A 53,133-nucleotide genomic window follows, 5' to 3' on the forward strand; every position below is an offset into this window, starting at 1 on the left:
TATCATGTCATTATCAACATGTCAATAACTATTTTTTAAGTTTTTTCAGAAACGTGATATAACGTCCACTTCCAGAATCAACGCTGTTAAATTTATCATGTATTTCTTCCTCGGTCAACTATAAATTAAGCATTACTTTGTGAAATGATTTTTCGATCAATTATTATTATTCGTTATACAAACGTTTTCTACATATTTTGAAAACAAAATTCACTAAAAAATTATCTATAGCAGAACATTTCAATGTCTTTTCTGGATCAAACAATAAAAAAAGAAGTTTGAAAAAAATTCAAACTTCTTTGTTCGCTTAATCTGTATTTTAGAAGAAAGGCACTCCCTCTACTTCGTAAGTTCCAAGAACAGAGCGCATTTGACCTGGTTCTTCCCAAATATATCCTTCGCCTAATTCTTCTCTTTGATTCTTTTGTTCAGTCTCAAAGACAAACAACGGAACATTTTCCTGATTAATATGTGTATTTGTCAATTCCATCAAACTAATCTTGCTAACATCGATATGAACTATTTCTTTTAAGAAATTAAGTATATTCGCTAAACCAGTCTTCCCTTCAGAAAGTTCCGCTAACGCAAATTCCAACTTGTCATCAATTGAATGGACCAAAAATTTTTTAGAACCATCCTCCAAATGCAACATAATTGTACCAGCAACTCTTTTGCTTGCCAAAATTTCCACCTCGATCACCTTGTTCTATGGCTTACATAAAAATTCTAGCACATTTTCAGAAAAAATACACACTTTTTATTTCTTATTTTCTTTCCGTTCTAATTCAGATAACGCTTCTTCTATCCAAATAGGTAACTGCTCCGCAATAGTAGCAAAACCGATTTTACGATTTTTATTCGTGAAATATCTTTTTCTACGATAAGGAACAGCTGGATTTGTTTTTTCTAACGTTCTTAAAGATAAACTGATTTTTTTGGAATATTCATCAATGTCGATGATCTGAACGGTTACTGGCTGCCCGACTTTTAACAATGAATGGATATTTTTCGTATAACCGGATTGTACTTCCGAAACATGAATAAGTCCTTGCGTCTCATTATCAAGAGAGACGAATGCCCCATAAGGCTGTATCCCTGTTACTTTTCCTTCAATTATTTGTCCAATTTTATAAGTCATCTACTTCCCTCTCTTCGCATTTATCATTATACTGTAAATAGCTCAAAAAAAGAAGCGACGAAAATGACTGGAGGTATTGAGATGATCGAATTTGATAAAAAGATTTCAAGAAAAGATACAGAAAGTGTAAAATGGGACGCGATTGCCGAGACATATCAAATGGATGATTTACTTCCTTTGTGGGTAGCAGATATGGATTTCTTATCTCCCGAGGGGGTAGCTAATGCGTTTAGTGAATACATCAAACACGGAATCTTTGGTTATGCCACTCTGTCTGATAAACTCTATCAGGCTATCATTCATTGGGAACGTCAACGCCATGCTGTTGAGTTGACGAAAGAAAATATTGTTTTTACAAGTGGTGTGTTGACTAGTTTAGCTGCAGCAGTACAAACTTTTACAAAACCAGGTGATTCTATTTTGATTCACGACCCAGTTTATCCTCCATTTTCCTCTATTATAGAAACAAATCAACGTCACATTGTTCGAAGCTCTTTGCTAGAAAAAAATAATCATTTTGTCATGGACTTTTCTGACATGGAGAAAAAAATAGAAGAAAACAATGTAAAAGCAATGATCTTGTGCAATCCTCATAATCCAGGAGGTCGCGTTTGGAACAAAGAAGAATTGAAACAGTTAAGCGAATTGTGTTTAAAACATCGAGTGTTTCTGTTTAGTGACGAAATCCATCAAGATTTGACTTTATTCGATCATACATTTACTTCCATGCTGACGATTAATCCCGATTTGGACGATTTGCTCATTGCCTTTACTTCTGCAACAAAGACTTTCAATTTAGCTGCAATCAAAAATTCAATGGTATTTATCAAAAATCCAGAGCTGAAAGATAAATTTGAAAAACATCTAGTGATGAATCAACAGCACGAAATCAACACTTTTGGTTTGATTGGGACTCAAGCGGCTTATGAGACCGGTGGAGAATGGTTAAGTCAACTGATTCCTTATCTAGAAAAAAATGTTCAAACAGTTAATCAGTTTTTTGAACAGCATCTTCCGAAAGTGAGAATAATGAACCCTGAAGGAACTTATTTAATGTGGTTGGATTTTACCGCTTATATTTCAGACGACCAGAAATTAGAGAACACTCTAGTGAGAAAAGGAAAAGTCGTATTAAATCCTGGTATCACATTTGGTCCTTCCGGTCATGGACATATGCGCTTGAATATTGCTTGTCCAGAAGAAACTTTACTAGAAGGACTCCATCGAATCAAGCACGCTTTAGAAACAATCGAATAAATCAGTTATCAAAGTAAAAGGACGAGACCTTACTAGGTTTCGTCCTTTTCTATAATTACTCCGTATCATACCAAACTATTCTGAAATTTCAATTGTTTCTATCACTACATCATGTACAGGGCGGTCTTGTGGACCACGTTGCACATTTGCAATTTCATCTACTGTATCCATTCCTTCCAGTACATGTCCAAAGACTGTATGTCGGAAATCTAGCCAAGGGGTTCCGCCACCTTTATACGCTTCAATGATTTCTGATGGGAATCCAGCACCTTCCAATTGTCCAAGCATATTAGCTGGCACATTTGTGTTATTTACAATAAAGAATTGGCTTCCGTTTGTGTTTGGACCTGAATTTGCCATAGATAAAGCTCCGCGAAGGTTGAACAGTTCACGACTGAATTCATCTTCAAAACTTTCGCCATAAATACTTTCTCCACCCATCCCTGTTCCAGTTGGATCGCCGCCTTGAATCATGAAATCAGGAATAACACGGTGAAAAATCACGCCATCATAATAACCTTTTTTGGAAAGTTCAATGAAATTTTGAACCGTCTTCGGTGCTAGTTCAGGGAATAATTGGACAGTAATATCACCACGGTTTGTTTTGATAACAGCTTTTGGTCCTTTTTCACTTTTTAAATCTAGTTGTGGGAATCCCATATTGTTTCCTCCTATTATTTGCATACTTCATAAATAATAATAACATAATACCTAACCTTCCGTAAAAATACTAGATTTGTTTTTCTTTATTTTTTCATCACTGCCTGCATTCCATGAATAAATTCTATGACTGACCATTTCAACTTCAAATATTTTTGAGAAGCATTCTCAATTAAATTCTGCTATAGTGTGAAAAGGGAGGAATTTTTTATGGAAATCTATGACATTACAATTATCGGTGCAGGTCCTGTGGGGATGTTTGCCGCTTTTTATGCAGGAATGCGCCAAGCTAAAACAAAAATCATTGACAGTCTACCTCAACTTGGTGGTCAATTAGCAACATTATATCCTGAAAAATATATTTACGATATCCCAGGTTATCCAGCAATCAAAGCAAGTGAATTAATCGATCAATTAGAAAAACAGTTAACTACTTTTAACCATACATTTCATTTAAAAGAAGAAGTTCTCTCGCTTACTCGTGAAGACGAAGTTATCGAGATCACTACAAATAAAGGCATACATTATTCTAAAGCAGTCATTTTAGCTTTAGGAAATGGTTCATTCCAGCCAAGAAAATTGAATTTAGATAATGCTGAAGCATTCGAAAACCACGGATTGGATTATTTCGTAAATGATTTGATGAAATATGCCGGAAAAAAAGTTGCTATTGCTGGAGGCGGCGATTCTGCTATCGATTGGGCATTGATGTTGGAGCCTATTGCAAGCGAAGTTTACCTGATCCATCGTCGTCCGGAATTCCGTGCGCATGAACATAGCGTATCACGTTTGAAGTCTTCATCTGTCAACTTGCTTACTCCATATCTAATCGATGGATTGTCTGGCAACGATGGAGAACTGTCAGATATCCGCTTAAAAAAAGTGAAGAGCGATGAAACAATTGATTTGATGATTGATGCTCTGATCGTCAATTATGGATTCACTTCTAATTTAGAACATCTCTCTTCTTGGGGACTTGATAGTACCAGAAATGCCATCACTGTAAAATCAGATATGTCTACTTCTATTCCAGGTGTTTATGCAGCTGGTGATATCTGTACCTATGAAGGAAAAGTGAAACTGATTGCTACTGGGCTCGGTGAAGCACCTACCGCAGTGAACAATGCTTTACACTACATTAATCCAAAAGAACGGACTCAGCCTGGTCACAGCACAAGCTTATATGATAAAAATCTTCGTCCTAGTTGATTTTTTAGATTCCTCTGCATTTCAAGCGAGATCCGAAAGCAGTTTCTTGCATTTTTTTCATGTTCCGTTAACATGAAATAGAGAAAGAAAAATAAAGGGGGAGCAATAATATGGTCGTCAAAACTGAGACTTTAGAAGAAAAAGCAAGAGAACTATTGAAGGAACGTGGCGTAACTGTAGAAGATATCGCACAACTTGTCATGTTTTTACAAAAAGACTATATTTCTGATTTGACTTTGGCAGATTGTACTGAAAGTGTCAACAGCGTATTAACAAAACGTGAAGTACATAACGCCATTATCACCGGAATCCAATTAGATATATTAGCAGAAAAGAAAAGATTGATGGATCCGTTGCAACACATTATCGAAGATGACGAAGGTCTTTACGGTATCGATGAGATCTTAGCTTTATCAATCGTGAATGTTTACGGTACGATTGGCTTTACGAACTATGGCTATATCGATAAAGTGAAACCTGGTATTTTAAAAGAACTAAACAGCCACGATGGCGTTCATGTCCATACCTTCTTAGATGATATCGTCGGAGCAATCGCCGCTGCTGCTGCCAGTCGATTAGCACACAAAGAACCAGAAAAAAGAAGTCGACTTACTCAATAAATCAAAAAAAGAAAGAAAACGTCTATTTAGACGAGTTCTTTCTTTTTTGTTTGTTTCAAACTATTTTTCCCTAAGAAAAGAAAAATAGCAAAAAATACTTCTAATACTACAAAGAACAAGATAAAGCTATGCATGAAAAATTCTTCTGGAAGTACATTGATGATTGGATCAGTTACAGGATCGAATAACCAGTCATCGTTGTTGAAAAACGTTTCATGAAAAAGGATAAAAAAGCGATCAAATCCAATCATCATGAAAAAACCGAAAATAACTGGCAGCAACATGCCAATCTGAAACGGACGAATCAATCGCCAAAGACGATCATTCTTTTGCAAATATCTGATAAACAAAATACTTGGGATCAGAGTGATGAAAAATACAGCATAATCCACTAAAAACAAAATTTTCACTTCATAAAAATGATGAGCTCCGCTAGCAGAAACTGGAAAGTCCGGCAAACTGAGGACTGTTTGGAAGGGATTATTAAGATAATTCATCAGGTGATCAAAATTTTTCAGTAATGTCTCTTGGTCTAAAGAAGTATAATCCAAAATATGCAAATGTCCGATATCAAATACATACAGCGGTCGAAAATTGATCGTCACTCCAACTGCCAAACTGATCAGCGTCAGAAACAGGCTGAATAATCCGGCATATTCCAACCACCGCCATCTCGAATTTTTCATATTAGAAGCTCCATTCATCCAATGATCGTTTCACATAGGTAGCTGGGATAGGCAGCCCAGGTACATCTTCTTCTTTTGTGAAACCTGATAAAACGAGCAAAGTATCGATATTATTACGTATCCCTGCTTGGATATCTGTTTCATAGTTATCTCCAACCATGATTACTTCTTCTTTTTGCAGACCTAATACTTCAACGGCTTTATCCATAATGATTGCTTCTGGTTTTCCGATATAAATTGGTGGAGTTTGGGTTGCTGTCTCGACGAAAGAGATGACTGACCCAGCTCCAGGAAGAAGACCTCGTTCTGTAGGTATATTCTTATCCGGATTCGTTCCAATGAAAGTAGCCCCTTTTTGAATAGCAAGAGTTGCTTTGACGACCTTTTCATAGGTCAAATAATTATCTAGCCCTACTACTACATAGTCAGGAACCTCTTCTTCCCATGTAAATCCGGCAGCTAAAATCAAGTCAATCAATCCGGCTTCTCCGATAACATACACTTTTTTTCCTTTTCCATCTGTTTTCATGAAATCAATTGTAGCCAAAGTAGCTGTATAAACTGTTTCTGGTGCTACATGAATGTCAAACTCATCTGCTAGACGATTAGCCACTGTTTCTGGCGACTTAGTCGTGTTATTCGTAACAAATAAGAAAGGCAATTTCCTTTTTTGTAATTCTTCCACAAACCGTTTTCCTGCCGGTATAGGTTCCGTCCCACGATAAATCGTCCCGTCTAAATCAATTAAATATCCTTTATAATCCATTCATCCACTACTCTTCCCTTTTTCTTATCGTAAATGCTGTTTTTGTTTTTTCCACTTGTTTAGATTGTTCCTGTTTTTTTACTTTTTCAGAGGTTTTTGCTGACTCTGTTTTTCGGTTTTTAATAACCGGTTTTTTCCGATTCGATGTGACTGGTCCTTTTTTCTCATCGATATACGCACGATTATGGTTTTTTTTCTTTTTTCGGCGCTGAGTTGTCTTTTCTTTTTTACCGCCGATTCTTTCGATGACAAAATACGCACAACCAAAATTGCAATATTCGTAAAGATAGTCTTCCAATGAATCAATTCGCTGATCCGGATGCGCCCGTCGATTATCCGCTCGGAAGAATCCTTTTAAACGTAGTTGTTCATAACCCCAATCTCCTACGATATAATCATATCGGGCTAATACATCACTGTATCGTTCTCCCAGTTTTTCTGCATTAAATCCTTCACGATAATCGGACACAAGCCGATAATGTCTTTCGCCTACCAAAAAATTACTGTCATCTAACAGCGTCACTAATTCACCTTTGACTTTTTCTGCTTTCGGCTCCTCGACGATTTCTTCCAAAGCAGCTGTCAATTCTTCTGTGACTGTTTTTTCCTGTTCAGCTGATGACTTTTTCTTAGCAATTTCTGTTTTATGCTCAACGTTCTGCTGTTCATTTTGTTTTGCAGACATGCGTTCACCACCTATCTTTTTTATTATACCTTGTTTTTATTTGATTGGGTAGTGAGCTTTCAAGTAATCTCCTACCACGCTTCGGATAAATTCAGGAAACAAAAATTCATTTTTTCCAACAATTTCGATCGTTGGAAAAAATGGGACAAACATTAGATGATCGACGGTAGTAAAAGTATAATTTTTAGTCGGATCGACTGGCTTGTTCTTCCAAAAGACTTGGTGGTTAACAGAATCATACGTGATTCCATTATAGACCATCTGTCCAAAAATCTTGCCGCGAAATCCCATTCCCTTAATCGGATAGTTACGTAAAAAAAGACGATTTTTTTCTATTTCTAAAACTAAACGAATCAGATCATTTCCACCCAATGTGACATTCAGCAAGTGCATTGGATGCGGCAATGCCGTGTGAAGCTGATCTTGATTGACACGTCCTTTTGGAATTTCAGTTAAAAACAGACCACTGTTTAATATTGCGGCGTCCGTCTTTCCTCGTTCTTTCACCGCCTCAAGGGCTACTTGGATAAACGAATGCTCACTGAAGATATCTAGGCTTAAAGAAAACGGCAAATCCGCTACTTCTTTTTCTTTTAGCAGCTCATGCCCCTGTTCTAAGTAACCGTTTACCTCTTGTTCATCTTCTGTAAAAGCTGTCATTGTTTCTGTAGGGATGGCTTTGGCCGAATGCTTAAGGATTTTTTTTTCTTCATCGATGGTTAAATGGACTTCTCCCACATACTGACCGTATTTGCCAGCTGCTGCTATTTGGACATCGTTGACTACATGACCTTCTCTGAATAAATGATGGGTGTGCGAACCTAAAATAACATCAATTGCTGGTATTTCTTTTGCAATTTGTAAATCATCTTGAATCCCGAGATGACTCATCAAAACTAAAACATCCACTTGTGGACGTAAATCTTCGACTAATTCCGGCAAAATATCATATGGATTGCGTATGTCCCAGCCATTTGGATTATACGTAAGCGGGAACGGGGCAGTAAATGCAATCAAGCCAATTTTTGTCTGGTGTTTCGTTGTAATGATTTTATACGGTTTCGTCCATATCGGTGGCTGCAACGTATTTTTATCGAACAAGTTATCAAGGATGATATCAAACTCAGCATGATCATATAAATGATTTAGATCTTCTTTGGAATTTCCTACGCCTTCATTGTTTCCTATCGTCGCTGCATCATAACCAACTTCATTCATCAGCAAGATATTCGCCTGTCCATTCGTTGCCTCTGATAATGGATGCCAACGATCCACAAAATCACCTAGATCGACTGTAATCGTTGTTGTATTTTCTTTCTTTTCGTTTTCTCGTTTACGCTGATCTAAGAATCTTCTGATCCTTGGCCAATTTTCTAAATGTGAATGCAGATCATTCGTATGTAAAATCACTATTTTTTCCATGTGTCCTCTCGCCTCTCTTTATCTTCATCATACCACAGGCAGCTTTTTCTTCCATTGAAACAAGCTCCATTTCAGAGCTTTTCCTGCCTAAAAGCAAATTACATAAGTATAATATTCGATAAAATAGTCTGGCTAAAAGAACGAAAAACCATTCAGTTTTATAGCCTAATTATTTCTAGAAATAAAAAAAAAACAGACCCGAAAGTCTGTCGTCGTTTCATTATAATCAGACACATGGCGGAACCTGCTTAGTGCTGCTTCCTTCCAGACCTGACACGCTTCACAAGCCCACCATTGTCCTAGCCTTTCGGCAAAGAATAGTATACCTTATTTTTCATTCGTTGACTAGTCTTTTTTTAATTTCTTTTTTCGCTGACGTAGCTTTCGAAAAAAGTCAGTCAAAATCATCCCGCATTCGTCTTCTAAAATGCCACCTTCTACATACGCTTGATGGTTGAATCGTTCGTCTTCCAAAAGATTCATCAAAGTGCCGGCTGTTCCGCCTTTCGGGTCATATGCACCGAAATAAACTTCTGCTACACGAGACAAAATCATCGCGCCACTGCACATAGGACAAGGTTCCAAGGTAACAAAAAGAGACGCATTTTCTAAGCGCCAACTTCCAACTTTTTCACAGGCTTCCTTGATTGCAAGCATTTCTGCATGTGTAGTAGCATCTTGTGTCGTTTCTCTAAGGTTATATCCTTTTCCAATTACTTCTCCCTCTAATACAACCACTGCTCCAATCGGAACCTCATGGAGCACTTCTGCTTTTTTTGCTTCTGCCAATGCAAGGCGCATCCATTTTTCTTTATCTACTGCATCAAGATTTGTATTAACCAATTATCCTTCCCTGCCTTTGTTTTTTCTTGTTTTACTTTAGCATATGACAAAAAGGCTGTAACTAACTTTTTTTTCTATGGTAAAATAAATACAAGAGGTGAACAAGATGAAAATGAATAAATTACTTGCTCTTTACCCACAAGCACAGAAAAAAAGCTGTCCAGCGTCAGAAGCTGATATCCTTTCTTTTGCAGTTGATGATGCTTTTATTTGGATCAAAAGCGATTCACTATCCCAACAAGAAACTAGTCTTTTGAAAGCGTTATTCCCTATAGTCAGCGATCAAAAAAAACATCCATGGTATCACTATCTTTTTAAAGATGCTTCTTGCATCCAAGAAAAAAGCTTTCGCTTGATCCAGCTTCACGTCGAATCGAAAGGAGAATTCTTAAAAAAAGAATGGCAAGATACTATTTTGGAATTATTTCGCTATTCTGCTGATTTCTTCTTTTATACAGATACTGATGCTCTCTTGATCGAACAAAAAAATTGTGATTATCTTGATGCTGCTGAGATCAATGGTATTTTTCTATCTTTAGATGCTGATTTTGATACGACAACGTCTGTATTCGTTGGTTCTTTTCATTCACCAGGTAGCGACCTTGTCCCTTTGTTTGCTGAAGAAAGAAGAATTTTTTTAACAGAGCAAAACAATCTCTATACTCACAGCCGTACTTTTTCTATGCAAGATGTTGCTTTACATTACTATACAAAAGATGTCATGAAAGATAGTGCGTTGATCAAAAGTTACATAGAACTGATCAAACAAAATGAAATGGAAGAGATTATTCAAGAATTATGGAATGAATTAGGTAATGTCAGCTCTGCTGCAAAAACATTGTTTCTTCATCGGAATACGCTAAAATATCGAATCGAAAAATTTCAAGAACAATCAGGTTTCAATCTAAAAAAAGCCAATGATTTACTGTTTTGCTACCTTTTATTGATTCATGAACATGATTAAAGATAAGTTAAAGGGGTTATGACAAAAATTTTGTCACAACCCCTTATTTCGAATGAATAGTGTTCAAAAGCTAGTTTCTCTTACATCATTTTTTCAACAAAATGCATAAGGCGATCTTTTACGTCTTCGGTTGAGTCTTTGATGGAATCACCGTAAACAGAGATTTTCTTTTTTCCTGATTTTATTTTTGCTAACATCCCCATCAAAGAATCCAAGTCACTATCTGAGAGATCATCTACGATTTCCATCAATTTTTCATTTCCATCGAATTTGTCATGGACGAATTTTTTTACTTTTGTCCGAGTAGTCATATGATGGATCTTTTCCATTACTTTTCCCGATACGACGACTGCTGTCGCTACACTGGCAGCGGCTGCTACGCTTAATCCAATTGTTACTTTTGTTGATGTTTTCATAAGTATCAGCTCCTTTTTATCTACTTCAATCATAGCATAGACAAAAAAATAAACGAACTAATCCACTCATCGAAATCAGCGAAATCTTAATCCTTTAGGAAAAAAGTTCTTTACTGTTCCTTTTACTTGTTTACCAAAACCGACAGGTATCTTATCCAATACTAATAAAACCCATCCTTGATCCCCATCACGTTGAAATGTTTCTCCTGCTGTGTAAGATTGCCATTCCTTTTGAGTGATCGACAAACAAGGGATGTTTTCTGTCTTTTTCATAGCAAGTGCTAAGGCATAGCTAGGTTCAAATCGATTCTTTTTGAAATCTCCTAAATGCAAACCTGTACGCATGACTTTCAAACCATCAAGAGAAGGGAGCAACTCAGGAACTTCCCAAAGATGATCGTTGAACACTAAAAGTCTCCCAGTGATTTCATAATGGAAATCCATTGAAAATTCCGTCCAAAGTTTTTCCTGCTCTTTTGTCAATTGTTCTTTCCGTTTCTTACGTACTTTCTTTTCTTTACACGTCGGGTTTTGTCCATGAAAAGTCAACTTTGCGACAAAATGCCCTTCTCCTTGATTTTCATGAGGCCATATACGTACTGTTTTGTCCAAACCATCTACGCTTCCCCATTCAGGACGTCCTGAACTAACGGTTTGAGACAAAGGGATTTCTTCAATTGTTACTGGATAATTTTCTACAAGCCAGCTAATAATCTCTTCATTTTCTTCTGGTGCAAACGTACAAGTAGAGTAGATCAGCTGCCCTTCATGTTTTAGCATCTTTATTGCTGAAGACAAAATCTCTTGCTGACGTTTTTGACAGTGTAGCGGAGATTCTTCTGTCCACTCTTTTACTGCATTCGGGTCTTTTCTGAACATCCCTTCCCCTGAACAAGGCGCATCAACCACGATTCGATCAAAAAAACCGGAAAAATGAGGAACAAGCTCTGCAGGTGCATGATTTGTCACTATTGCGTTCGAAACTCCCCATCGTTCTATATTTTCTGATAGGATCTTCGCGCGTTTCGGAAATATCTCATTTGACACTAATAACCCTTTGCCTCTCATTTGAGCAGCTAATTGGGTCGATTTACCGCCGGGAGCCGCACACAAATCCAACACTTTTTCTCCGGGTTTTGCTGCAGCAACTGTTCCAACGATCATTGCACTTGGTTCTTGGCTATATTCGTACCCAGCTTGATGGAGGAAAGACTTTCCATTCACAGTGCCAAGAAATCCCTCATTGCTGTAGGGAGCGGGTTGCAATTCTTCGCTATGGTAAGTTTGAACCATAGCCAATCCTGCCGGTTTTAGTGGATTCCACCGAAATCCTTTTTTTGCGCTTCCTTGCTCAAGTGCGCAAAAAAATTCAGTTGATTCTTCGCCTAAAAGAAGACGGTATTTTTTGATAAATTGCTGTGGTAACGTTGTAGCTTCCTCCTTCATTCAAATGTTTCGTTAGACATTTTACAATCTTTTTTACGAAAAATAAAGGTGGCTGATCTACTTTTTCATGTTGCTTCCTAAGATAACTGGTCCTTTAAGATACTTTCCAAGTATTCATTCGTCACCTCGTTTTTATCCCAAACAGCGTTCATCGTTTCAAAAAAATCTTGAGAAAAATTATCTGAGCTTAAACTTCCCAATGCATTAAGCCAAAGCAATTCAAGCAACTTTTCTTCTTTGATTTTCGTGTGGCTTTTGATGTATGAGAAAAATGGCCGTTTAAATAGCGAATTCATGTCTAATTCAGATTTTGCAATGATTCCACGGATACTTTCATGGATAGAAAAAAAATCTTTCAGCAAGTAGACTGTGCTTAGAACATCATTGGAATTGCATTCAGCTAAGTATCGTTCAAAGCAAACAGTGATTTCTTCTAATATTTTCTCCTTTAACCCGCTGATCGATTTGAAATGTGTATAAATCGGATATGTAGAGCACCCGCAGAAATCCGCCAGATCTCTTGCAGTAATTGATTTCATTCCATATTCTTCCACATATACCATACTTTTGAACAGCAAGTATTCTTTACTATAATTCGTTACTCTCCCCATTATTCTTACCTCCTTCCCTCTTCAACTACCCTCTAATAAATAACATAGAAAATTAAAAAAATAGCGAAATAATCACTGATAACCTTCATAATCACTTTAGATATATCCATTAAAAATCAAGTATATTTACTTCTTATACAAGAAAGCCTTGACAAAACATCCTATGAAATAAACAATAGAATAAACAAGGTGATAACAAGATTTAAATAACAATATATACAAACAAAAGGCGGTACTCTGTGAGAATAACACACACTGAAATGACTTTCCACTCACAGTTTTTGTCTAACTATATACAAAAACAGAATAAAAGGAGGCTATTATGTTAATTGAAGCAAGAAAAAAAGAGTTGCTTGTTCTGCACAGGGTCATTCAAAAAAAAAATTGTTCTTTACAGGAATTAGCCAATGAATTGCATATTCCAAAACGAACAATCAAAGAGTTGATTCGGAAAGTAAATTTTTCGCTCAAGCAATTTTTATTGATGGAGGAATTTATTTATTCTAACCATAAAGGAGAGATCTACACCAAAGAAACCGATCAGCCTAAAAAGCTAGCTGTTTTTTATAAGTTAAGATTACGCTACCTACAAGAATCCAATCGTTTTAATTATTTAATGTTGCTGATCAATTATCCACAATCTGCTGTACCAAAAAAGTATTTACTTGAACAACTTTATATATCGCCCTCCTATCTCGAAAAGCTGACAAAACAGCTCAATCATTCATTAAATAAATTCCATTTAAGGATCGTATCTGTACAAAACTGCTGTGTTCTTGAAGGAAACGAATTATCTATCCGCCTTTATCTTTATTTTTTTCTTTCAGATACATTCGAAGGAGACGATTGGCCGTTTTCCTCTCTTGAATTAAATACACTAAAAAAGAAAAGTAAGGATGAGCACAGAGAAAAAAATCCAAAACAAGAAAAAAACATCTATTTATTACTTGCTTTATTCATATGTCGTAACAGACAACAGGCACGTTTTTCGAAAATTTCTCCTGAAATTACTGAATTAATGGATTTGTTGCAGCGTACACATGATTATTCAGAATGCTTTACTTCTTTTTCAGCGATTTATCCCTGTGAAGAGGTAGAAACGGAAAGAGCCTACTTCAATTATTTTTTCTATTGTTTTTTTCCAAATCAAATTTCATTCCAACAAAAACAGGTGATTGGTTTCTTATTTTCCACAAGCAAAAACCTTATTTGCCAACAAGTCGATCAATTGATGACTTACTTAACTCAACAGTTTCCTATCAATCATTTGGAAGACAAAAAACCGATCTATTTTTATTTTCTCGTACTAGCAGTTATTCTTTTGGAACTGTTAGGTGAATCTAGCAGTAGCTTTTCTACACTCTGCTTTCCAGAAACTACCTCCAATCAAACAGCTTCTTTTATACAGGAAAAAAAATTAAGAGAAAAAATCGACACAATTTTTTCAAACTCTAGAAAAAAAGTTCAATTAAGTCAATACCTTAGTCAATTGATCCAACACTTATTACAAACAGAAATGAAAGAACAATTACTCATCCACTTGCAGATAACCAAACCATTCACAGGGAATTACCATCTGCAAAGTCATTTACAGAAACTATTTCGCAATGAAGCAATCAAGATTATCGAATATCCTGAACATGCTGATTTGATTATTACAGATCAGCATGAGAAAATATCAGCTGAAACGGAAACTTTCTATCTAGATACAAACCACGATACAGTATTATTCGGTGAGTTGATAAAAGCGATTCAAGAACTGTATATGAAAAAAAGATATGAGAATAAAACAAAGAGCGTGGGACAAAAGTAAAGAACACTTTTGTCTCACGCTCTAAACACGTATAAACGGCGGAAGCAGAAGCAACTCCTTCGGAAATAAGCTGAAATTCACAAAAATTTGAAAAGCAATTTTCGTGAATTCCTTCTTATTTCTTGGAGTAAAACGCTTCTGTCCCAGCCTCTTTATGTTAATCTCTTCGGTTACCGCCAAACAATAAAATCAGACGCAGTAGTTGCAAGAATGTCGAAAGCGCCGCTGCAACGTAAGTCAATGCCGCTGCAAACAATACGTGTCTTGCCATCGGTACTTCTTCTTCCGTCAGCAGTCCGCCTTCACTCAAAATTTGGATTGCTCGACGAGATGCGTTGAATTCAACTGGTAATGTCACCAATTGGAAGAGTAACGCTAAAGAAAAAGCAAAAATCCCGATATTGATCAACGTAGAGTTCCAACTAAGCAATACACCTACCATAATCAATGGGAACGAAATCATCGAACCAAAGTTAGCTGCGGGAACAAGTGCCGCACGGATCTTCAATGGAACATACCCCGAAGCATCTTGCACCGCATGTCCGCATTCATGAGCTGCTACACCTATCGCAGCAACTGAAGTAGATTGCGCAGTCGCTTGAGACAGGCTCAGCATCTTATTACCTGAATTGTAGTTATCTGTGAGATCTCCGGCAATTTGTTGAACGCCAACATTATTTATTTGTTGGCTTTGCAATATATATTGTGCTGCTTGTGTACCAGTCACGTTGTTTTTGCTTCTCACTTGATCATATTTGCGGAAAGTACTATTGACATAAGCAGACGCAATTCCGGAAATGACTAATCCAAGAATGACCAAAAGAAATGTCGGATCTAAAAAACCATACATTCCATAACCATACATTGTCGTTTCACTCCTTTTTGTTTCCTTTATTTTATCATTAGTAGCAAGAAAAGAATGTGAAAAGACCTTGAATATTCTTTAATTCTTTTTCACAAATTCCGATTTCAGTTTCATCGGTCCAAATCCTTCTACTTTACAATCGATATTATGGTCGCCTTCTACTAAGCGGATGTTTTTGACTTTCGTTCCTTGTTTAATGGCACCTGATGCACCTTTTACTTTCAAATCTTTGATCACTGTCACGCTATCGCTTTCTGACAGACGGTTTCCATTTGCATCTAATACCACTAATCCGTCTTCTATGACAGCTTTTTGTTCTTCTTTGCTCCATTCGTTCCCGCATTCTGGGCAAATCAACAGACCTCGATCTTCATATGTGTACTCTGAGCCGCATTCTGGGCAATTTGGTAATGTCATCTTCTTTCTCCTTTAAAATCTTTAGTGAGCACTATTGTAACGGAAAAAGAAGATGTTGAAAAGATACATTTGTGATTTTTACCACAAAAGGAACGTTTTCGAATGAAGTTGTTACTTCGTTTCTCTACTCTTATACGATTGGCAAATGTCTTGAATCTCTTTATAGATTTCCTCTACTTCTGCTAAATCTTTTGCATTCGCACCACTTGCTAATGGGTGGCCTCCCCCATGATGGCGTTTCGCTAATTCATTGATGACTGGTCCCTTAGAACGTAAGCGTACGCGGTAATGTCCTGAAGGCTGCTGAACAAAAATACCCCAAGCTAGTACTTCGTCGATCACTCCAGGAAGAGAAACGATTGAAGCCGTCTCTGAATCATCGATTCCATATTTATCAAGAATTTCTTGCGGAAGGATTATTCTTCCTGCACCATTTTCATCCACCTGGATATTTTGATAAAGATAACCGGAAAGTTTAGCGACTTTCATCGGCATTTGCTCAATCTCTCTATTCAAAGCACTTGCATCAAATGGATAATTTCTCAATATCGATGCAATCTCTAATGTACGGGTCGTCGTGGAGGGATACAAAAAGCGCCCTGTATCTCCGACGATTCCCGCATAAAGTAACCGTGCAGCTTCCACGTTCATCTTAAATAATTCAGGAAACATCAAAGCAAATTCTGCAATCATCTCACTACAACTGCTTGCTTTTGTATTTACCCACACAAGATCTCCATAAGGGTCATCATTGGGATGATGATCGATTTTGATCAGCTTTTCTGCTAACTGATATCTTTGATCACTGATTCTGGGTGAATTAGCTGTATCGGTCACGATGACTAGCGCTCCTTGATAGAAGGCATCTTCAACCTCTTGCATTTCTGCTAAAAAGCGAAGACCATCAATCGTTTCACCTACTTGTCGTATTTCTTTTTCTGGGAAACTTTCCCGTAATAGTTCAGCTAATCCTACTTGTGATCCTAACGCATCAGGATCAGGGCGCAAATGCCTGTGGATAATGATTTTATCGTATTTTTTTATTGTATCTACTATTTCTTGCTGTACTGTCATTTCACTCCTGCTTTCTAAGAACGTTCCATTACTTGACAAACAACGATTGCTTTGGAAACGATGGTATTTTCAATAAATACTTCGATATCCAATTTAGCGGAACGTCTGCCGATTTCCAATACACGTGGACGAATGTCCAACTCGCTTTCCAATTGGATCAGCCGCAAATAATGTAGGTTCACTTGTTCAATCAAGATATTTCGTTTTTGGTTCATCACCATTGTTTTTTGTGCGACATCAGAAATGATTTCGCTAAGTACACCAAAAGAAATGGTTCCAACACCATTGACCATTTGTGGTGTCACTACAAATTTGAACTTAGGGTTTTCCAAACGGTTCCCTTCACGATCGGTATCAATCGTATGGATATTTCCAGATATCTGATCTGAAATCGTATCTGCAATCTGCGGTTGTCGCTGGACAAGCTGCATCGCTTTCATTACATCTTGCCGGGTAATCAAGCCTTCCAATGTCAAGTCATCGGAAACGACCGGCATGACTTCCAGCCCATCCCAGATCATTTGATGGCTAACAGAAGCAATACTCATTGTTTTCTTTACACTGATTGGTTCTTTCGTCATCACTCGATCAATGATCTGATTTGGTGATTTCCCTAAAACGTCTTTTGCCGTAACGATCCCCATCAAACGGTGATGGCGGTTAACGACTGGAAAACGTGAATGTTGCGTTTCTTCTGACAAACGTTGATAATCAGATATCGTATCCATCTGATGCAAATAATGTGTCTTTTCTGCCGGCATGTAGATATCGCTAACAAGCATAATATCTTTTTTGATCAATTGGTCACTTAATGCTCGGTTGATCATGGTAGCGACTGTAAATGTATCATAAGAAGTGCGCAAGATTGGCATTTCAAGTTCATCGGCTAGCTTTGCAATCTCAGCAGTCGTATTGAATCCGCCTGTGATCAATACTGCAGCGCCATCTTCCAATGCTAATTTTTGGACTTCCGCCCGATTGCCGACGATCATCAGTGAGCCTGGTGTAATATAGCGTTCCATGGCATGTTTAGTCATCGCACCAATGACGAATTTATTCAAGACCTTGTCTAATCCTGCCGAGCCACCTAAAACGTCCCCCTCAATGATCCGGACGACTTCGCCAAATGTCAAACGTTCAATATGTTTTTTTAATTTACGTTCGATACGAATCGTACCTACTCGTTGAATCGTTGAAACTAGTCCGACATTTTCCGCATCTTTGATTGCACGGTACGCTGTTCCTTCACTGACATTCAATTCTTTTGCGATGCTTCTTACAGAAATTCGATTGCCCACAGGTAAACTTTCAATATATTCTAAAATCAAATCATGTTTTGTCGCCATTTTCTGCCTACACTTCCAGCGTTTCCGAGACGCTCATTATTTTTCCTTCGCTATCTTCCAGTAATGCTACAAAAGATTCAGGATCTTGTTCAATAACAGGGAACGTATTGTAATGGATTGGAACGACTTTCTTGGCACGAATTGTTTGTGCAGCCCGAGCCGCATCCTCTGGTCCCATCGTATAGTTATCACCAATCGGCAAGAAAGCAACATCAATATCGAATTCCTCTGCAAGCAATCCTAAATCACTGAAATAAGCTGTATCTCCTGCATGATAAATCGTTTTGCCTTCTGCTTGGATAATGATTCCGCTAGGCTCACCCATATACTGAACGATACCATCTACTTCATAGCTTGAACTATGCTGTGCATGGACGAATTTTACTGTGCCGAATGGAAATGCATGTTTTCCGCCGATATTCATACCGAATGAATCTACTCCTCTGCTATTTGCATAATCAGCGATCTCAACAATACTGATAACCGTGGCTTGATTTTCTTTTGCAATAGGGATCATATCTCCTATATGGTCACTATGTCCATGAGTAATCAGCAACCAATCTGTCTTTACTTCTTCTGCAGTTAAATCTGACAATGGGTTTCCTGTAATAAACGGGTCAATCATCACACGTTGGCCATTTTCCATTTCAATCGTTAAACAAGAATGTCCATGATACGTAATTTTCATATTCTACACCTCACGTTTTCTCTGTATCTTTTTTATTAAAACCGATTTCATTACTTGCACATCAATGAAAAAATATAGTTACTAAATATATTTTCATTGGATTGATAGTACAGTATGCACAAAGTAATTGTAACAGATAATACAGGATGCACCAAGTACCAAGCAGATATAATCTCAAGTTTGAGCTCTCTGCTTGGCTCCTCTTCTCGTCACTTAACTAATTAAATCAGCGTAAATAGGATGGACGATTTTTTCTAAATCAGCTACTTTTATCTGGAGGCTTCTCCCGATTTCACCGCTCGACACAATCACTTCTTCTTTTTCTTTTAAAGAACTGTCTGCTAAAAAACAATAATCAGGATGTGCGAGTTTTATTCCAATAGGGGTATTCGCTCCGTGAGGATAGCCTGTATGTGCTAATACAAAATCCATTCCAGGAAAACCGACTTTACGATCTTTCGTCACTTGTCTCGTTTTTTTATAATCTAAATGATCATTCAAAGGAATCAATGCGATGATCACCCCAGTTTTGTTCCCTTTTACTACGAGAGTTTTACATATCAAAGCTGGATCAATCCCTCTTTTTTGTAGTTCTTCTGTGAAAGATCCTTCTACTATATGACTAAAATCAAGTGGTTGATAGCTGATTTTTTGTTCTTCTAAATAACGTTCAACTTTTGTTTGACTCATCATTGATCCACTCCCTTTATTCTATCGTTTATTATAGAACGAGGGATACTGTATTCAAAAATCATTTGTTTCCCTCAAAAAAAGAGCAAGACGAGCACTCTATAGAGAGCCATCTTACTCTTATTTATTTATTTCTTATTTCGACGTTGAGTAGCTTCCATAATGACTGGCAAGATCACAGGGCGTCGTTTTGTTTGTTCAAATAAGTAACGACCTAATTGATCACGAATGTCTTGCTTTAATTTGCTCCACTCAAAATCATTGCTTTCTAAATGTTTCTCAACGATCGTTTCGATCATGTTGCTACTTTCTTTCATCAGATCACGGCTAGCTTTTACGTAAACGAATCCTCGTGAAGTGATTTGAGGTTTTGAGATGATTTTCTTCTCTCTTCGGCTGATAGTGACAACCGCTACGAAAATCCCATCTTCTGATAAGATTTTCCGATCACGTAAAACAATGTTTCCGATATCGCCTATGCCTAAACCATCAATCATTACATTTTCTGCACTTGTAGTTCCTGCAACACTCATACGTTTATTCTTATATTCCAGCACATCTCCGCGTCCAGTAATATAGATATTTTTGTAAGGCATCCCTACTGCATGAGCCAAATCTGCGTGAGCAGCTAATTCCCGATATTCCCCTTGAACTGGCACAAAATATGTCGGCTTCATCAAATTGATCATCAATTGCAAATCATTAGGATTGGCATGACCAGAAACACGCATATTCTCAGAAATCAATTTCACTGTTCCACCAGCTCGATAAATGATATCTTCCGTTTTCGCCACGATTGTTTCCATCGCGATGCTTGGCGTAGTAGTGATATAAACCAAATCCCCTTCTTCGATCTTGACATTACGGTGTGTGCCGTTTGCCATTTTTTGCAGAGACTTGATGGGTTCACCCATTCGGCCAGTTTCTAAAATGATTAGTTCTTCTGGATCATAGTTTTTCATGTCTTTCAATGTAACAAGCAAATCTTCACTTGGTAATTGAAGTTTTTCTAAACGCATCGCTGTTCGAATAATTCGTTCGAAATCTTGACCAGTCAAGACAACTTTTCGTTGTGCTTTTTCTGCTGCGTCCAATACTTGTTGCACTCGTTGCAAATTACTTGCTACACAGGCGACGATGATGCGTCCTTCCCAATATTTGATCGTATCAAATACTTCATCAGCTATCTGAGCTTCAGAAGCTACAGGTTGAGGATTCTCTGCATTTGCCGATTCACTCAGTAAAGCTAAGACTCCTTCTTTGCCGATTTCTGCCAATCGTGCATAATCTGTTTGATACATCGGGATAGCCGTTTGATCAAATTTAAAATCTCCCGTATAAACGATACTACCTTCTTTTGTTTTCAGATTGATCCCCACTGAATCTGGTATCGTGTGAGTGGTACGGAAAAAGCTCACTACTGTTTCACCAAAGTCGATTTCTGTATGCTCATCTACCACATGGAAATCCTTAAATCCTTTGGCTGCTTCGTTACGACTGACATTCAATTTTGCTAACTCGATCGTCAACTCCGTTCCAAATACTGGTACAGAAATTTTCGACAACAAGTAAGGAAGCGCCCCGATCGCATCTGCGTGCCCATGTGTTAAAAAGACACCAGCTACACGATCAATGTTTTCTTCTAAATACGTAAAATCTGGGATGACGACGTCGATTCCCAGCAACTCATTTTCAGGATATTTTAGCCCACAATCTAATATGAAAATATCCTCGCCCACTTCTGCGACATACATGTTTTTTCCATTTTCGCGAACGCCGCCTAATGGGATAATTTTAATGGTACTCACAAATTTCACCTCTTCTTATGACATCCAAGTTTAAAGATGTCGATTTTCTTCTTTATCTAAATTTACGAGCCATTCCAATGAAGCACATGCAAAATCACTAGTTCTCAACTTATGGAGAATCAGCAGGAAAATTACCAGCACATCCGCGTTCTGACAGTTGGATGGGCATTTTATTTTGGATATACTTCATTAACAAAATGGATCTTTTGCGAAACGCTATAGCCAGAATCCTTATATAAGTATTCGGCTGTTCCCCATTATTATACAACAAATGAACTAAATCGCTAGTATCAGCAATTGTTAGAATCACTAAGTAAATGAAAATTCCTCTGTAACATCTAGGATTTCTTTTGCTGTTTCTCTTTCATCTCTTCTTCGTCGGTTTGAAACATACTTTTTTCATTTTACCACATTTTTTGCAATAACTATAGTGACTTTTTATATATACAGAACCTCAAGTTGATGATATGCAAACAGCATAAGATTTAAGCTAGTTTTAAGATAGGTTGTCTATTATCAAATGCATCTACTAGGAGGGATGCAAGATATGAATTTTATGAAACGTGCATGGAAAAGTACAAAAGTAAAATGGGGACGTTCATTGTTATTGTTTGCCGTGTTCACAGCCATTCTTATTTTTGTGCTAGCTGGCCTCACGATTCGAAGCGCTGCAGAAGAAGCAGCGAATCAAGCACAAAAAGAAGTTGGAGCAACAGTGACTTTAAGTGCCAATCGAGAAGCCTCATTTAAAAAACAGGAACAAACTTCTTCAAGCAATTCTACCGCTGAAGAACGTCCAGATCCGGGCAGTTTTTCTCTTACCCCAGTATCCTTAACGGACGCGGAAAAAATAGCTAAATTAGATAATGTAAAGAGCTATTCCTTTGAAAGTTCCGCCTCAGCTATGGCAAAAGATGGAATAACTGCCATCACTAGTTCTGATTCAAGTGAAGACAGTTCAGAAACTACCGATGCAGGCGGTGGCCCTGCCGGAGGAATGGGCGGAAATCCGCAAATGACTCAAGCAGATTTTCAAATCAGCGGTGTGTCAGCAACTGCACAAAATAGTACTTTTTCTGATGGAACAGCAAAAATCACGGATGGTGAAGGAATAGATGACAGCGACAAAGGCACAAACAACGTAGTCATTGATTCTACGCTAGCAGAAGCAAATGACCTGACAGTCGGAGATACTTTCACAATCACGAGTACTGAAGATGAAGATACCACTTATGAAATGACGGTCAAAGGAATTTATGAATCTAGCGAAACAAGTAGCAGTATGGGTATGAAATTCAACTTCATGAATCCGTCGAATACACTTTACACCTCTTATACTTTTGCAAATGAATTAAATGGGACATCTGACGATAACACGATAGATTCTGCTGTTTACACTCTATCTGATCCAGATGAAATGGATAAATTCCTCGAAGAAGCAGAGAAGCTGATCGACACAGATACATTTAGCTTACAATCAAATGATTCCATGTATCAGTCAATGTTGGAACCTTTAAACAATGTGGCAAGTTTTTCTAAAAATGTTGTTTTACTAGTGGCTGTAGCCGGTATTATCATACTTACTCTGATTATTATGATTACCATCCGGGAGCGTCGGCATGAATTAGGCGTCTTGTTGTCTTTAGGAGAATCCAGAAGTAAAATCATTCTCCAATTGTTTACCGAAGTTGCTATTTGTATGATTCTTGCATTAGGAGTTGCTTCGATTAGCGGGAACGTCGTCGCGAATGCCGTGGGGCAGCAGCTACTTGACCAACAGACAGAAACCACGACACAAAACCAACAAGCTCCTGGCGGTGGACAAATGCCAGGTAACGGACAAGGCGGTCAACGTGGGGGTCAACAAGGAAACATGAATAATCCATTTGCTGTTTCTGATCAAGTCAGCGAATTGGAAATCAATGTCAAACCTACACAATTAGGACTACTAGCCGGAGTAGCATTTGGAATCAGCCTGCTTTCTGTCTTTTTAGCTTCTATAGGGATATTAAGATTAAACCCAAGAAAAATCCTATTAAATTAAAGGAGGAATTTGATGTTACGGACAGAACAATTGGGATTTTGGTATCAAGATCCGCAAGATGCGCTTTATAAAGATGTAGAACTGAATTTCGAAGCTGGAAAAATGTACGCTATTTTAGGAGCAAGTGGTTCTGGAAAAACGACTTTTCTTTCGCTTATTTCCGGATTAGATACACCAAAAGAAGGAAAGGTATACTATCAAGATCGTTCACTGAACAAAATCGGGTTAAGAAGTTATCGTAAAAATGATGTCTCGATTATTTTCCAAGCTTATAACTTGCTTCCTTATTTATCAGCTCTAGACAATGTCATAACAGCAATGGAGATCACTAAAACCAAACAAGAGAATTATCGACAAGTTGCTTTAGATCGACTAGCTCGTGTAGGAATTGATGAAGTATTAGCAAAAAAACAGGTGACCAAACTTTCAGGAGGTCAGCAACAGCGAGTCGCTATCGTTCGTGCTATCTGTTGCGAACATCAACTGATTGTAGCTGATGAACCTACTGGGAATCTGGATGAGACCGCATCACAAGATATCGTCAAACTTTTCCAAGAAATCGCCCATGAACAAAATCGCTGTATTATCATCGTGACCCATGAGGTCGAAGTAGCAAAAAGCTGCGATGAAGTCTTTGAACTAAAAAATAAAGAATTTCAAAAAATAGAAGTTTAAAAAACAGGATAACTTTCAAACAAAAAATCCGAACCATATCTATGAAGCAGATACGGTTCGGATTTTTATTTGCTTGATTCATTTAGTAATGAACGTTGTTTATTTGTTTTCATCTTTTCGAGAGAATTTGTCTTTGATTTCATCGCCCAAATCACGAGCTTTTTCTTTGATATCAGAACCTAGTGATTGTGCTTTTCCTTCTGTTTCTTTGCTCTTGTCGTCTGTTGCTTTGCCGTATGCTTCTTTTCCTTTACCGACTACTTTGTCTTTCATGTCTTTAGAACGCCCTTTTAAATCTGCCATTGTGTTTCCTCCTCTTAATTTGTTTATTGATCTACTTTCAGGGTAACATCAACAACAGATACAGACAAACAGAACGCTCGTTTTCTAAAAAAGGATAAGTCAGATAGTGGATCAAAAACTTTTTTCGAAAGTTCCCCATACTTTGACTTCTTTTTCTTGGACCATTATTTCTCCTTTAGCAATAACTGTATCGATATCAAGCGTTTCTTTGTCCAAGATACACAAGTCTGCATCTGCGCCAATTTCAATTTTTCCTTTTTTATCCAATTTCAATATACGTGCTGGGTTACTGGTTATAGCTCGCAAGGCGATTTCCAGAGGAATATTTTCTTTTTGCACAGCTTCTTTGATCCCTACTAGCAATGCCTTAGCACTTCCTACTCCTAACCCTAGGAAATGATTGTTTTCATCAAAATAAGGCAAGCTTCCTTGTCCATCTGAGGTCATCGTGAAATTATCTAAAGAAACATCTTCCTCAATCAATCGTTTCAATGCTTTACTGAAGCGCACTTCCCCATCTGTCTTCTCCCAAAAATCAGGATCTTCGCTAGCGGTGAAGTCAATCGTGCCGCCACGTTTAGCAAATGCCACGCAAGCTTCAAATAATTCTGGTGTACGATTCGCATGAGTAGGCAAAAACTGTGTGATCGGAATTTCTGTTTCTTCTACAATTCGTGTCAATAACTCTAGCTTTCTTTTTCCTCCGCCTAAGTGGACATTGATGATCCCAGCTTTTCCCGACAACATGCCTCCTACACGAGCATCTGCTGCTGCACGGGCGAACTCTTCAAAACTTGGCTGAGAAGAACGGTGATCGGATACTGCGATTTCTCCGATTCCGATGATTTTCTCGATTGTTAAAAAGTCTTTGATGATCGAATCTGTTACTGTTTTTACCGGCAATCGGTACGAACCCTCGTACACATAAGTGGAGATTCCTTCTGCTTCAAGTCCTTTCGCTTTGCTGATCAAAGCAGTCATATCTCGACCTTCTCCGTCTGTTCCCAAGCAACCGACAACTGTCGTTACACCAGCTGTAGTCAATTGACTTAATGTAACTTCTGGTGTTCGGTTTTGATAACCGCCTTCTCCTCCTCCGCCTAAAATATGGAAATGACAGTCAATGAAACCTGGAGTCAGTACTTTTCCCTCACCTGAAAGTTCTTCTACTTCCACTCCTTCGTAGCCGCCTTCTAGCTGTTCTTCTACAGCCAAAATCTTCCCACCGGCAATCAATACGTCCATTTTTCCTAAGTAATCTGGTGCAAACACTTCAATTTGTCGGATGATCTTCATACATTTTTCCTCTTTCTTTAAGTATAACTGATGATAGGATCTTAAAAAATAATCCAAACGATAGAATCTTTACTCCTTTGATTTTACCGTAAAATGACGGTTCTTGGAGTCATTTATCTACTGTTTGGATTACTTTTTTTATTTACTTATGTCTCCAGTACTACTGCAGACCGATCGCAATAGCAATCATGATGAAAATAGTTCCCAAAACAAACAGGAATCCTTGCATCTTGATTTGGAACCTTGCCCATTTTGCCCATTCGATCCGTGCAACACCTAACACACCAATCAAGCTAGCTGATACGGGCGTAAAAGCATCCATGAAACCAGAACCAAGCTGATAAGCAAGAACTGCTACTTGTCTGGATACACCGACTAAATCTGCCAATGGAGCCATAATCGGCATGGTCAAAGCTGCTTGTCCTGAATTTGATGTAACAACCAAGTTGAACAAACTTTGGAAGATATACATCGCCCAAGCGCCAATGACAGCTGGCACACCGGTCAATGCCGTCCCGATTCCATGCAAAATCGTATTCAAAGCTGAAGGAACAGACGCATCGGATCCACCTAAGACGAGAAGGATTCCTTTGGCCATCCCTACTACGATTGCTGTACCAGCTAGATCAGCTGCACCAGATTGGAAAGAAGAAGCGATGTCATTGACTTTCATTCCATCTAATTTGAAAAGAACAGCAATGATTCCGGCAACTAATCCCATCACAAAGAATTGAGAAGCGATTTCGGGGATGTAATAGCCTTTTTGAGTCACGCCCCAAACGATCCAAACAAGAACAGCTAACATCTCTACTAAAATCAGTTTATGCCCAAGCATGAATTTTTTATTTTCATCAGATGTCTTTTTGATATGAGAACGGAAATAATCATCTGATTTATAAGTCAACGAACTTTCCGGTTTTTTACGGATTTTTTCTGCATATATCATCATATAACCAGCTGCTAAGGCAGTAACAACTACCCACATAATCAATCGGAATGTCGCACCAGACAACACTGGGATTCCAGCAATCCCTTGAGCTACAGCTACGCTAAACGGACTCATCCAAGAGGTCGCATTTCCGACTTGAGATGCGACATAAGTCACGGTTACTGCTACGATCGAGTCATATCCTAAGGCAATGACGAATGGAACCATCACCATTGAGAATGGAATTACCTCTTCTGCCATCCCAAATGTAGCGCCCCCGAATGAAAAAGCAAAGAATAATAGCGGTAAAGCTAAACGCTCCAGTCCCTTCGTTTTACTGATAAACGCATAGATTCCTGCATCAATCGCTCCGGTACGCATAATAATACCAAAAGCACCTCCGACAACAAGGATCAATGCAGCAATCCCTACAGCAGATCCATATTTATCTCCAGATACTAGACCTTCAAAAACAAAATTTAAGAAGCCAAAGCCACCAAAATCGTCTGTTCCCCATATTTTGGCTGTTTTATGCAATTTTTTAGAAGTATCATAGATATTTTCGCCATACTCATCGTAAAGAACATCATCTGTTAAGGAAATTTCATCTAGTTTTTCTTGCGTAAGATTTTTTTCTCCGTCAGCAATGACTTTTTCCAATCCTTTTTCAGGAACATCCAGTTTTTCACGTTCTGCTGGATGGTCTTGCAGTTCTTCTAATTGATCAAATACATACGATTTATCCAGCTCGTAAGCATAACGGAAGGAATCTTGGCGTAAAACAGTACGAGTACTTGTTTCGCCATTCGCATCTTTATATTCAATGTCTTGCGTGCTGAACTTTCCTGCTGGTACGACAAAAGTCAGTATCCATGCAAAGATGACTACACCAAAAATAATGACATACGTATGGGGTGTCGATAATTTAGTGAAGTCACGTTTCGGTTTTCCTGAAGAATTTGTTTTCTTCAAATTTATTTCTTCCTTTCTTTTCTCAGTAATTTTGATGAATAAAAAATGGATAATCAAATGAATTATACAGTAAAAATGTCAATTCCACATGAATAATTTATTAGAAAATCACTTTTTTCTATTTTGCTTTTTTTCTCATATGTATGACTATTTTTTTCTTTTTCCATTTATATTAAGTATTTTATTTCTCTGTTTTTCCTTAAAATTCTTTTTTTATTTTTAAATTAGCGGAAATCCCGTCCTGATTTTTTCATTTTATAATCGTGAATAAATTGTATTTCATTGCAAAAAAGCAAAAAATAATAATAAATATTCATCTCATATCTTTCATTTTTTGTATATTTTCTTTCTATTAGAAAAAGGAATCTTCTTCGACAATTTTGTTATATCAGGTAAACTTCATTGCAATAATGATAACAAATGTACTATAATTACATTGTAAAGAGTTTTGGGGAAGACTCTTTCATCAACGTGTATTAAGAGACAAGAAAGGATCCATGCGGATTCTTTCTTGTCTCTTTTTCCGCTATTTTTTTGTCTATCTAGCATTGCATATTTTTATAGCTCTTTTCTTCTCATTGTGAAACAACTTATAAAAATAACGTACTTTCGAAAAAAAAGGTTGCCCTCTAGAGCTAAACAAACTTAAAATAACAAAAAAATAAAAAATGATTATTACTGCTTTTCTTTAAAAATCGTTTTCTTTGTTTCAAACACTCCATATTTACGTGGAACAACGTTTTTTTAAAGAGACTTTGGTCATTATGTGGAAAACTATTTTCCTCTTGTTTCCTGAACTAGCTGTTTTGCTGTAAAATACAAAACCTGTTGAAGCAAAAAAATCGTTGCAAGAGAGGCTGTTCCACAGATTGCTGGATCTAAATTCGGCAAAGTCAAGACTGCATCATGCAGATTGGCATGGTTATCCAAAACTAAATCAGCAAATTCAAATAATCTCAAACCACTGCTATGCTGGGACTTGATGCTTCGTGACAAATCAAATCCAGTAACAATGATCAAAGGATGTCCATTTTCTTTGATCCATTGAGCCAACTCAATGATTGCTGGATTTCTTCCTTCATTCGAAAGAAGTAGAAAAATGTCGTCTGGTTTGACAGAAAGCTCATCAATAATCGCTTGTCCTGCCCCTTCTAGCGTTTCATAGACACCTCCGGCTGGGTTCTCAATCAATATACTCGGCACAAGGTCCGGTGTTTGATCCCAAAATTCAAATGCTACACCACTTAGTGTGCGACTAGCATATATCTGCAATCTTCCGCCTTGATTGATTTGTTTCGCAATCCAAGTTCCTGCTTGAACCATCAACGGCTCTTCTATCCTTAATTTCTCTTCCAATTGGTAATAATAGTCAAAATAACATAAACTCATTTTTCTCTCCCGCCTAGCTATACTTGACATGAATAGAAACAGCTGCCTAATCTAAGGAAATACATAAAAAACAGAAGATAAACAGTAACACATGCGGTCTTTGCTGTTTCAAACGCAAAAAAGGTATTGAACGAATACGCCCAATACCTTGACATAGCAAATAAAACAACGTGCAGACCATAGAAAATCTCTACATAGGGGTAGAATTTTCCCCTTAGATTAGGTACAATAAATAAGGTCGATGCACTGCATTGACTATGGCAAAATGATCGGTCAGGGTGTATGAGTGTGACTGGTCATTCCCTGATTCTTAGCGCCAACTAAGGGTCAGGGAGCCTTTTTTTATTCAGCTGTTTCTATCTGAACTCATTGTAAGTAATCTCTTATTCAAGTGCAAGTACGAAAACACAAAAAAACATTGGTATGATTTTTTTACAAATAAATAACATAAAAAAAAGGAATGACTTGTCCTTATGTAGCAAGCATTCCTTTTTGAAAAGATTCTTTTAAATAAGTGAAAAAAGTTTTTTCTCACCAATTAAATAAATCTCTCAACTCAATATTTTGTCCATTATTTTATCTTTTTTTGCGTATACATACTAAATATTACCGTCTTCTTCTCGCTCTTCTGCTTTGTTCTGGAGAATCTGTACTAGAAAAAGTAGTGGCATGTCTACCCTTTCTTCCGATCCGAGACTTTCTTTTCCTATAAGGAATATAAATGAGCAGATACAATACAGCAAAAAATAAGGCAAATATGCAAGCTTCCCAACTACCTAACGCCAGTTCGATCATCAAGCTAGCAACTGCAATAGACGCTGCATACCAGATAAAAATCAGGAATCTTTCTTTTTTTCTGACCATTTTGAACATGATAAATAGACTAATGAGCAATAGTGGTAACACAAATACCCAATTATTTCCTTCCATCAGCCACTTGAGTATATCAAGTAGCGACTGCGCAATAGCGACTAATTTTCCCATAGTGGACACACACCTTTTTTATAATTAAAAAAATTCGCCTTTTTATTCTACTATGAATCTTCTGGATTGGCTTTCATTTCTCTTATGTAATCATTTTCTTTTATGTAACTTAAAAAAAAATTAAACCATTAGCAGAAAATTTTCTAAATATATTCACGAAAGTCTTTTTCTATCTTTCATTTTTCCTCGTCTTCATTCACTTAGCGTCAAAAAATAAAAACGACAGTTGCGCAAATGACGCACAAGCTGCCGCTTTAATACCCATTTGTTTTTTATTCTCAGCAGGTCACTTATTTCCAGTTAATTTCCTGTTCTTAGCTCTTTGCTCAACTGGATAATATATGCGCTTAACGATGCGCCGATTTCCGGATGATGAAGTCCATATTCAATATTTGTCTTCATATATCCTAGCTTATCGCCTACGTCATACCTTTTTCCTTTAAATTCTCTCGCATAGACCGCTTCTGTTTGGTTAAGGGACTGGAGTGCATCCGTTAGTTGTATCTCGTTCCCTGCTCCTGGTTCTTGAGTTGCTAATATCTCAAATATTTTGGGAGTCAGCAGATAACGTCCGATAATGGCTAAATTGCTTGGTGCTTTTCCAAGTTCAGGTTTTTCTACAAAACCATTTACTCTGCAACGTCCCTTTTCGTTATCTGTTTTAGGATCAATAATTCCATATTTAGAGGTTTCATTTTCTGGTACACGCATGACGGCAACAGCAGAAGATTGTGTTTCTTCATAATCCATCATCAATTGTTGAGTCAGTGGGATATCATCTTTCATCAAATCATCCCCGAGCATGACAACAAATGGTTCATTCCCTATGAATGCTTTTGCTTGAAGCACGGCATCCCCCAGTCCTCTTGGATGAGATTGACGGATGAAGTGAAGATTGACATGAGTCGTTTCTTCAACTAAAGCGAGTAGTTCTGTTTTTTCCTTTTCCCGCAAATTGTTTTCCAATTCGATATTTGCATCAAAATGATCTTCGATGGGTCTCTTTTCTTTTCCCGTTACGATCAAGATATCTTCGATTCCCGAATCCAATGCTTCTTCCACAATAAATTGGATCGTTGGCTTATCCACGATTGGAAGCATTTCTTTTGCCATGGCTTTTGTTGCCGGCAAAAAACGTGTTCCTAGCCCAGCGGCAGGAATAACTGCTTTTTTGACCTTCACTTACTGTTCCTCCTAAACGACGCTTACCTGTTAATCATCTATTTAACGAAGAGAAAATTCATTCTCCATTTTTCCGTCACGTAGCATGATTTCTTTTGCTGCTTTTTTAATATCTTCTCCATTATACAAAACATTATAGATGGTTTGAGTAATTGGCATCTCAACCCCTAGCTGTTGTGCTAGCTCGACTGCTGCTTTTGTCGTTGCCACACCTTCAACGACCATTCCCATGTTTTCCAAAACTTCTTCCAGTTTATGTCCCTGTCCTAGTAAGTTACCGGCGCGCCAATTACGGGAATGAACACTTGTACAAGTAACAATCAAGTCCCCAACACCGCTCAAACCGATAAACGTCAGCGGATTGGCACCCATTGCTACACCAAGACGACTAATTTCTGCTAATCCGCGAGTCATGATGGCCGCTTTTGCATCGTCTCCGAACCCTAGCCCATGGATAGCACCGGCACCAATAGCAATGATATTTTTTAATGCTGCGCCAGTTTCTACACCAATCACATCATTATTTGTATAAATCCTGAAATAATCATTCATGAATAATTCTTGTACATAAGCAGCTGCTTTTTGATCGATACTTGCAGCTGTAATCGTTGTAATATCATGAACTGCTACTTCTTCCGCATGACTAGGGCCAGATAATACGACGATTGCCTGTCGTTTTTCTTCTGGAATTTCTTCAGCCAAAACTTCTGAGATCCGTTTATGCGTATCTTGTTCTAGGCCTTTACTTGCATGGATAATGACGGGCTTAGTATTCATTTTACCAATAAGTTCCTGGGCGACTGAACGGATCGCTTTTGTCGGAACGACAAACAAAATAGCATCTGCGTCATCCACTGCTTCTGCCAATTCTTTATATCCGATAATCGATTCTGGGATCGTCATATCGGGTAAAAAATGTTGATTTGTATGATACGTATTGATTTCGTCAATCTGTTCAGGTACATTTCCCCAAATACGGACATCATGCCCGTTTTCTGCCAATGTTTGTGCTAAAGCAGTGCCCCATGATCCAGGACCAAGAACTGCGATTTTTTGTTTCATGGATATTCCTCCAAATAAATAATTGATAATTTCCATTATAGTATACATTTCTTAAAGTTTGGACTAATTTCCATTGTTTTTAAGTGTTTGTTTAATTCTTTTATCGACTTTCACTTGAAATAATCTATTAAATGTTGCAATAGCGTACATTTTAATTTTTTTCTTTTTACACTTGTTATACTTTATTTGTCACTAAGAGAAAGGAGGTTTGACTATGTTTCCATTACCATTACCATTGGGAGGCTGGGAAGTTTCTCCTAACAACCCTTAATTGAAGCTACATACAAGAAGAGGCTGGGACAGAAGCGTTTTACTCCAAGAAATAAGAAGGAATTCACGAAAATTGCTTTTCAAATTTTTGTGAATTTCAGCTTATTTCCGAAGGAGTTGCTTCTGCTTCCGCCGTTTATACGTGTTTAGAGCGTGAGACAAAAGTGTTCTTTACTTTTGTCCCACGCTCTTTGCTTAAATCAATACATGGTAGAAATTTTGATAAAAGTCGTATCCTCCTTATTCCGAGTAAATGATGTGACACGCAGTTATACATCAGGCTTATTATCTCTTGATACACAGTGTTCAATCAGCTCACCCTCAATATTAGATTAAAAAACGGCAAAATATGAAAAACTATTTTGCCGTTTTGTTTCTGTAATACTTAGGTCAAAGTATTGATTTCACAACCGCTTGATAAACGGTGTTACAGAAGTAGCTTCTATCACGACCTCATCATCAACTTATTTTTTGCCATAAAGAGAAGGTCGTATCTGGTGCCCAATGTGCGGCTGCAATATGCGCTTGCAAGCAACGATATTGAATACCATTATATGTGACTATGTCTCCTGCTTGATAAAAAGTACCGACTGTCCAAGAATTTCCTTGGCCGTTCTCGTCTAGGGTTCTTGCTGTGACAGACTGGCTTAGTAAAGAAACACCTGTCCGATTGACTGCACGAACTTGATAGCGATACGCAGTAGAAGCTGTTAAATTTTGATCTTCAAATACAGCGGTTTGTGAGGTAGCGATCTTCTTGCCATCTCTGTATATTTCATAATAAAGTACTTCTTCCAATAAGCTATTTTCTTGCCATACCAAACGAACTGTTGATTGTGTCACATGGTTGATGCTCAACCCGTTTGGAATAGAAGGTGCTGGTAAAGCTGTTGCTTCTTGCGTACGGATATTCAATCTATCGGAACGTGCAGAAATATTTCCTGATGGATCGACCGCTTCAATCGTATAAGAATAAGTCGTTTCTGGTTGTAAACCTGTATGTATATAATTCGTAGTGTTGCTTGTTCCTACTAATCGATTGTTTTCATAAATATTATAATGTGACACACGAACGTTATCCGTTGACGCAGTCCAAGACAATGTGACTGTCGTACTTGTTGCTGTTCCTCGAAAATTGGTCGGTTTAGAAGGTTTCTCTGTATCTGGTTCTTGTTCCGTAAACAGATTTTGATAAGCTTTCGCAAATGATTCATTATAAGAAATGCCAGCTGAGTTTACCCCTTCGTCCCAGTTCACGCTCCAAGTCATCAAACCTTTCAAAGGTGTACGTTCTTTTTCCATTTGTTCGAATACTTGATAGACAACGGATGGATCTTGCACATAACCGTTGGCTGCCGCATCGTTATTTGCTGGAATCCCCAAAGCCAGACGATCTGCTGGTATCCGAATGTATCCACTCTCTCCGTTATGCAAGGCTTTTGACATACCATATAAGAAATCATATTTTCGACTGTCATTGTTCTGAGCAATCCATTCGTCTCCCACGCTTAATCCGTCGCCCGCCTGATTATATAGTTGTGGTGCAATAAAATCATACTCATTTTCTAATGCAGTGATATAAGGTACATAGCCTCCCGCTGTTCTCAAATAAGGGAATTCAGGTGCCATAGAAATAATAAAGTGTTTTCCTTGCTTTTTATAATGATCTCGTACGATTTTCAACGCTTCTGGAATCACTTGCTGGTTATCTCCTGCCGTAATGGCGCTTTGTTCTAAATCAATGTCTAAACCATCAAAACCATAAGTTTCTACCAACCGAATCACTTCATCTGCAAATGCTTGTTCTTGTCCTCTGTGCAATTCGATATGGGAATCAGCTCCGCCTAAAGAAATGATAACTGATCGTCCTTCTTCATTCAGGGCAGCCACTTTGCTTCTGAATTCTTCATCACTCATATTAAATGGCTCAAATGTAGGGATTCCTTCGCCTTTCATAAAAGATACTGCGATGACATTGTAAAACGGATTGATCTTTCCTAAGTCTGTCTCTGCTGGTTTCCCACCTCTATATCCCGCACCTTGCTCCGGTTCCCAGTTATGATAATAACCAACAGCAATTTGCTTTTCTGAGATATCCGGCATCAATGCCGCGGAATCTTGTGCAGCATGTATAGATTGTCCGCCTCCAGCGAAACAGCCGATTGCTGCCAATGACAGCCAAAAATTTTTTTTCATTCATCATACCTCCTAATATTTGGTAACTATAGTTTATTTTAACAACGACTGTTTTTCATTTTTTGTATGTTATTACAACATAAATAAAAATTGCTTTTAAAGCATGAGCACTTTTTATCAAAAATAGTACATAATTGACATTTTCGTCCTTAGATAACAGCCTTGTGTTATCTTATATTCATAAAAACGTATGGAGGTAACTTACATGATAAAACATGCTTCTTTAATTCGAAAACTAAGAAAAGAACGTGGACTGACACAAGCTCAATTAACTGAGGGGCTTTCTCAGCGAGGGACATTAGCTGCTTTTGAATCTAGAGGAACAAAAATCAGTTTTGAATTGTTAGTGGATTACCTTGAACGGATGAATGTTACACTTGAAGAATATCAATTTTTGCTGAACAACAATACTCTTACAAGTAAACAAAAACTTTCTAATTACCTGATCACAACAAAATATTTAACAAAAGAGCAAGAGAATGAACTGCTAAAAGAATATAAAAAAACTGGGAATATTTATTATCGCCTGCTATATACGCAACGTATACTAATTGATCAATATCTGGGAAACCGAAAGCTCACTCGTTCGGAAACTTTGACAGAAGTTTCTATTATCAAAAAGTACTTGGAAGGTATCGATACATGGGGACACTATGAACTTTCTATTTTTTCCAATTGTTTATTTATATTCGATGACGAGTATATTTATCATTCTTTTCAGCGTAGTGTCATAAAAATGAAAGCATATGTCGATACTGCTCATTATTCCGAATTATTATCAAATTTTCTTTTGAACGGTATACATCTATCTTTTCATCGTTCTTCTGTTTTTCTTAGAAAACTATTTTTAGGAGAATGGAAAAAAGTAAGTGACCGTTATAAACATACGTTAGACTTAGCCCGTTACAAAGCATTCACTGCTTTAGCTCTATTAGCAGATGGCAATGAACGAGCACTAGAAGAAATTGACGAAGCAATCCATTTCTTTGAATGGCTAGGACTAGAGGAAGTGAAAGAAGAGATCATTGAATTGAGAGATTCTCTTTTGAAAAAAACTATACATAAAAATGATAAGGCTATTTATCAATAGTCATTCTTCTAGTTTTTTATTTTTGTTGCAATACCATACAAAAAAATAATATTTAAATAATACATTTTATACTATCTTACGAAAAGGAAACCTTTTCTTAAAATATTTTATCTAACTGGAGGAATCATCAAATGAAAAAAAGTACTTTATTGGGATTAGGAATGTTACTTGCTACAACAGGAATCGCCGCTTTGTCTTCTGTAGATGTCTCGGCTCATGGCTATGTTTCACAACCTATCAGCCGTGGCTATCAAGGTGCTCTAGATAGTAGGAATAATTGGCAAAGTGCTTTTGAAAAGTATGGTCGTATCATCAACGAACCACAATCTTTAGAGGCACCAAAAGGATTCCCTTCGGCTGGACCTGCAAATGGTCGGATTGCTTCTGCTAATGGTGCAGTAGGTGACTTTGTTTTGGATAAACAAACAGCTACGTTATGGACAAAAAACAACTTAACTACTGGGGCAAACCGATTCACTTGGCATTTCACAGCTGACCACGCAACGACGAAATGGCACTATTACATGACTAAAAATGGTTGGAATCCAAATGCCCCATTGAATAGAAATGACCTGGAATTCATTGGTGAAGTAAATAATGGTGGTAATTCGTCTATTACTAATCCGACTCATACAATCAATATTCCTAGCAATCGTCTGGGGTATCATGTCATTTTAGCAGTTTGGGATGTAGCTGATACAAATAACGCATTTTATAATGTAATCGATGTCAATGTTCAAAATCGTAATGCATTAACTGACTTGGAAAACAACTAAAAAATAAAGGGAGCAGTTGTCGCTGCTCTCTTTATTTTTTATATTCTTTTCATCCAATCGATCCTAATAATCAAACTGACGATAGTAGCGGCGTATCTCTAATGGATGACAATTCAGCTGTTCGACATGTGCATCGATACGCTGTGTCACTGCATGCATCAATAAGAAAGACAACACACGTCCGCGATATTTTTCGCTGATACCTTCTACTGGATAGTCTTTTGTATCTATCAATGTATAATTACTACAAATTTTTGGCAAAAGTTTAGCTACACGTTCAGATAACACTCTCTGTTCATCTTCGCCTAAAAATAAAGTGACTGGGGTCGTTTCTTCAACGATCTCTAACGTCCCGTGAAGAAACTCGGCAGCATGGATAGATTTCGATGGGAGCCAGCTTTGTTCTTCCCAATAACACATGGCATATGAATAAACAGCTCCCCATTGATTCCCTGCTCCGATAAAATAATGCATGCTATCACGTCGATGCTTTTCTGCAAATGATAAGCCAAATGCATCTGCTTTTTTCTCTGCTTCAACTAACCCTGTTGGCAAATAATGTTCGAGCTGTTCATAGTACTCTGAGTAATCTTCGAATTCCCCATGCAAATACATCAATCGATCTGCTACCATAAAAAATTTGATTTGTTCTGTTCCGGGAGCTGGATAAGTAACCACAAAATCGCATAGTTGAGACAACTTACTCTCCGCTTTATCGATAAATCCAATCAGTGTCGCTCCTACTTTCTTGATTTCTTCTACTGCTTTCACTACTTCTTGGGTTGTCCCAGTAACAGAGGACACGACGACAATAGAATCTTTTGTTAATCTTTTGTTCCCAGTAGTGTAATATTCTGCAGCATGCTGTACAAAGACAGGCAAGTTGCTTTTCCCATTCATATAAGTGACAGCTTGCATCGAAGAAGCATATGTTCCACCAATTCCTAAATAATAGACAGCATCGAATTGTTCCGTATAAAGTTTATCGATGATTTTTTCTACTTGCGGACGTAAAGCTAGTGCACCTTTTATTGCTTTGATTTGTTCTTCTTCATTGAATTTCAACATGATTTCCACCTCTTATAATTTACTTTTCAAGACTGTATCAAAGTCTTCAAAGATCTTTTTGTTCAAGTCGATTCCTTTAGCTGCTGCGATTTTATAAGCGAATAGTTGAAATGGAACGACAAGTGCTAATATAGACAGATATTCATCACATTCTATTGCTAATCCAAGTGTTTTCTCGTCTCTTGCTTTTTTTGTGGTAATTGTGAGAGCCTCTCCAACATACTGACTCATATATCTCCGCAACTTTTGTGAACGTTCCTTATTTTCATTGTCCCCTTCAATAAAGAACAGCAAATGGGAAGCACCAGCCTCTAGATATGGGCCATGCATGTAAGCTTCTAACTCAAATCCTTGTGACGGGACACGGATTGTTTCCGTCAATTTCGTTTCTGCTTCTTTCGCTGTTCCCCAGTTTGGACCATAGCCAATAGTGATGAAGCGTTGTGTTAAACGAAACAAACTTTGATACTCATCAAAAAATTCTTCCGTTTTTTGAATAATCACTGGTAAATGATCGATTATTTTTTGTAACTGTTGCATGTAGTTTTGTTCTATTTCTTTGCTGATATTATTTTTACTTATCCCAATTCCTAGCCCTAAGAGTAGTAACTGTAAGACAGTAGCAGAATAGCCTTTTGTAACGAAGCCAACTGTTTCTATCCCAGCACCTAAATCAATAATCTGTGTAGCTTCTAAAGCAAGTGGACTTTGTACGTCATTTGTGACAGCAATAATCGGTATTTCTTGTTTTTGGATCATTTTTACTGCTTCAACAGTAGAAGCACTTTTCCCACTTTGTGACACAGCAATCACAGTATCGATTGATGGAGAAAGTTTTCCATAATGAGCAAAATGAAAAGGTTCTTGAATATCGACAGTTAGCTCGCCATAAGATTCCAATGCCGGCTTCGCTGCTAAACAAGCGTTGTAAGAAGAACCCGTTGCTAGCATCAGCAGATTCGTTGTTTTTTTCATTTGTTTTCTTGTCGAAAAATCATTTTTTTTCAAGATCGTACTTAGTACTTCCTTTTCTTCATAAATATAATCTTGCATCGTAACCATTTTCTCTGCTCCTTTTCTAAAAAATCCCTATCCACGAACCAAAAATCCCAAAGAAAGCTAATCCGATCAAGATCGTCAATGGTTTTACTTCTTTTTTCAATAGATAAAACACTGCACCAAATGCACCCAGACATAAGATATTTGGGACAATATCATCAAAAATACTTTGAACAGTCACAGCATTTTCTCCTGAACCGATTTTTAAAGGAATATTGATAGTAATCATCGTGGCAGTCATTGCTCCGACGACCATCAACCCAATGATAGACGCGCCTAATGTCAAACTTTCCATCATCCCGTTTGCCTGAATCTTTTTCAAAAAACCCGTTCCTAAGCGATAACCCCAACCTGTTGCTAGATAGCGGAACAGAATGTGCGGAATATTGAAAATCAAAATGAACAAGATAGGTCCTAAAATATTTCCTTGCATAGCTAAAGAGGTGCCCACACCTGTGGCAATCAATCGTAAAGTTCCCCAAAAGAAAGAATCCCCTAGCCCTGCAAGTGGTCCCATCAAAGATGTTTTGATACTGTCGATCGTGGTCACATCAAATTCAGGATCATCCTTATTTTCTTCCTCCATTGCAGCCGTGATCCCTAAAATCAATGTAACGATATGTGGGGTCGTGTTGAAAAACTCTAGATGCCGTTTCAAAGCTGCTGCCATTTCTTCTTTTGACTGATATAACTTTTTCAAAATCGGAATCATTGCGTAAACATAAGCCATATTCATCTGTCGTTCATAGTTCCAAGAAAACTCCATTTGAAAAGAACGCCAGAATACATGATTCAGTTCTTTTTTCGTTATTTTGCTGTTTTTACTCTCAGAATTCTTCATCTTCTTCGACCTCCCCTGCAGTGGTTTGAAGTGGCAGTTGACGGACATTCATGATATTGACTACCACAACGGCTAAAATTGCACCAAAAATAGCTACTCCGGTCACAGGAATCTCTAGGTAAGAAGCTATAGCAAAACCTAAGAAAAAGTATGGTGCAACTTGTTTGTTAATCAGCAAGCGAGCGAGCATCGCGAAACCAAGAGCTGGAATCAACCCTGTTGCTACTGATAAGCCATTCTGAACGAAGTCAGGAATCTTATTGAGTAGATTTCCGATCGTATTGCTTCCCACCATATACGAAACCATTACCACAACACCAAGCATCAAGGAAAGACCGAAACCGGCAAGCAAGTGCATATGCTCGACTCCTTTATAGTTTCCTTCTTCTGCATAACTGTCCGCTTTATGGTTCATAATTGGAATCAAAAGACCTAAGTAAATATTTTTCAATATCAATGTCAACGTAGCAATTGGTAAACCTAGTAAAAGTGCCGTTTCCGTACCAGCTCCAGCTGTGATAGCAAAAGCCGTGCCTAGAATTCCTCCGGTCACCACATCAGGGGGGATCGAAGCACCTACTGAGAATGATCCGATAAATGCTAACTCCAAAGTGGCACCCATGACGATCCCAGTTTTTACATCACCCAACACGATTCCTGTAAACAGTCCCGTCACAATTGGACGAGAAAGCAGTGATGTCCCTAATGCATATTCTGATTGTGCGATAAATGCAACGATACCTAATAAGACTGCTTGTACAATCATTGAGTTTCTTCCTTTCTTACAAAACTTCCCTTACGTCCACTTTTTTATCTGCCGGTACTTGACGGATCTCCACTTCTATTTGTTTGTCAATCAATCTTTTCAATCGTTCCTCCTCTTCTGGTAAAATATTCACCGCTTTTCCAATACTGCGAGTACCAGGTTTCGCCTTGATCCCTCCTAAGTTGATGGTTTTGATTTCTGGATACGCTTCTGCCAGCTTATATGCGTCCTCGATTGATTCCACTACGATGAATAGCTTATATTTATCTGTCACACCGCTTTTCAATGCGGCAATCGAGTCATCAATGGATTTGATTACTAGTTTGACTCCTTGCGGCTTGGCTAATTTGATTGTTGTCTTTCGTATCTCATTAGTAGGCACATCATCATTGGCAATCAAAATACAATCTGCGCCTATTGTTTGTGTCCAAGAAAAAGCGACTTGTCCGTGTAATAACCGATGGTCAACTCTTGTCAATACAATCATTCTTCTTCCTCCTAAAATTCGTCTTCTTCTATTTTTTGATTGATCTGTTCGTTACAAAACTGGATCATTTTTTTTGAATCAGTTAGCACCTGCTGGATCAAAACAGTTGTCTCTACTTCAGCGTCCAACCGAGATACTAGCTCAATCAAGAGTGGCAAATTCAATCCGGCAACAAGATAGACATGATTCTGATTGATATATTGTAAGAATTCATTGTTGACACTTCCGCCAAAAAGATCCGTCAGAACAATGATTTCTTTATCTTTGTACCTCATAAACAGCTGACTTACTGATTCCGTTAAATCAAAATTCTCATCAGTATAGCAGTCCAATGCAGTAATAGAATGATTTTTCCCATAGATTAGCTCTAATGAATCTAGTATCCCTGAAGCAAATTTCCCATGGGAAGCTAAGATAATTTCTCTGTCCACTTTTTCATCTCCTCTTTTTACTTACACATACTAAAAAGCAAGTTGCGTGCCAAAGTTAGTGGCCGCAACTTGCTTATGTTCAAAATTCTTCTTCTATCGAGAGTAACTCTGTACTTTCACTCAAAATATCACAGATATAGGCAATCTCAGAATGAGGGATCATGACACTATAATGCTCTTCAATGACACTAAACGCAGATTTAATAGCAGATACCTCTTCTTTTTGACACTGTTCCCATTTCTCTAATCCTTGATAGGTTTCAATTGGCATTTGTCGGATCAAACGTTCGATTAGACAGCTCACATGGACATATAACGCTAGTTTTTTGGGATTACTGATTCTTCGATTCAACTGCACCTCTAATTCTCGCATAAAATGATCGATTTCCTCCATCACCTTTTCTGTATCTAGAATAGTCACAGAGTCCAGTACTTTCTCCAATGAAAAATTGCGAATGATGTTCTGGTTGAATGTTTCCTTATCTGAAACATTCATAGCAGAATCCAACCATTCTGCTAGTACAGACATCTTCTCTCCTGAGATGAGGTCTTCTAATGAAAGATAGTCGATATCGGTGATAGCAGGATCTGCGGTACCTATGATCCCTACGATTTCGTATATGGAAAACAATGGTTCACTGTTTTTCTTATCTTTTAATCGCTGATATTCATATGGGATGATTTTCAACTGACAAGTCGTAGGCAAACTTTTCTCTAGCAGTTCACTTAGGTGAGCCGCCGTGCCGATTCCAGTGAAGCAGGTAGTAATGAGTGCTTTGGGTTTATTTTCTTGTGGATAGAGGAGCCGCCATTCTGGTTGGATTTGACGAACGGCCTCTTCTGCTATTTCTTCTAAAGCTGCATTTTTTTTCAAGCATTCCCCTACTGTGATGGCTAAAGGTGTCGTCACATTATTCAAAATCAAAAGTGGTACAGATAATTGTTTTTTAAAAAACTGATGAATTTCTTTCAGAGATCCCATATCTACTAATATGATCAACCCATTTGAAACATCGCTGTTTTCGCAATAATCCACGATTTCTGCAGCAATCTGCTGTGGTGTGACATCTAGCGGCATATCAAATGATTCAAATAGATCTTCTTGTAATAAACGATTGACCACATTTGCCATACTGCTGGCAGTTGCATAACCGTGCGCAGCAATCATTGCTTTTGGCAGTTGTTTTTCTTTTGACCATTTTGCTTTTTTTAGATAGATCGTCAGTAAAATCCGATCCATACTAGTGACTTCAATATCTAATTTAATCTTACTCAGTTCCAAGATTCGCTGGACATAATGATAACTAGATGGATAAGATTGAGAAACCTGTTTTTCTAATTCTTTGATTAGTTGGATAATCGCATGTTCTTCCGGTAACCATTTGACAGTGCTTCGCTGATAAAGATAGTAACTCAAGGCATAGACACTGTTTCCATCGAACTTGATTTGATAGGCAGACTCCATTTGTCGAAAGGTCTCACGGATAGATTGAGTCCAATAAACCAACAGCTCGTGTTTTTCTTGTCTACTGGTCTCAAATAGCAAAAAATCAAATAATTGGATCACTTCTTGTTTTAGTTTTCCTTCGCAAGAATATAGAAGACACTTATTTTTTTTGAAATCAAGCAGGATTTGCTCAAAACTTTTAACGATTCGTTGCTGTTCTGGTTGTTGCTTTTCCATCAATTGTTCTAAGGTCTGGTCTTGCGTGATATAGATTCCTTGCTGTGCTGTATTTTTGGTAATGGGCTCAGCGAGTAGTTCTTTTTGCAAATGATGGATGGTGACATGGATCTCCGACTGTTCACGTTGTTCAGCATACGCTTTTGCTGCTGAAACTTTGACAATATTTTTCAGCTCTCCTATGTTTCCAGATAATTTTTGACCTGCTAGAAGTGACAAAACTGGGCCACTGACTGACAAAGGGCTTCCCATTTTTCTTTGTTCCTCGATAAAAAAAGAGTAAACCAGTTCTAGCCGTTCATTTCGACTACGCTGATTGAGTGCAGGCAGTTCGATTCGGATAGGTATTCTTCGAATGAAAGTGGTTAAGAAATGACTAGTGGCCTCTTCTGTTGTGGCAAAAAAAAGACGTGTTTTGATCCGCCGTGACAAATTAGGTTCTCCCATACGATAAATCACACCTTGATCAAGATAGGTGAATAGTTTTTCCTGCCCTTCTGGTGTTAAGCGATGTACCTCGTCTAAAAACAAGATTCCACCATCTGCTGCTTCGAAAGCCCCTTTTTTATTTTCTTCTGCTCCAGTGTAAGCTCCTTTGACATGTCCAAACAAATTGCTAGTCAACAGTTCAGGATTATCTGCATATTGTGCACAATTGAAAGTGATGAATGGTGCAGAGTCCTCTAGTAAATCATGAAGCAGACAATACTGATAGACTAAATGGACTAAATAACTTTTACCTGTGCCGCTTTCACCTGTGATCAAAAGTGGCAGTCCGCCATCTGGATAGTAAAGAGCTGTTTTGATTTGTTCGATACTTTCTTTCAAACTGGCGTCGTGTCCGATCATAAAAGAGAATAAATCTTTTGGTTGTGCGAAAAAAGGCTGTTCTTCTTTAAGATCATTGATAGAAAAATAAAAATTCGTACGTAACTTAAAAAATTGTTTTTCAAAAGCTTCTTTGTGGAAATAAACCACTGGACGAGAATTGATTTTGACTAGTAGTTTCTCCTCATTCAACTGGTTCAAATAATGACTGACTGTGTTTCTTTTTACCCCAAAATGTTCAGCCAATCTTTTTGCTGTAAAGACCTCGTTCATATGGTTGAGATCGAAAAAGGCTGTCTGGTTCTCTAAGTAGCATAAAATTTCGTGTTTTAACAACTTATCCACCCCTATTCCATCATAGAAAACGGATTCATTTTGTCAATAAAATCTTTAATAAAGGGTTGAAAAATATGTCTTGTTATAGACAGCAGCTCACTTATCCCTTATAATTTTTATTCTAAAAAAGAACAGTTCCTTCCGGTTTTTATACTGGGATTTCCAAACAATAAAGAAAGAACAAGGAGGCTATGACTATTCAATGAAATCGGATAAATCTAAAAAGAGGAAGTATACTTCTTGGAAAACTTTTCGCGAAATCATCGGATCTTATCTCGCTGTGGTTGTGTTTTTACCTTTGCTTTATATGGCTATGACAGAACAAACCCGTTTTATCGATGTAGATACGCAATATATAGCCGAAACAGGATTTTTATTTATCTTTATCTTGATTTTTGCGTTCTATAAATCCTTCCACACAAAATAGGAGGCACAGCTCTCAATTTTTCTGTCTGCTTTTTGTTATTACAAATCCTTATATCTGGTATAACAACAATTTATTGGCGTAACGAGGAAAAACGAGTTATGATGCTTTCAGAGAGTAAAGAGGTACTGTTGTCACCATCCTTTTTATTGATTACGTACACCACTCTTAGTTTTTTCCCATTGATTAAGAAAACAAGGTAGAAACATCACTGTTCCTGCCTTGTTTTCTTTTTCGTGTGCTGTTTTGATATCAAAATCGCAAACGACTCTCTACATAGCGATATTGATAATGAGAGGTTGTATTCGTTACACCAAACTTAATAGAAGCGTTTCTTCCTACTCCGATATTCACCCCTGCATTCCAAGTTGTTGAACCATTATTGAAGAAGTCGCCATTTACAATGTAAAAAATACGGTTAGCATCTTCTAAATGAACATAAACAGTTCCACCAAATTGTTTCGACAAACCATTATATCCGCGGATCATTTCAACTCGTACGATCCTTTTGATAGCCCTAAAATTTCCACTTTCACTGGTCTCGCAATAAAAGCGCATCGTGGGTCTATAACTAGCATTGACTGTGAAAGATTGCGATAATGTTCTGTATGTTGCTCTTGCTGTACGTGCTTGTCTTGCACTTTCATCTGTGAATCCAAGCTCTTGTTGTGCTTGGATAATAGGGATGCCGTTTTCTTTTGCTACTTCTCGCACCATTTCATCAAAAGTGAGTACGGGACTTATGTTTATCTCTTTCTTTTCATTTGATATGTCGATCACTGATGCATCCACTTCTACAGCAAACACAGGCTGTCCGATATTACTTACCCCCCTAAAGCTGCCATACATAATAAACCAATCAACAATTTTTTTATTTTCCTAGTCCTTCCTTCAACATTAATTAGCTTTCCCACAAACAATTTGTTACAATAACTTTATATCATAAAAAGAAAACGATTTCAACAACTTTCGAAAAAGGAGAATAAACTATGAAAACAAAGCTGTTATTAGATTTAATAACATCGTTACTTTTAATTTTTTCGCCAAAAATAACGATGGTTTTTATGGAAAATGAAGCTTCGCCCTCTCCATTTTATGAGATTTTATTCATTACTAAGATCATTTGCTTTATACTCGCTGTTTTTTACTTAAATCATGGAATCACTACTTTTTTATTTTCAAAAAATAAATAGCGCTCCATTGATGATTCTGTACCTGATCCACCTTTTGCACACGATTCATTTATAAAAAATCGGACAAAATAGACGTTTGGAGGAATGAAGAGACCGGGATGAATTTCCCGTTCTCTTTCTTTTTTTCTAAAAAATATTCTATTCAATCTCTAAAATCTCTTCATAATAAAACTTTCATTTATGAAAAGGCTTGTTCTCTTTTCATTCTAAATTTCCTAAGCTACAATGTGGTAGTACTTGTTTTTTCAACTGTAGACAAATAAATAATAGGAGGAATCATATGATTCAGTTATTACGTTATGCAAAAGATTATCGTAAGCAAATCATTTTGGGTCCGTTCTTCAAGTTTCTTGAGGCTGTCTTCGAACTTGTCCTACCTTTAATGATGGCTTCCTTGATCGATAATGGATTAAAAATGAATGACCGAGGAAAAATCATTGAAATGGGCTTATGGATGGTCGCTATGTCTGTGATTGGTCTGATTTGTGCTATCATTTGCCAATACTACGCTTCAGTAGCTTCACAAGGATTTGGTACAGAGTTGCGAAATCAGCTGATCAAAAAAATCAATACTTTCTCTCACAACGAGTTGAATCATTTTGGAACAGATACCTTGATCACTCGAATGACAAACGACATCAATCAGCTTCAACTAGCTTTAGCAATGGTCATTCGTTTATTGATTAGAGCACCATTTTTAAGCATCGGTTCAATAGTCATGGCTTTTGTGATCGACTGGGAAGTAGGTCTGTTTTTCTTAGCATTATTGCCTATTTTCTCCATCATCTTATTTTTTATCATCAGAAAAACTGTTCCTCTCTATCAAAAAGTGCAAGAAAAACTAGACCAGCTCAATGAACACGTCAGCCAGAATCTTAGCGGCGTTCGTGTCATACGTGCATTTGCACAGACAAAAAAAGAAACAGAAAAGTTTGATAAAAGCACAAATGATCTAGCGAACAATTATTTACGTGTTTCCAATATCTCTGCCCTTTTATCGCCTGCTACGACCTTGATTATGAATGTCGGAATCATTTGTTTGCTAACAGTCGGCGGGATCAAAGTAAACATTGGTAGTTTGGAACAAGGACAAGTTCTTGCTTTGATCAATTATATGAATCAAATGCTTTTGGCACTGATCGTTGTTTCAAACCTCGTCGTGATCTTCACACGTGCCGAAGCTTCAGGTAATCGAGTAAAAGAGGTTCTAGACACAGAGAATTCGATTCTTGAAGCCGAGATCAGTACTACTCCCGATTTTTCTTCTGAATCGATTCTCGCTTTTGATCACGTTGACTTCCGTTATACTCCTGATTCTGGGCTTTCTCTTCAAGGGATTACATTTCAGCTGAAGCGAAATACGGTCCTTGGAATCATTGGTCCAACGGGAAGCGGGAAAACGACTTTGACTCAATTGATTCCGCGCTTCTATGATGTCAGTTCCGGTACAGTCATAATGGATGGAATGGACGTTCGTTCTTGGCAGCTGGATCATCTTCGTCAGCAAATCGCCCTTGTTCCCCAAACTTCCGTGTTATTTACTGGGACTATTCGTGAAAACCTTCAATGGGGTAAGCAAGATGCCACAGAAGATGAGTGTTGGGAAGCCCTGAAAATCGCTCAGGCAGAAGAATTTGTACGTCAGCTTCCAAATGGTTTAGATACAAAAGTCATGGAAAACGGAAAAAATTTCTCCGGCGGTCAAAAACAGCGACTAACGATTGCAAGAGCTTTGATTGCCAAGCCAGAATTACTGATTTTAGATGACTCTTTGAGTGCGTTGGATTATCAGACTGACTTGGATTTGCGTAAGGCGCTGCAGACTTATCTTGGCAGTACAGTGATCATTATCTCCCAACGTGTCCGCTCCATTCAAGAAGCCCACCATATCTTAGTGATGGATCAAGGAAAGATCGCTGCTCAAGGTACGCATGAAGAATTACTTGCTCAATCAGCGGAATATCAGGAAATCGTCGCATCACAGGAGGAAGAATAGTTATGAAAGTAAAAAAATTATCCTTGCAGACACTCCGTCGCTTCATCCCTTATCTTACTGCTTATGCGAAAGACATTTGGCTAGCTGTATTACTAGGGATCATCAACGGGATCGCAACAGTTGTGATGACGTTACAAATTGGCCAAAGTATCGATCAAATGATCGGAGAAGGACAAGTTCGCTTCAATCGACTATTCCATTTACTGATTCTGTTCGGTGGGATCGTTTTGATCAACGTAGTCAGTCAATGGCTCATCCAAGTATTAAGCAATCGGTTAGCTTACTTGTCCGTTGCAACATTAAGAAAAGATGCTTTTGCTCAACTGAATCGATTGCCACTTCGTTATTATGATCAAAATTCTCATGGAAATATCGTCAGTCGATTTACAAATGATATGGACAACATTTCTATTGCGATTTCTGCTGCCTTCAATCAATTGTTTTCCGGAGTTGCGATCATCCTTCTTTCGTTTATTTTTATGATGCGTCTAAGTCCACTTCTGACATTGGTCGTTCTTTGTTCCACACCGATTATTTTCCTTGTGAGTTGGATCGTTGCTCGTGCTTCGCAAACAAATTTCGATAGACAGCAAAGAATCATTGGGGAGATCTCGGGCTTTGTGACCGAACGAATCGGTAATCAGAAAATCGTGAAAGCTTTTCAGCAAGAAGAAGCTAGTCAACAGCAATTTGAACTGCTAAATGCTGATCTATATCAAAAAGGACAACGGGCACAATTTTCTTCTTCCTTGACAAACCCGTCTTCTCGTTTTGTAGATCACCTTGCTTATTTATCGATTGGTTTAGTTGGCGGCCTATTGGCATTGAAGAGTGGTTCGTCAATCACTGTTGGTGTGATTTCCAGTTTTACGATCTACTCAAGTCAGTTTTCTAAACCATTTATCGAACTTTCTGGAATCACGACACAACTGCAAACCGCTTTTTCTGGTCTAGAACGAGCATTTGATTTGATCGATCAACCAGAAGAAAAGCCTGATTTGCCAGATGCCTATGCCTTGGAACCCAAAAATATCAAAGGAAAAGTCTCTTTTGATCATGTTTCTTTTTCTTATGACCCCAAACAGCGTTTGATCGAAGATTTCAATTTTACTGCTTATCCAGGTCAAACCATTGCTATAGTAGGAAAAACAGGGGCCGGAAAATCCACACTTGTTAATTTGCTGATGCGTTTTTATGACACAACAAAAGGAACGATTACAATCGATGACCATGACATCCGCTCTATCCAACGTGATACATTACGTAAAAGTTTTGGAATGGTGTTACAAGATACTTGGCTATTTGACAGTACATTGCGAGAAAATCTTCGTTTTGGGAATCCGGAAGCAAGTGACGTAGAAATCAATGATGCCCTAAAAGCCTCTTATATGTATGAATTTGTTGAACGTTTGCCGGAAAAATTAGATACTAAGATTGGCGGTCAAGGGTTAAAGATATCAGATGGCCAACGCCAACTGTTGACGATTGCTCGAACGATGATCAGTAATCCGCCTATGTTGATCTTAGATGAAGCTACCAGCTCAGTCGATACATTGACAGAGAAAAAAATCCAACAAGCTTTCTTAGCAATGATGGAGGGAAAAACCAGTTTTGTTATTGCCCATCGCCTGTCCACAATCAAAAATGCGGACCAGATATTAGTGATGGATCAGGGAGCCATTGTCGAAATGGGCACCCATGATGAGTTGCTTCAAAAAGATGGTTATTACCGACGGCTCTATCAAGCACAATTCACAGCACAATAAAAACAAGCAGTCTTCTGGGATGGGAAGACTGCTTGTTTTTTATTTAGCGTGGATCGCTAAACTTCTTAAAATTTTTTTGTAAGGAACACTACGTCCTACGTAATAAATGGCAATTGATTGAATCGGTAACCATATCACTGTTTTTAACAGGCGGGGCGCCCAAACGACCCAGCTGAACAATGGCACATGGTACATCAACGCAAGCCATAATGGTGTCAAAAATAAGTTTATGATCAGCGTGACACTAAGCGTAGCCAAAATGGCATTTTTCCAAGTGATTTCTTTTCGATAGAAAAAGAATCCGTAGATTGCTCCTTCAATAAATGCATTCAATGTAAATCCAATAAAAAATGCAGATTTCGAGAAGAGAGCCATTCCTACTAAATCAGCTAAAACTGCACCTATCCCTGACCAAAAAGGACCAAAAAGAATGCCCATGATCACTTGTGGAATAAATGTGACACTGATTTTAATAAATGGGGTCTCGATTGCTACCAGACGGGACAACGTGACCATCAATGCAATCAGTAAGCCCATAATAGCAATCATACGTGCGTCTAACCGGTGTTTCTTCATTTTTAGCATCTCCTTTAAGAGCTGCTACATCGTATCATGCAGCGAATGCGAAAATAAAACCGCGAACATTACGTCCTTCGTCCAAGAGGCAACATCCCATCCTCTTAGCACTTAACGCTTTATTTTCTACTCTGTATTATTTTTGGGATCTTTTCCCACAGAAACTATAGCATATTTTCACATTTACTGCAAACACGAAAAACTAATATTATTGGTTATATTATACAATACGTTCGTATTATATCGCATCTTCTCAGTTCGTTTAGCTTTTATAGCTACATATAGGCGAACATTAAACGTTATTTTTCTATACACTTATCCATCAAAATGAAAGTGGACGTTTGTCTATTTCATGGACGATTCTTCGAAAATCTAGGAAGCCGGCTTCCAGTCCTCTTAGCAGCACCTCAGCTGTTCCGATATTCGTAGCCAACGGAATCTCATAAACATCAGATAAACGGATAAGTGCTGTTACATCTGGTTCATGCGGCTGTGCAGCTAGGGGGTCTCGAAGAAAAATCACCAAATCTAACTGGTCCTCCGAGATCATTGCTCCAATTTGCTGATCTCCGCCTAACGGTCCGGATTTAAACCGATGAATGGGCAAGCCGGTCGCTTCCGTGATCCGTTGTCCAGTCGTCCCGGTAGCAAAAAGTTCATGTTTTTCCAATATTGTTTTATACGCTGTTGCTAATTTCACCATCATAGGTTTTTTTCGGTCATGAGCGATCAAAGCGATTTTCATAAGAGACACTCCTTTTGATATGGTTAACATACTTATTTACTCCAGTGTATCAGTTTTTATTTCTTATGGATATTTATTGAAGCTTAAAACTAGCACATTGACAAAAAAAAGAAAAAATTCTTGTTCAACATGACATTGAACTTAGTTAACGCTTTCATTTATACTTTAATCAGTTAATAAAACTAAAAAAGAAAGTGTGGAACGTATTATGGTAGAAATGGCTCTGAAAAACGTATATAAAAAATATGATAATGCAGAAAATTATTCTGTGACTGATTTTAATCTATCAATCAAAGATCGTGAATTTATCGTTTTTGTTGGTCCTTCCGGTTGTGGAAAGTCAACTACTTTGCGAATGATTGCGGGACTGGAAGATATCTCTGAAGGAGAACTAAATATTGGCGGAAAAGTCATGAATGACGTGGCACCTAAAGACCGTGATATTGCCATGGTTTTCCAAAACTATGCATTGTATCCTCACATGACTGTTTATGATAATATGGCTTTTGGTTTGAAATTACGTAAATATGATAAAGCAGACATTAAAAAGCGTGTGGACAATGCAGCAGAGATCCTCGGACTGACAGAATACTTGAAACGAAAACCAGCTGCTTTATCTGGTGGACAAAGACAACGTGTAGCATTAGGACGTGCAATCGTTCGGGATGCCAAAGTCTTCTTGATGGATGAACCATTGTCAAACTTAGATGCTAAATTACGTGTAGCCATGCGTGCTGAGATTGCCAAACTTCACCAACGTCTTGAAACAACGACGATCTATGTTACTCATGATCAGACAGAAGCGATGACTATGGCTGACCGAATCGTTATCATGAAAGACGGATTTATCCAGCAAATCGGTACACCGAAAGAAGTTTATGATACACCAGTCAATATGTTCGTTGCCGGCTTTATTGGATCTCCTGCCATGAACTTCTTTAATGTGACATTGAAAAACGGTGTCATCACAGATGGACATGGGCTTAAGCTTCGTATTCCTGAAGGGAAAAACAAAGTATTAGTCGAAAAAGGTTATGAAGGAAAAGAAGTCATCTTCGGCATTCGTCCAGAAGACATCCACAGTGAACAAGTAGCCCTTGAAGCTTCACCTGAAGCCGTAGTGAAATCAGAAGTTGTCGTTTCCGAATTACTTGGTGCTGAAACGATGCTTTACACAAAAACTGGTTCTACTGAGTTCATCTCAAAAGTAGATGCAAGAGATTTCCATAAACCAGGTGAAATGATTGACCTTGCCTTCAACATCAATAAAGGGCACTTCTTTGATAAAGAAACCGAACAAGTCATCAAACTTCCCTAATCTGCCCCCTTCAGAGCTACGCCAGAAAATAGTGGTGTAGCTCTTTTTAGGACAAAAAACGCTCATCTTAGCGGATTTATTATCCGTTAGCAGATGAGAGTTTTTCTTTGATAGATCATTAGTATGTCGTTTTCTTCGCGTACCCTTGAATCGATTCTTTCCGATTTCCTTTTTTTGCTGCCGTAAATACCGGGATATCAAAGTATTTGCTGAGTGTTCCTGCTATAAAATAAGCAATATTATAATCAACCAAACTGTGGATGAGTCCACCAATTCCCATCAAGATGAACACTGTATAAAAATATCCTTGAGAGTAATACGTGTCAGGCATATTACCGATGAAGTAAAAGATGCTGACTACTAGCATTTCTACTAAAGAATGAATCACACCTATCACAAAATTGAACCCTTGGAAACGCCAATTAGTAAAAGTAAACTGTCCATTCTTTAAAACGATACTCGGATGCTTCTGCAAGTACCATGCCCCGATCAATGCAAATACAAGATGTGACAATGCGCGCAATGCAATGATAACTGGCGTTGTCAAAAAGAAACCGAATGTCGTACCTAGTGCAACAGCCACTGCAACTCCTGGTGTAAAAAACATCGCAATAAATAATGGCACATGAGACGCTAATGTAAAAGAAGCAGGTGGGATCATGATTTTAGGCATAACCATTGGGATAATGACCCCCATCCCAATCAATAAAGCAGAAATCGTTAGTTTTCGAACTGAATTTTTTCTCATTTTTTCCCTCTCCTAATATGTCTTGACACATAAATGTCGACTTAGTATAACTCACTTATCAATAACTGTCAAGACACATATTCTTTTCTAAATCCATACAAAATGAGTGTGAGTATCCAGTATAAGAATTTTTTGATCAAGAGACAAAAATAGGAGATGTGACAAAATTTGTGTCACATCTCCTTGTTCATAATGGGAATCAAAAGCTTGCCTTTGCGGAAATAAGCCCAACCAAATCAAAAATAGGAGAATCTGTTTTTTGAAATTGCTCCTTGT

General features: G+C 37.8%; 50 protein-coding genes, 1 other RNA gene and 1 riboswitch. Of the genes, 13 read left to right on the forward strand and 38 right to left on the reverse strand.

Annotation, left to right across the window (positions count from 1 at the left end):
• Positions 1–319: 319 nt before the first annotated feature.
• The gene (locus HMPREF2988_RS00005; protein ID WP_002310196.1) at positions 320–682 is read right to left on the reverse strand and encodes a hypothetical protein; all 363 of its coding nucleotides are present in this window, start codon (positions 680–682) and stop codon (positions 320–322) included.
• A 75-nt stretch (positions 683–757) separates the two neighbouring features.
• Complete coding sequence (locus HMPREF2988_RS00010; RefSeq protein WP_002290989.1) at positions 758–1,138, reverse strand: CvfD/Ygs/GSP13 family RNA-binding post-transcriptional regulator; 381 nt, start codon at positions 1,136–1,138, stop codon at positions 758–760.
• A gap of 63 nt (positions 1,139–1,201) precedes the next feature.
• Between HMPREF2988_RS00010 and HMPREF2988_RS00015 the strand changes: the two genes are divergently transcribed.
• Positions 1,202–2,395, forward strand: a complete 1,194-nt coding sequence (locus HMPREF2988_RS00015; RefSeq protein ID WP_016853423.1) for a MalY/PatB family protein — start codon at positions 1,202–1,204, stop codon at positions 2,393–2,395.
• A gap of 75 nt (positions 2,396–2,470) precedes the next feature.
• On the opposite strand, the gene HMPREF2988_RS00020 is transcribed toward HMPREF2988_RS00015, so the two are convergent.
• The gene (locus tag HMPREF2988_RS00020) at positions 2,471–3,055 is read right to left on the reverse strand and encodes a peptidylprolyl isomerase (protein WP_002290993.1); all 585 of its coding nucleotides are present in this window, start codon (positions 3,053–3,055) and stop codon (positions 2,471–2,473) included.
• Positions 3,056–3,265: 210 nt separating this feature from the next.
• On the opposite strand from HMPREF2988_RS00020, the gene HMPREF2988_RS00025 reads away from it, so the two are divergent.
• Together HMPREF2988_RS00025 and HMPREF2988_RS00030 are read left to right on the forward strand one after the other, a co-directional pair.
• Positions 3,266–4,264, forward strand: coding sequence for an NAD(P)/FAD-dependent oxidoreductase (locus tag HMPREF2988_RS00025; RefSeq protein ID WP_002315792.1), 999 nt, complete (start codon positions 3,266–3,268; stop codon positions 4,262–4,264).
• Positions 4,265–4,374: 110 nt separating this feature from the next.
• A complete protein-coding gene (locus HMPREF2988_RS00030) occupies positions 4,375–4,884 on the forward strand; it encodes a phosphatidylglycerophosphatase A family protein (RefSeq protein ID WP_002290997.1) in 510 nt (169 codons plus the stop codon).
• A 26-nt stretch (positions 4,885–4,910) separates the two neighbouring features.
• On the opposite strand, the gene HMPREF2988_RS00035 is transcribed toward HMPREF2988_RS00030, so the two are convergent.
• From HMPREF2988_RS00035 to tadA, 6 genes are all read right to left on the reverse strand, one after another.
• Complete coding sequence (locus tag HMPREF2988_RS00035) at positions 4,911–5,570, reverse strand: TIGR01906 family membrane protein (RefSeq protein ID WP_002310190.1); 660 nt, start codon at positions 5,568–5,570, stop codon at positions 4,911–4,913.
• 1 nt (position 5,571) lies between these two features.
• Positions 5,572–6,336, reverse strand: a complete 765-nt coding sequence (locus HMPREF2988_RS00040; protein WP_002290999.1) for a TIGR01457 family HAD-type hydrolase — start codon at positions 6,334–6,336, stop codon at positions 5,572–5,574.
• 7 nt (positions 6,337–6,343) lie between these two features.
• Positions 6,344–7,021: a YutD family protein gene (locus HMPREF2988_RS00045; protein WP_002328966.1), complete on the reverse strand. Its 678-nt coding sequence runs from the start codon at positions 7,019–7,021 to the stop codon at positions 6,344–6,346.
• Positions 7,022–7,057: 36 nt separating this feature from the next.
• Positions 7,058–8,443: a bifunctional metallophosphatase/5'-nucleotidase gene (locus tag HMPREF2988_RS00050; protein WP_070769753.1), complete on the reverse strand. Its 1,386-nt coding sequence runs from the start codon at positions 8,441–8,443 to the stop codon at positions 7,058–7,060.
• A gap of 220 nt (positions 8,444–8,663) precedes the next feature.
• Positions 8,664–8,748: signal recognition particle sRNA small type (gene ffs / locus HMPREF2988_RS00055), an RNA gene on the reverse strand.
• A gap of 40 nt (positions 8,749–8,788) precedes the next feature.
• On the reverse strand, positions 8,789–9,286 hold the full coding sequence (gene tadA, locus HMPREF2988_RS00060; RefSeq protein ID WP_002291003.1) for a tRNA adenosine(34) deaminase TadA: 498 nt from the start codon (positions 9,284–9,286) through the stop codon (positions 8,789–8,791).
• 106 nt (positions 9,287–9,392) lie between these two features.
• Between tadA and HMPREF2988_RS00065 the strand changes: the two genes are divergently transcribed.
• Positions 9,393–10,250: a helix-turn-helix domain-containing protein gene (locus HMPREF2988_RS00065; RefSeq protein ID WP_002315790.1), complete on the forward strand. Its 858-nt coding sequence runs from the start codon at positions 9,393–9,395 to the stop codon at positions 10,248–10,250.
• An 80-nt stretch (positions 10,251–10,330) separates the two neighbouring features.
• Here the strand turns inward: HMPREF2988_RS00065 and HMPREF2988_RS00070 are convergent, their stop codons facing one another.
• From HMPREF2988_RS00070 to HMPREF2988_RS00080, 3 genes are all read right to left on the reverse strand, one after another.
• Entirely contained in the window at positions 10,331–10,666 is a 336-nt protein-coding gene (locus HMPREF2988_RS00070) for a hypothetical protein (protein ID WP_002291007.1), read from the reverse strand.
• 75 nt (positions 10,667–10,741) lie between these two features.
• Positions 10,742–12,112, reverse strand: a complete 1,371-nt coding sequence (locus HMPREF2988_RS00075; protein WP_002315789.1) for an RsmF rRNA methyltransferase first C-terminal domain-containing protein — start codon at positions 12,110–12,112, stop codon at positions 10,742–10,744.
• A 77-nt stretch (positions 12,113–12,189) separates the two neighbouring features.
• Positions 12,190–12,726: a TetR/AcrR family transcriptional regulator gene (locus tag HMPREF2988_RS00080; RefSeq protein ID WP_180363516.1), complete on the reverse strand. Its 537-nt coding sequence runs from the start codon at positions 12,724–12,726 to the stop codon at positions 12,190–12,192.
• A 319-nt stretch (positions 12,727–13,045) separates the two neighbouring features.
• Here HMPREF2988_RS00080 and HMPREF2988_RS00085 point away from each other — a divergent pair, with 319 nt between their 5' ends.
• Positions 13,046–14,536, forward strand: coding sequence for a helix-turn-helix domain-containing protein (locus HMPREF2988_RS00085; protein ID WP_070704724.1), 1,491 nt, complete (start codon positions 13,046–13,048; stop codon positions 14,534–14,536).
• Positions 14,537–14,693: 157 nt separating this feature from the next.
• Here the strand turns inward: HMPREF2988_RS00085 and HMPREF2988_RS00090 are convergent, their stop codons facing one another.
• The 7 genes from HMPREF2988_RS00090 to HMPREF2988_RS00120 all read right to left on the reverse strand — a co-directional run bounded on the left by HMPREF2988_RS00090 (position 14,694) and on the right by HMPREF2988_RS00120 (position 21,424).
• A complete protein-coding gene (locus HMPREF2988_RS00090) occupies positions 14,694–15,401 on the reverse strand; it encodes a zinc metallopeptidase (protein WP_002287139.1) in 708 nt (235 codons plus the stop codon).
• Positions 15,402–15,479: 78 nt separating this feature from the next.
• The gene (locus HMPREF2988_RS00095; RefSeq protein WP_070769755.1) at positions 15,480–15,818 is read right to left on the reverse strand and encodes a zinc ribbon domain-containing protein YjdM; all 339 of its coding nucleotides are present in this window, start codon (positions 15,816–15,818) and stop codon (positions 15,480–15,482) included.
• Between the two features lie 111 nt (positions 15,819–15,929).
• On the reverse strand, positions 15,930–16,892 hold the full coding sequence (locus HMPREF2988_RS00100) for a DHH family phosphoesterase (RefSeq protein ID WP_070769756.1): 963 nt from the start codon (positions 16,890–16,892) through the stop codon (positions 15,930–15,932).
• A 14-nt stretch (positions 16,893–16,906) separates the two neighbouring features.
• Positions 16,907–18,238, reverse strand: coding sequence for a DRTGG domain-containing protein (locus tag HMPREF2988_RS00105; protein WP_002291018.1), 1,332 nt, complete (start codon positions 18,236–18,238; stop codon positions 16,907–16,909).
• Between the two features lie 7 nt (positions 18,239–18,245).
• Positions 18,246–18,926, reverse strand: coding sequence for a metal-dependent hydrolase (locus HMPREF2988_RS00110; protein ID WP_002291020.1), 681 nt, complete (start codon positions 18,924–18,926; stop codon positions 18,246–18,248).
• Positions 18,927–19,139: 213 nt separating this feature from the next.
• Positions 19,140–19,619, reverse strand: coding sequence for a YbaK/EbsC family protein (locus HMPREF2988_RS00115; RefSeq protein WP_002291021.1), 480 nt, complete (start codon positions 19,617–19,619; stop codon positions 19,140–19,142).
• Positions 19,620–19,744: 125 nt separating this feature from the next.
• Positions 19,745–21,424 (reverse strand): ribonuclease J, encoded by a 1,680-nt coding sequence (locus HMPREF2988_RS00120; RefSeq protein ID WP_002287130.1) that lies wholly within the window; start codon positions 21,422–21,424, stop codon positions 19,745–19,747.
• A 547-nt stretch (positions 21,425–21,971) separates the two neighbouring features.
• Here HMPREF2988_RS00120 and HMPREF2988_RS00125 point away from each other — a divergent pair.
• Together HMPREF2988_RS00125 and HMPREF2988_RS00130 are read left to right on the forward strand one after the other, a co-directional pair.
• Positions 21,972–23,468: an ABC transporter permease gene (locus tag HMPREF2988_RS00125; protein ID WP_002341208.1), complete on the forward strand. Its 1,497-nt coding sequence runs from the start codon at positions 21,972–21,974 to the stop codon at positions 23,466–23,468.
• A 12-nt stretch (positions 23,469–23,480) separates the two neighbouring features.
• Positions 23,481–24,143: an ABC transporter ATP-binding protein gene (locus HMPREF2988_RS00130; RefSeq protein WP_002315781.1), complete on the forward strand. Its 663-nt coding sequence runs from the start codon at positions 23,481–23,483 to the stop codon at positions 24,141–24,143.
• Positions 24,144–24,242: 99 nt separating this feature from the next.
• On the opposite strand, the gene HMPREF2988_RS00135 is transcribed toward HMPREF2988_RS00130, so the two are convergent.
• From HMPREF2988_RS00135 to HMPREF2988_RS00170, 8 genes are all read right to left on the reverse strand, one after another.
• Positions 24,243–24,446, reverse strand: a complete 204-nt coding sequence (locus tag HMPREF2988_RS00135; RefSeq protein WP_002291027.1) for a CsbD family protein — start codon at positions 24,444–24,446, stop codon at positions 24,243–24,245.
• Positions 24,447–24,557: 111 nt separating this feature from the next.
• Positions 24,558–25,742, reverse strand: coding sequence for a beta-aspartyl-peptidase (iadA, locus tag HMPREF2988_RS00140; RefSeq protein ID WP_070769757.1), 1,185 nt, complete (start codon positions 25,740–25,742; stop codon positions 24,558–24,560).
• Between the two features lie 160 nt (positions 25,743–25,902).
• Positions 25,903–27,642, reverse strand: a complete 1,740-nt coding sequence (yfcC, locus tag HMPREF2988_RS00145) for a putative basic amino acid antiporter YfcC (RefSeq protein ID WP_002291032.1) — start codon at positions 27,640–27,642, stop codon at positions 25,903–25,905.
• 774 nt (positions 27,643–28,416) lie between these two features.
• Positions 28,417–29,031, reverse strand: a complete 615-nt coding sequence (locus HMPREF2988_RS00150) for an SIS domain-containing protein (protein WP_070769758.1) — start codon at positions 29,029–29,031, stop codon at positions 28,417–28,419.
• Between the two features lie 606 nt (positions 29,032–29,637).
• Positions 29,638–30,015 (reverse strand): hypothetical protein, encoded by a 378-nt coding sequence (locus HMPREF2988_RS00155; RefSeq protein ID WP_002328959.1) that lies wholly within the window; start codon positions 30,013–30,015, stop codon positions 29,638–29,640.
• A gap of 300 nt (positions 30,016–30,315) precedes the next feature.
• A complete protein-coding gene (gene galU, locus HMPREF2988_RS00160; RefSeq protein ID WP_070769759.1) occupies positions 30,316–31,197 on the reverse strand; it encodes a UTP--glucose-1-phosphate uridylyltransferase GalU in 882 nt (293 codons plus the stop codon).
• 42 nt (positions 31,198–31,239) lie between these two features.
• Positions 31,240–32,259, reverse strand: a complete 1,020-nt coding sequence (locus HMPREF2988_RS00165; protein WP_070769760.1) for an NAD(P)H-dependent glycerol-3-phosphate dehydrogenase — start codon at positions 32,257–32,259, stop codon at positions 31,240–31,242.
• Positions 32,260–32,988: 729 nt separating this feature from the next.
• Positions 32,989–34,725, reverse strand: a complete 1,737-nt coding sequence (locus HMPREF2988_RS00170; protein WP_070769761.1) for a fibronectin type III domain-containing protein — start codon at positions 34,723–34,725, stop codon at positions 32,989–32,991.
• 205 nt (positions 34,726–34,930) lie between these two features.
• Between HMPREF2988_RS00170 and HMPREF2988_RS00175 the strand changes: the two genes are divergently transcribed.
• Positions 34,931–35,815 carry an Rgg family transcriptional regulator gene (locus tag HMPREF2988_RS00175; RefSeq protein WP_070769762.1) on the forward strand — a complete coding sequence of 295 codons (885 nt, stop codon included), beginning with the start codon at positions 34,931–34,933 and terminating at the stop codon, positions 35,813–35,815.
• A gap of 131 nt (positions 35,816–35,946) precedes the next feature.
• Positions 35,947–36,591 carry a lytic polysaccharide monooxygenase auxiliary activity family 9 protein gene (locus tag HMPREF2988_RS00180; RefSeq protein WP_002315774.1) on the forward strand — a complete coding sequence of 215 codons (645 nt, stop codon included), beginning with the start codon at positions 35,947–35,949 and terminating at the stop codon, positions 36,589–36,591.
• Positions 36,592–36,654: 63 nt separating this feature from the next.
• Here HMPREF2988_RS00180 and HMPREF2988_RS00185 read toward each other — a convergent pair whose 3' ends face one another.
• From HMPREF2988_RS00185 to HMPREF2988_RS00215, 7 genes are all read right to left on the reverse strand, one after another.
• Positions 36,655–37,659, reverse strand: coding sequence for an SIS domain-containing protein (locus tag HMPREF2988_RS00185; protein WP_070769763.1), 1,005 nt, complete (start codon positions 37,657–37,659; stop codon positions 36,655–36,657).
• A 12-nt stretch (positions 37,660–37,671) separates the two neighbouring features.
• Positions 37,672–38,721: an SIS domain-containing protein gene (locus HMPREF2988_RS00190; protein ID WP_024635816.1), complete on the reverse strand. Its 1,050-nt coding sequence runs from the start codon at positions 38,719–38,721 to the stop codon at positions 37,672–37,674.
• A gap of 16 nt (positions 38,722–38,737) precedes the next feature.
• A complete protein-coding gene (locus HMPREF2988_RS00195; RefSeq protein WP_070769764.1) occupies positions 38,738–39,559 on the reverse strand; it encodes a PTS system mannose/fructose/sorbose family transporter subunit IID in 822 nt (273 codons plus the stop codon).
• Positions 39,546–40,325, reverse strand: a complete 780-nt coding sequence (locus HMPREF2988_RS00200; protein ID WP_002315770.1) for a PTS mannose/fructose/sorbose/N-acetylgalactosamine transporter subunit IIC — start codon at positions 40,323–40,325, stop codon at positions 39,546–39,548. Before HMPREF2988_RS00200 ends, HMPREF2988_RS00195 begins: the two co-directional genes overlap by 14 nt.
• A 16-nt stretch (positions 40,326–40,341) precedes the next feature.
• Positions 40,342–40,812: a PTS sugar transporter subunit IIB gene (locus tag HMPREF2988_RS00205; protein ID WP_002287114.1), complete on the reverse strand. Its 471-nt coding sequence runs from the start codon at positions 40,810–40,812 to the stop codon at positions 40,342–40,344.
• Between the two features lie 11 nt (positions 40,813–40,823).
• A complete protein-coding gene (locus tag HMPREF2988_RS00210; protein WP_070769765.1) occupies positions 40,824–41,243 on the reverse strand; it encodes a PTS sugar transporter subunit IIA in 420 nt (139 codons plus the stop codon).
• A gap of 79 nt (positions 41,244–41,322) precedes the next feature.
• Positions 41,323–44,100: a sigma-54-dependent transcriptional regulator gene (locus HMPREF2988_RS00215; protein WP_180363515.1), complete on the reverse strand. Its 2,778-nt coding sequence runs from the start codon at positions 44,098–44,100 to the stop codon at positions 41,323–41,325.
• A 193-nt stretch (positions 44,101–44,293) separates the two neighbouring features.
• On the opposite strand from HMPREF2988_RS00215, the gene HMPREF2988_RS00220 reads away from it, so the two are divergent.
• Complete coding sequence (locus HMPREF2988_RS00220; protein ID WP_002315767.1) at positions 44,294–44,518, forward strand: hypothetical protein; 225 nt, start codon at positions 44,294–44,296, stop codon at positions 44,516–44,518.
• A gap of 249 nt (positions 44,519–44,767) precedes the next feature.
• Here HMPREF2988_RS00220 and HMPREF2988_RS00225 read toward each other — a convergent pair whose 3' ends face one another.
• Positions 44,768–45,364, reverse strand: coding sequence for a hypothetical protein (locus HMPREF2988_RS00225; protein WP_070769766.1), 597 nt, complete (start codon positions 45,362–45,364; stop codon positions 44,768–44,770).
• Between the two features lie 624 nt (positions 45,365–45,988).
• Here HMPREF2988_RS00225 and HMPREF2988_RS00235 point away from each other — a divergent pair.
• Both HMPREF2988_RS00235 and HMPREF2988_RS00240 read left to right on the forward strand, forming a co-directional pair.
• A complete protein-coding gene (locus tag HMPREF2988_RS00235; RefSeq protein WP_070769767.1) occupies positions 45,989–47,704 on the forward strand; it encodes an ABC transporter ATP-binding protein in 1,716 nt (571 codons plus the stop codon).
• 2 nt (positions 47,705–47,706) lie between these two features.
• A complete protein-coding gene (locus HMPREF2988_RS00240) occupies positions 47,707–49,470 on the forward strand; it encodes an ABC transporter ATP-binding protein (protein WP_002291060.1) in 1,764 nt (587 codons plus the stop codon).
• 39 nt (positions 49,471–49,509) lie between these two features.
• Here HMPREF2988_RS00240 and HMPREF2988_RS00245 read toward each other — a convergent pair whose 3' ends face one another.
• Both HMPREF2988_RS00245 and mgsA read right to left on the reverse strand, forming a co-directional pair.
• Entirely contained in the window at positions 49,510–50,046 is a 537-nt protein-coding gene (locus HMPREF2988_RS00245; protein WP_002291062.1) for a folate family ECF transporter S component, read from the reverse strand.
• A 37-nt stretch (positions 50,047–50,083) separates the two neighbouring features.
• A riboswitch (THF riboswitch) is annotated at positions 50,084–50,182 on the reverse strand.
• Between the two features lie 186 nt (positions 50,183–50,368).
• A complete protein-coding gene (gene mgsA / locus HMPREF2988_RS00250; RefSeq protein ID WP_002291069.1) occupies positions 50,369–50,791 on the reverse strand; it encodes a methylglyoxal synthase in 423 nt (140 codons plus the stop codon).
• Positions 50,792–50,999: 208 nt separating this feature from the next.
• Here mgsA and HMPREF2988_RS00255 point away from each other — a divergent pair, with 208 nt between their 5' ends.
• Positions 51,000–52,109 carry an ABC transporter ATP-binding protein gene (locus tag HMPREF2988_RS00255; protein ID WP_070769768.1) on the forward strand — a complete coding sequence of 370 codons (1,110 nt, stop codon included), beginning with the start codon at positions 51,000–51,002 and terminating at the stop codon, positions 52,107–52,109.
• Between the two features lie 118 nt (positions 52,110–52,227).
• Here the strand turns inward: HMPREF2988_RS00255 and HMPREF2988_RS00260 are convergent, their stop codons facing one another.
• On the reverse strand, positions 52,228–52,857 hold the full coding sequence (locus HMPREF2988_RS00260; protein WP_002291071.1) for a hypothetical protein: 630 nt from the start codon (positions 52,855–52,857) through the stop codon (positions 52,228–52,230).
• Positions 52,858–53,133: the final 276 nt, after the last annotated feature.

Origin of the sequence: Enterococcus sp. HMSC061C05 (genome assembly GCF_001814765.1) — a bacterium.
Taxonomy (GTDB): Bacteria; Bacillota; Bacilli; order Lactobacillales; family Enterococcaceae; genus Enterococcus_B; species Enterococcus_B lactis.

Coding starts and splice junctions, on each gene's coding strand:
- HMPREF2988_RS00010 (WP_002290989.1), bottom strand. CDS start 1,138: ATGACTTATAAAATTGGACAAATAATTGAAGGAAAAGTAACAGGGATA.
- HMPREF2988_RS00015 (WP_016853423.1), top strand. CDS start 1,202: ATGACTGGAGGTATTGAGATGATCGAATTTGATAAAAAGATTTCAAGA.
- HMPREF2988_RS00020 (WP_002290993.1), bottom strand. CDS start 3,055: ATGGGATTCCCACAACTAGATTTAAAAAGTGAAAAAGGACCAAAAGCT.
- HMPREF2988_RS00025 (WP_002315792.1), top strand. CDS start 3,266: ATGGAAATCTATGACATTACAATTATCGGTGCAGGTCCTGTGGGGATG.
- HMPREF2988_RS00030 (WP_002290997.1), top strand. CDS start 4,375: ATGGTCGTCAAAACTGAGACTTTAGAAGAAAAAGCAAGAGAACTATTG.
- HMPREF2988_RS00035 (WP_002310190.1), bottom strand. CDS start 5,570: ATGAAAAATTCGAGATGGCGGTGGTTGGAATATGCCGGATTATTCAGC.
- HMPREF2988_RS00040 (WP_002290999.1), bottom strand. CDS start 6,336: ATGGATTATAAAGGATATTTAATTGATTTAGACGGGACGATTTATCGT.
- HMPREF2988_RS00045 (WP_002328966.1), bottom strand. CDS start 7,021: ATGTCTGCAAAACAAAATGAACAGCAGAACGTTGAGCATAAAACAGAA.
- HMPREF2988_RS00050 (WP_070769753.1), bottom strand. CDS start 8,443: ATGGAAAAAATAGTGATTTTACATACGAATGATCTGCATTCACATTTA.
- HMPREF2988_RS00065 (WP_002315790.1), top strand. CDS start 9,393: ATGAAAATGAATAAATTACTTGCTCTTTACCCACAAGCACAGAAAAAA.
- HMPREF2988_RS00070 (WP_002291007.1), bottom strand. CDS start 10,666: ATGAAAACATCAACAAAAGTAACAATTGGATTAAGCGTAGCAGCCGCT.
- HMPREF2988_RS00075 (WP_002315789.1), bottom strand. CDS start 12,112: ATGAAGGAGGAAGCTACAACGTTACCACAGCAATTTATCAAAAAATAC.
- HMPREF2988_RS00085 (WP_070704724.1), top strand. CDS start 13,046: ATGTTAATTGAAGCAAGAAAAAAAGAGTTGCTTGTTCTGCACAGGGTC.
- HMPREF2988_RS00090 (WP_002287139.1), bottom strand. CDS start 15,401: ATGTATGGTTATGGAATGTATGGTTTTTTAGATCCGACATTTCTTTTG.
- HMPREF2988_RS00095 (WP_070769755.1), bottom strand. CDS start 15,818: ATGACATTACCAAATTGCCCAGAATGCGGCTCAGAGTACACATATGAA.
- HMPREF2988_RS00100 (WP_070769756.1), bottom strand. CDS start 16,892: ATGACAGTACAGCAAGAAATAGTAGATACAATAAAAAAATACGATAAA.
- HMPREF2988_RS00105 (WP_002291018.1), bottom strand. CDS start 18,238: ATGGCGACAAAACATGATTTGATTTTAGAATATATTGAAAGTTTACCT.
- HMPREF2988_RS00110 (WP_002291020.1), bottom strand. CDS start 18,926: ATGAAAATTACGTATCATGGACATTCTTGTTTAACGATTGAAATGGAA.
- HMPREF2988_RS00115 (WP_002291021.1), bottom strand. CDS start 19,619: ATGATGAGTCAAACAAAAGTTGAACGTTATTTAGAAGAACAAAAAATC.
- HMPREF2988_RS00125 (WP_002341208.1), top strand. CDS start 21,972: ATGAATTTTATGAAACGTGCATGGAAAAGTACAAAAGTAAAATGGGGA.
- HMPREF2988_RS00130 (WP_002315781.1), top strand. CDS start 23,481: ATGTTACGGACAGAACAATTGGGATTTTGGTATCAAGATCCGCAAGAT.
- HMPREF2988_RS00135 (WP_002291027.1), bottom strand. CDS start 24,446: ATGGCAGATTTAAAAGGGCGTTCTAAAGACATGAAAGACAAAGTAGTC.
- iadA (WP_070769757.1), bottom strand. CDS start 25,742: ATGAAGATCATCCGACAAATTGAAGTGTTTGCACCAGATTACTTAGGA.
- HMPREF2988_RS00150 (WP_070769758.1), bottom strand. CDS start 29,031: ATGAGTTTATGTTATTTTGACTATTATTACCAATTGGAAGAGAAATTA.
- HMPREF2988_RS00155 (WP_002328959.1), bottom strand. CDS start 30,015: ATGGGAAAATTAGTCGCTATTGCGCAGTCGCTACTTGATATACTCAAG.
- HMPREF2988_RS00165 (WP_070769760.1), bottom strand. CDS start 32,259: ATGAAACAAAAAATCGCAGTTCTTGGTCCTGGATCATGGGGCACTGCT.
- HMPREF2988_RS00170 (WP_070769761.1), bottom strand. CDS start 34,725: ATGAAAAAAAATTTTTGGCTGTCATTGGCAGCAATCGGCTGTTTCGCT.
- HMPREF2988_RS00175 (WP_070769762.1), top strand. CDS start 34,931: ATGATAAAACATGCTTCTTTAATTCGAAAACTAAGAAAAGAACGTGGA.
- HMPREF2988_RS00180 (WP_002315774.1), top strand. CDS start 35,947: ATGAAAAAAAGTACTTTATTGGGATTAGGAATGTTACTTGCTACAACA.
- HMPREF2988_RS00185 (WP_070769763.1), bottom strand. CDS start 37,659: ATGTTGAAATTCAATGAAGAAGAACAAATCAAAGCAATAAAAGGTGCA.
- HMPREF2988_RS00190 (WP_024635816.1), bottom strand. CDS start 38,721: ATGGTTACGATGCAAGATTATATTTATGAAGAAAAGGAAGTACTAAGT.
- HMPREF2988_RS00195 (WP_070769764.1), bottom strand. CDS start 39,559: ATGAAGAATTCTGAGAGTAAAAACAGCAAAATAACGAAAAAAGAACTG.
- HMPREF2988_RS00200 (WP_002315770.1), bottom strand. CDS start 40,325: ATGATTGTACAAGCAGTCTTATTAGGTATCGTTGCATTTATCGCACAA.
- HMPREF2988_RS00205 (WP_002287114.1), bottom strand. CDS start 40,812: ATGATTGTATTGACAAGAGTTGACCATCGGTTATTACACGGACAAGTC.
- HMPREF2988_RS00220 (WP_002315767.1), top strand. CDS start 44,294: ATGAAATCGGATAAATCTAAAAAGAGGAAGTATACTTCTTGGAAAACT.
- HMPREF2988_RS00225 (WP_070769766.1), bottom strand. CDS start 45,364: ATGTATGGCAGCTTTAGGGGGGTAAGTAATATCGGACAGCCTGTGTTT.
- HMPREF2988_RS00235 (WP_070769767.1), top strand. CDS start 45,989: ATGATTCAGTTATTACGTTATGCAAAAGATTATCGTAAGCAAATCATT.
- HMPREF2988_RS00240 (WP_002291060.1), top strand. CDS start 47,707: ATGAAAGTAAAAAAATTATCCTTGCAGACACTCCGTCGCTTCATCCCT.
- HMPREF2988_RS00245 (WP_002291062.1), bottom strand. CDS start 50,046: ATGAAGAAACACCGGTTAGACGCACGTATGATTGCTATTATGGGCTTA.
- mgsA (WP_002291069.1), bottom strand. CDS start 50,791: ATGAAAATCGCTTTGATCGCTCATGACCGAAAAAAACCTATGATGGTG.
- HMPREF2988_RS00255 (WP_070769768.1), top strand. CDS start 51,000: ATGGTAGAAATGGCTCTGAAAAACGTATATAAAAAATATGATAATGCA.
- HMPREF2988_RS00260 (WP_002291071.1), bottom strand. CDS start 52,857: ATGAGAAAAAATTCAGTTCGAAAACTAACGATTTCTGCTTTATTGATT.